General features: G+C 62.5%; 58 protein-coding genes (1 of these 58 only partly in view). 32 read left to right on the top strand and 26 right to left on the bottom strand.

The window, feature by feature from the left end; genetic code table 11:
• From B4393_RS17460 to B4393_RS17470, 3 genes are all read right to left on the bottom strand, one after another.
• Positions 1–558, bottom strand: a 558-nt coding sequence (locus B4393_RS17460) for a DUF1345 domain-containing protein (RefSeq protein WP_078335375.1), incomplete at its 3' end; no start/stop codon positions are given.
• Positions 559–689: 131 nt separating this feature from the next.
• A complete protein-coding gene (locus B4393_RS17465; RefSeq protein ID WP_078335153.1) occupies positions 690–2,135 on the bottom strand; it encodes an Hsp70 family protein in 1,446 nt (481 codons plus the stop codon).
• A gap of 58 nt (positions 2,136–2,193) precedes the next feature.
• Entirely contained in the window at positions 2,194–3,195 is a 1,002-nt protein-coding gene (locus tag B4393_RS17470) for an alpha/beta fold hydrolase (protein WP_078335154.1), read from the bottom strand.
• Positions 3,196–3,353: 158 nt separating this feature from the next.
• On the opposite strand from B4393_RS17470, the gene B4393_RS17475 reads away from it, so the two are divergent.
• The 4 genes from B4393_RS17475 (at position 3,354) to B4393_RS17490 (ending at position 6,093) form a co-directional block, all read left to right on the top strand.
• Positions 3,354–3,869 carry a hypothetical protein gene (locus B4393_RS17475; RefSeq protein ID WP_070939875.1) on the top strand — a complete coding sequence of 172 codons (516 nt, stop codon included), beginning with the start codon at positions 3,354–3,356 and terminating at the stop codon, positions 3,867–3,869.
• Positions 3,866–4,132, top strand: a complete 267-nt coding sequence (locus tag B4393_RS17480; RefSeq protein WP_078335155.1) for a YdeI/OmpD-associated family protein — start codon at positions 3,866–3,868, stop codon at positions 4,130–4,132. The genes B4393_RS17475 and B4393_RS17480 overlap by 4 nt, the downstream gene beginning before the upstream one ends.
• A gap of 86 nt (positions 4,133–4,218) precedes the next feature.
• Positions 4,219–5,580, top strand: coding sequence for an amino acid permease (locus B4393_RS17485; RefSeq protein ID WP_078335156.1), 1,362 nt, complete (start codon positions 4,219–4,221; stop codon positions 5,578–5,580).
• Between the two features lie 60 nt (positions 5,581–5,640).
• Complete coding sequence (locus tag B4393_RS17490; RefSeq protein ID WP_078335157.1) at positions 5,641–6,093, top strand: TIGR03618 family F420-dependent PPOX class oxidoreductase; 453 nt, start codon at positions 5,641–5,643, stop codon at positions 6,091–6,093.
• Between the two features lie 9 nt (positions 6,094–6,102).
• Here the strand turns inward: B4393_RS17490 and B4393_RS17495 are convergent, their stop codons facing one another.
• The 7 genes from B4393_RS17495 to B4393_RS17525 form a co-directional block, all read right to left on the bottom strand.
• Positions 6,103–6,711 carry a TetR/AcrR family transcriptional regulator gene (locus B4393_RS17495; RefSeq protein ID WP_078335158.1) on the bottom strand — a complete coding sequence of 203 codons (609 nt, stop codon included), beginning with the start codon at positions 6,709–6,711 and terminating at the stop codon, positions 6,103–6,105.
• A 65-nt stretch (positions 6,712–6,776) separates the two neighbouring features.
• Complete coding sequence (locus tag B4393_RS17500) at positions 6,777–7,799, bottom strand: agmatine deiminase family protein (protein WP_078335159.1); 1,023 nt, start codon at positions 7,797–7,799, stop codon at positions 6,777–6,779.
• Entirely contained in the window at positions 7,799–8,779 is a 981-nt protein-coding gene (locus B4393_RS17505; RefSeq protein ID WP_078335160.1) for a nitrilase-related carbon-nitrogen hydrolase, read from the bottom strand. Before B4393_RS17505 ends, B4393_RS17500 begins: the two co-directional genes overlap by 1 nt.
• Before the next feature lie 208 nt (positions 8,780–8,987).
• On the bottom strand, positions 8,988–10,121 hold the full coding sequence (locus tag B4393_RS17510; protein ID WP_078335161.1) for an FAD-dependent oxidoreductase: 1,134 nt from the start codon (positions 10,119–10,121) through the stop codon (positions 8,988–8,990).
• Positions 10,118–10,993, bottom strand: a complete 876-nt coding sequence (locus B4393_RS17515; protein WP_078335162.1) for a DUF1295 domain-containing protein — start codon at positions 10,991–10,993, stop codon at positions 10,118–10,120. Before B4393_RS17515 ends, B4393_RS17510 begins: the two co-directional genes overlap by 4 nt.
• Before the next feature lie 25 nt (positions 10,994–11,018).
• Positions 11,019–11,636, bottom strand: coding sequence for a TetR/AcrR family transcriptional regulator (locus B4393_RS17520; RefSeq protein ID WP_078335163.1), 618 nt, complete (start codon positions 11,634–11,636; stop codon positions 11,019–11,021).
• A 68-nt stretch (positions 11,637–11,704) separates the two neighbouring features.
• On the bottom strand, positions 11,705–12,310 hold the full coding sequence (locus tag B4393_RS17525) for a class I SAM-dependent methyltransferase (protein ID WP_078335164.1): 606 nt from the start codon (positions 12,308–12,310) through the stop codon (positions 11,705–11,707).
• A gap of 131 nt (positions 12,311–12,441) precedes the next feature.
• Here B4393_RS17525 and B4393_RS28395 point away from each other — a divergent pair, with 131 nt between their 5' ends.
• A complete protein-coding gene (locus B4393_RS28395) occupies positions 12,442–12,660 on the top strand; it encodes a hypothetical protein (protein ID WP_078335165.1) in 219 nt (72 codons plus the stop codon).
• 32 nt (positions 12,661–12,692) lie between these two features.
• On the opposite strand, the gene B4393_RS17535 is transcribed toward B4393_RS28395, so the two are convergent.
• On the bottom strand, positions 12,693–13,676 hold the full coding sequence (locus tag B4393_RS17535; protein WP_078335166.1) for an acyl-ACP desaturase: 984 nt from the start codon (positions 13,674–13,676) through the stop codon (positions 12,693–12,695).
• A 456-nt stretch (positions 13,677–14,132) separates the two neighbouring features.
• Here B4393_RS17535 and B4393_RS17540 point away from each other — a divergent pair, with 456 nt between their 5' ends.
• On the top strand, positions 14,133–14,492 hold the full coding sequence (locus tag B4393_RS17540; protein WP_078283085.1) for a DUF5994 family protein: 360 nt from the start codon (positions 14,133–14,135) through the stop codon (positions 14,490–14,492).
• An 88-nt stretch (positions 14,493–14,580) separates the two neighbouring features.
• On the opposite strand, the gene B4393_RS17545 is transcribed toward B4393_RS17540, so the two are convergent.
• Together B4393_RS17545 and B4393_RS17550 are read right to left on the bottom strand one after the other, a co-directional pair.
• Positions 14,581–15,633 (bottom strand): acyltransferase family protein, encoded by a 1,053-nt coding sequence (locus B4393_RS17545; protein ID WP_078335167.1) that lies wholly within the window; start codon positions 15,631–15,633, stop codon positions 14,581–14,583.
• Between the two features lie 382 nt (positions 15,634–16,015).
• Positions 16,016–17,179, bottom strand: a complete 1,164-nt coding sequence (locus B4393_RS17550) for a hypothetical protein (protein ID WP_078335168.1) — start codon at positions 17,177–17,179, stop codon at positions 16,016–16,018.
• Positions 17,180–17,258: 79 nt separating this feature from the next.
• Between B4393_RS17550 and B4393_RS17555 the strand changes: the two genes are divergently transcribed.
• Entirely contained in the window at positions 17,259–17,888 is a 630-nt protein-coding gene (locus tag B4393_RS17555) for a hypothetical protein (protein WP_133052601.1), read from the top strand.
• A gap of 89 nt (positions 17,889–17,977) precedes the next feature.
• On the opposite strand, the gene B4393_RS17560 is transcribed toward B4393_RS17555, so the two are convergent.
• Complete coding sequence (locus B4393_RS17560; protein ID WP_078335170.1) at positions 17,978–18,889, bottom strand: LysR family transcriptional regulator; 912 nt, start codon at positions 18,887–18,889, stop codon at positions 17,978–17,980.
• A gap of 149 nt (positions 18,890–19,038) precedes the next feature.
• Between B4393_RS17560 and B4393_RS17565 the strand changes: the two genes are divergently transcribed.
• On the top strand, positions 19,039–19,923 hold the full coding sequence (locus tag B4393_RS17565) for a hypothetical protein (protein ID WP_078335171.1): 885 nt from the start codon (positions 19,039–19,041) through the stop codon (positions 19,921–19,923).
• A gap of 175 nt (positions 19,924–20,098) precedes the next feature.
• Here the strand turns inward: B4393_RS17565 and B4393_RS17570 are convergent, their stop codons facing one another.
• Positions 20,099–20,311: a TOBE domain-containing protein gene (locus tag B4393_RS17570; protein WP_078283026.1), complete on the bottom strand. Its 213-nt coding sequence runs from the start codon at positions 20,309–20,311 to the stop codon at positions 20,099–20,101.
• A gap of 38 nt (positions 20,312–20,349) precedes the next feature.
• On the bottom strand, positions 20,350–20,556 hold the full coding sequence (locus B4393_RS27560; RefSeq protein ID WP_133052602.1) for a hypothetical protein: 207 nt from the start codon (positions 20,554–20,556) through the stop codon (positions 20,350–20,352).
• Positions 20,557–20,743: 187 nt separating this feature from the next.
• On the opposite strand from B4393_RS27560, the gene B4393_RS17575 reads away from it, so the two are divergent.
• Positions 20,744–20,935 carry a hypothetical protein gene (locus B4393_RS17575; protein ID WP_078335376.1) on the top strand — a complete coding sequence of 64 codons (192 nt, stop codon included), beginning with the start codon at positions 20,744–20,746 and terminating at the stop codon, positions 20,933–20,935.
• A 20-nt stretch (positions 20,936–20,955) separates the two neighbouring features.
• Here B4393_RS17575 and B4393_RS17580 read toward each other — a convergent pair whose 3' ends face one another.
• On the bottom strand, positions 20,956–21,321 hold the full coding sequence (locus B4393_RS17580; protein WP_078335172.1) for an Rv2640c family ArsR-like transcriptional regulator: 366 nt from the start codon (positions 21,319–21,321) through the stop codon (positions 20,956–20,958).
• A gap of 103 nt (positions 21,322–21,424) precedes the next feature.
• Between B4393_RS17580 and B4393_RS17585 the strand changes: the two genes are divergently transcribed.
• Genes B4393_RS17585 through B4393_RS17595 form a run of 3 tightly spaced genes read left to right on the top strand, consistent with a single transcriptional unit; the run spans position 21,425 to position 23,393 of the window.
• Positions 21,425–21,880 (top strand): ArsI/CadI family heavy metal resistance metalloenzyme, encoded by a 456-nt coding sequence (locus B4393_RS17585; protein ID WP_078335377.1) that lies wholly within the window; start codon positions 21,425–21,427, stop codon positions 21,878–21,880.
• On the top strand, positions 21,877–22,983 hold the full coding sequence (gene arsB, locus B4393_RS17590) for an ACR3 family arsenite efflux transporter (RefSeq protein WP_078335173.1): 1,107 nt from the start codon (positions 21,877–21,879) through the stop codon (positions 22,981–22,983). The genes B4393_RS17585 and arsB overlap by 4 nt, the downstream gene beginning before the upstream one ends.
• Positions 22,983–23,393: an arsenate reductase ArsC gene (locus B4393_RS17595; RefSeq protein WP_413816156.1), complete on the top strand. Its 411-nt coding sequence runs from the start codon at positions 22,983–22,985 to the stop codon at positions 23,391–23,393. Before arsB ends, B4393_RS17595 begins: the two co-directional genes overlap by 1 nt.
• Before the next feature lie 18 nt (positions 23,394–23,411).
• Here the strand turns inward: B4393_RS17595 and B4393_RS17600 are convergent, their stop codons facing one another.
• Positions 23,412–24,257, bottom strand: coding sequence for a helix-turn-helix transcriptional regulator (locus B4393_RS17600; protein ID WP_078335175.1), 846 nt, complete (start codon positions 24,255–24,257; stop codon positions 23,412–23,414).
• Positions 24,258–24,335: 78 nt separating this feature from the next.
• Here B4393_RS17600 and ilvD point away from each other — a divergent pair, with 78 nt between their 5' ends.
• The 3 genes from ilvD to B4393_RS17620 all read left to right on the top strand — a co-directional run bounded on the left by ilvD (position 24,336) and on the right by B4393_RS17620 (position 32,391).
• Positions 24,336–26,180, top strand: coding sequence for a dihydroxy-acid dehydratase (gene ilvD / locus B4393_RS17605; RefSeq protein WP_078335378.1), 1,845 nt, complete (start codon positions 24,336–24,338; stop codon positions 26,178–26,180).
• Positions 26,181–26,251: 71 nt separating this feature from the next.
• Positions 26,252–27,697, top strand: coding sequence for an amidase (locus tag B4393_RS17610; RefSeq protein ID WP_078335176.1), 1,446 nt, complete (start codon positions 26,252–26,254; stop codon positions 27,695–27,697).
• Between the two features lie 569 nt (positions 27,698–28,266).
• Positions 28,267–32,391: a bifunctional nitrate reductase/sulfite reductase flavoprotein subunit alpha gene (locus tag B4393_RS17620; protein WP_078335178.1), complete on the top strand. Its 4,125-nt coding sequence runs from the start codon at positions 28,267–28,269 to the stop codon at positions 32,389–32,391.
• 54 nt (positions 32,392–32,445) lie between these two features.
• On the opposite strand, the gene B4393_RS27565 is transcribed toward B4393_RS17620, so the two are convergent.
• The 3 genes from B4393_RS27565 to B4393_RS17635 all read right to left on the bottom strand — a co-directional run bounded on the left by B4393_RS27565 (position 32,446) and on the right by B4393_RS17635 (position 34,609).
• A complete protein-coding gene (locus B4393_RS27565) occupies positions 32,446–32,829 on the bottom strand; it encodes a hypothetical protein (RefSeq protein WP_133052603.1) in 384 nt (127 codons plus the stop codon).
• A 145-nt stretch (positions 32,830–32,974) separates the two neighbouring features.
• Entirely contained in the window at positions 32,975–33,181 is a 207-nt protein-coding gene (locus tag B4393_RS17630; RefSeq protein WP_070939845.1) for a cold-shock protein, read from the bottom strand.
• Between the two features lie 432 nt (positions 33,182–33,613).
• Complete coding sequence (locus B4393_RS17635) at positions 33,614–34,609, bottom strand: AraC family transcriptional regulator (RefSeq protein WP_078335180.1); 996 nt, start codon at positions 34,607–34,609, stop codon at positions 33,614–33,616.
• A gap of 124 nt (positions 34,610–34,733) precedes the next feature.
• Between B4393_RS17635 and B4393_RS17640 the strand changes: the two genes are divergently transcribed.
• The 5 genes from B4393_RS17640 to B4393_RS17660 all read left to right on the top strand — a co-directional run bounded on the left by B4393_RS17640 (position 34,734) and on the right by B4393_RS17660 (position 40,768).
• On the top strand, positions 34,734–35,750 hold the full coding sequence (locus B4393_RS17640; protein ID WP_078335181.1) for an alcohol dehydrogenase catalytic domain-containing protein: 1,017 nt from the start codon (positions 34,734–34,736) through the stop codon (positions 35,748–35,750).
• A gap of 201 nt (positions 35,751–35,951) precedes the next feature.
• On the top strand, positions 35,952–36,995 hold the full coding sequence (locus tag B4393_RS17645) for a type 1 glutamine amidotransferase family protein (protein ID WP_078335182.1): 1,044 nt from the start codon (positions 35,952–35,954) through the stop codon (positions 36,993–36,995).
• Between the two features lie 160 nt (positions 36,996–37,155).
• A complete protein-coding gene (locus B4393_RS17650; RefSeq protein ID WP_078335183.1) occupies positions 37,156–38,385 on the top strand; it encodes a low temperature requirement protein A in 1,230 nt (409 codons plus the stop codon).
• A gap of 137 nt (positions 38,386–38,522) precedes the next feature.
• On the top strand, positions 38,523–39,647 hold the full coding sequence (locus B4393_RS17655) for an acyl-CoA dehydrogenase family protein (protein WP_078335184.1): 1,125 nt from the start codon (positions 38,523–38,525) through the stop codon (positions 39,645–39,647).
• Positions 39,647–40,768 carry a CaiB/BaiF CoA transferase family protein gene (locus B4393_RS17660; protein ID WP_078335185.1) on the top strand — a complete coding sequence of 374 codons (1,122 nt, stop codon included), beginning with the start codon at positions 39,647–39,649 and terminating at the stop codon, positions 40,766–40,768. The genes B4393_RS17655 and B4393_RS17660 overlap by 1 nt, the downstream gene beginning before the upstream one ends.
• Here B4393_RS17660 and B4393_RS17665 read toward each other — a convergent pair.
• Complete coding sequence (locus B4393_RS17665; RefSeq protein ID WP_078335186.1) at positions 40,765–41,775, bottom strand: AraC family transcriptional regulator; 1,011 nt, start codon at positions 41,773–41,775, stop codon at positions 40,765–40,767. The genes B4393_RS17660 and B4393_RS17665 overlap by 4 nt on opposite strands.
• A 124-nt stretch (positions 41,776–41,899) precedes the next feature.
• Between B4393_RS17665 and B4393_RS17670 the strand changes: the two genes are divergently transcribed.
• Genes B4393_RS17670 through B4393_RS17690 form a run of 5 tightly spaced genes read left to right on the top strand, consistent with a single transcriptional unit; the run spans position 41,900 to position 46,236 of the window.
• Complete coding sequence (locus B4393_RS17670) at positions 41,900–42,754, top strand: MaoC/PaaZ C-terminal domain-containing protein (protein WP_078335187.1); 855 nt, start codon at positions 41,900–41,902, stop codon at positions 42,752–42,754.
• Between the two features lie 15 nt (positions 42,755–42,769).
• On the top strand, positions 42,770–43,969 hold the full coding sequence (locus tag B4393_RS17675; RefSeq protein ID WP_078335188.1) for a lipid-transfer protein: 1,200 nt from the start codon (positions 42,770–42,772) through the stop codon (positions 43,967–43,969).
• Between the two features lie 49 nt (positions 43,970–44,018).
• On the top strand, positions 44,019–44,453 hold the full coding sequence (locus B4393_RS17680) for a type II toxin-antitoxin system Rv0910 family toxin (RefSeq protein WP_078335189.1): 435 nt from the start codon (positions 44,019–44,021) through the stop codon (positions 44,451–44,453).
• 33 nt (positions 44,454–44,486) lie between these two features.
• Positions 44,487–45,374, top strand: coding sequence for an SDR family oxidoreductase (locus B4393_RS17685; RefSeq protein ID WP_078335190.1), 888 nt, complete (start codon positions 44,487–44,489; stop codon positions 45,372–45,374).
• 4 nt (positions 45,375–45,378) lie between these two features.
• Complete coding sequence (locus B4393_RS17690) at positions 45,379–46,236, top strand: alpha/beta fold hydrolase (protein ID WP_078335191.1); 858 nt, start codon at positions 45,379–45,381, stop codon at positions 46,234–46,236.
• A gap of 55 nt (positions 46,237–46,291) precedes the next feature.
• Here the strand turns inward: B4393_RS17690 and B4393_RS17695 are convergent, their stop codons facing one another.
• Positions 46,292–46,930, bottom strand: coding sequence for a TetR/AcrR family transcriptional regulator (locus B4393_RS17695; RefSeq protein ID WP_078335192.1), 639 nt, complete (start codon positions 46,928–46,930; stop codon positions 46,292–46,294).
• A gap of 90 nt (positions 46,931–47,020) precedes the next feature.
• Between B4393_RS17695 and B4393_RS17700 the strand changes: the two genes are divergently transcribed.
• From B4393_RS17700 to B4393_RS17715, 4 genes are read left to right on the top strand one after another with little or no spacing between them, the layout of a single operon-like run.
• Entirely contained in the window at positions 47,021–47,530 is a 510-nt protein-coding gene (locus tag B4393_RS17700; RefSeq protein ID WP_236743185.1) for a PaaI family thioesterase, read from the top strand.
• Between the two features lie 11 nt (positions 47,531–47,541).
• Entirely contained in the window at positions 47,542–49,092 is a 1,551-nt protein-coding gene (locus tag B4393_RS17705) for an aldehyde dehydrogenase family protein (protein ID WP_109558596.1), read from the top strand.
• Positions 49,089–49,925: an SDR family oxidoreductase gene (locus B4393_RS17710; RefSeq protein ID WP_078335195.1), complete on the top strand. Its 837-nt coding sequence runs from the start codon at positions 49,089–49,091 to the stop codon at positions 49,923–49,925. The genes B4393_RS17705 and B4393_RS17710 overlap by 4 nt, the downstream gene beginning before the upstream one ends.
• Positions 49,926–49,935: 10 nt before the next feature.
• A complete protein-coding gene (locus B4393_RS17715) occupies positions 49,936–51,660 on the top strand; it encodes an AMP-dependent synthetase/ligase (protein WP_078335379.1) in 1,725 nt (574 codons plus the stop codon).
• A 65-nt stretch (positions 51,661–51,725) separates the two neighbouring features.
• Here B4393_RS17715 and B4393_RS17720 read toward each other — a convergent pair whose 3' ends face one another.
• Positions 51,726–52,328, bottom strand: coding sequence for a TetR/AcrR family transcriptional regulator (locus B4393_RS17720; protein ID WP_133052604.1), 603 nt, complete (start codon positions 52,326–52,328; stop codon positions 51,726–51,728).
• 137 nt (positions 52,329–52,465) lie between these two features.
• On the opposite strand from B4393_RS17720, the gene B4393_RS17725 reads away from it, so the two are divergent.
• Positions 52,466–53,374 (top strand): alpha/beta fold hydrolase, encoded by a 909-nt coding sequence (locus B4393_RS17725; protein WP_157901287.1) that lies wholly within the window; start codon positions 52,466–52,468, stop codon positions 53,372–53,374.
• Positions 53,375–53,584: 210 nt separating this feature from the next.
• Positions 53,585–54,013 (top strand): cellulose-binding domain-containing protein, encoded by a 429-nt coding sequence (locus tag B4393_RS17730; protein ID WP_078335198.1) that lies wholly within the window; start codon positions 53,585–53,587, stop codon positions 54,011–54,013.
• Between the two features lie 23 nt (positions 54,014–54,036).
• Here B4393_RS17730 and B4393_RS17735 read toward each other — a convergent pair whose 3' ends face one another.
• On the bottom strand, positions 54,037–54,567 hold the full coding sequence (locus tag B4393_RS17735) for an FKBP-type peptidyl-prolyl cis-trans isomerase (RefSeq protein ID WP_078335380.1): 531 nt from the start codon (positions 54,565–54,567) through the stop codon (positions 54,037–54,039).
• A 281-nt stretch (positions 54,568–54,848) separates the two neighbouring features.
• Here B4393_RS17735 and B4393_RS17740 point away from each other — a divergent pair, with 281 nt between their 5' ends.
• A complete protein-coding gene (locus tag B4393_RS17740) occupies positions 54,849–55,454 on the top strand; it encodes an LGFP repeat-containing protein (protein ID WP_078335199.1) in 606 nt (201 codons plus the stop codon).
• A gap of 51 nt (positions 55,455–55,505) precedes the next feature.
• Here B4393_RS17740 and B4393_RS17745 read toward each other — a convergent pair whose 3' ends face one another.
• Positions 55,506–56,562: the 3' portion of an MFS transporter gene (locus tag B4393_RS17745; RefSeq protein WP_078335200.1), read on the bottom strand. 164 nt of this gene lie beyond the right edge of the window; only the last 1,057 of its 1,221 coding nucleotides appear in the window; its start codon lies off the right edge, out of view — the gene reads right to left on this strand; the stop codon is at positions 55,506–55,508.

A 56,562-nucleotide genomic window follows, 5' to 3' on the forward strand; every position in this document is an offset into this window, starting at 1 on the left:
GTAGCTGAAGAGGCAGTGCTTTAACACCACGTCGCGGATGTGGGACGCGGTGACGGCCGTATCGGACACCTGATAGGTCATGCCGAGGTTGAAAGCGAAGTAGTAGAAGTCGACATAGCGAGGCCGGACGTCGGAGTTGAAGTCGATACCGCCGACAGTGCCCTGATAGTAGATGCGCGCATATCGGGCGGCGTAGATCGTGTGCAGCATCGCCCACACCGTCAGGATGGCTCCGATGCACAGTCCGGCGTAGGCGCCCTTGTCTTCATCGTTGGCGGAGATCAGGAGTATTCCGATTGCCGCCAGACTGGCCACCAGAATCAGCAGCATCGCCAGATCACCGAGCTCGTCGTCCATATCCTCGCTACGTGCGCGGGCGCGCGTTTCGTCGGGATCCATGGGCCACAACACAACGAGCGACCACACTACGTTGATGGCCGCTGTCACAATGGCGACGGTGAGCAGCCCAACCTGCCAACGCTGCAACAACACCCACGTCAACACGCCTGCGGTCATGCCCGCCACAAGCGCAATCCAGAATCGTTTGGCCCCGGTCATAACCGCTCCCGCAAGAACACCGTCATCCCGACATCCAACAGCGCGAACACGAAAAACGGAAGGCACATCATGCCTTCTCGCTCTTACTTAATAACTCACACCGATTGGCCTGGGCCAGGATTCAAGTCCTACTAGGGGTTCGGCGTACTCGTTGCCGTCGTAGGAGCCGTAGTCGTGGTCGACGTCCGGTTGCTTGGCGCGGGGGCCTCGTCGCGGTCCTGCCATGCGATGAACAGGGCGGTGAACACCGCCGCCGAGAACACCGCCGCGGCCAGAAACCAGAGGATCGGCCGCTGGAACCAATGCACCGGTTCGGCATCGCGATAGTCACCCGGCGCCGGGCTGAACATCACTTCGGGCCGTGCTTCCGTCGTCGGCGCCGAGTAGTCCTGGTACTCCTCTAGTTCCGGAGATGTATCGGCTTCGGACCAGGCCAGGCCGCCGGACTCGACGGTGTCGATGGGCGCCGATGCCGGGCTCTTGGCGGTTTCCTCACCCGCAGGCACCGGCCGCATCATGGTCGCTTCGGGCGACAGCATTGTTGCGTCCGCAGGGGGCGTTTCGTCGGGTTGACCGGCCATGAGCGCGGCACCGTAGGCTGCGGCGAGCTGAGGCTGTGGTGCTGCGACGATCGGGCATCGCAGTCGTTCTGAAAGCTGTTGAGTGACAAGGGGGATACCGGAGCCACCGCCAACGGTGAGGACAGCGCTGACGCCGGCAGGTGTGATGTTGTGAGATTCCAAGGTTTCCTGGATCTTGCCGATCAATGCCGAAAGCGGCTCGCGGATAAGCTCTTCCAGCTCGCTGCGGGTGAGCCGCACATCGGCGGACAGCCCCGGCAACTCAACCGGAACAACCGTTGTGGTGTCGGTCGACAGATGCTCTTTGGCGGCGCGACAGCGATCACGCAAGCGCGTCAACGCTCCCAGCGAGGCGGTTCGATCCGGATCCTGATTGAGGCCGGTCAAGACCTGCGCCAAAAGTTCCTGGTCGATCCGCTGCCCGGAGAAGTCACGAAAGCGAACGGTCTGGCCTATCGGCGCACCGCTGCCTGCCGCATCGGCCAGCGTGATGCTGGTACCGGTTCCGCCGAAATCGCAGATCACGACGACACCATGATTAGGGACACGATCACGCACGCTCAACAGCGCGGCGCGTGCGTCTGGCACCAGCTTCATGGGCTGACCGCCCGGCGCCAGCGCGGGCACCTTGTCTATGGCGGCACGCAACGCGGCAATGGCGGGCGCACCCCAATGCGCGGGTACGGCAGCCGCGAGTGCCGGTGGACTGTCGAAGTTCGCGACCACGGCCGCGTCGGCGATCATGACTCTGATGGCCTCGGCCATGACCCAGTCGGCACTGTGCACGGATCCATCGGCGCCAACGATTCCCACCGGATCACCAACGCGGTCGACGAATCCGGCGAGCCCCAGACCTGGCTCCTTCGGGACACCAACCTCCGAGGGCCGGTCCTCATGCAGGGTGAGCAGTGAACTTCGCACGACGGGAACGCCGCCCGGGTCCCCATCGGTAGCAACCAGCTGTGTAGCCCCGATCGACATTCCGAGTGAGTTCATTCCCTACCTGTTCGCCTGTTCCTTGGTGATTCTAGGCGGGCCATCACAGGGCAGACGCCTAGAGGGCGCTTGCATCGATGATGGCGGCGGCGAATTCCCGGGGCGCTTCTTGCGGGACGTTGTGTCCGATCCCGTCAAGTACACGGTGCGCGTACTTGCCCGTGAACATCTTTCGGTAGGCCGCTCCATCCTTAGCCGGCCCATCGAAATCACTGCCGATCGTGATGGTTGGCACGCCGATGGTGGGCTTGGCCGCCAGCTTGCCCTCGACGGCGTCATAGCGCGGCTCGCCCTTGGCCAGGCCGAGCCGCCACCGATAGTTATGGATCACGATGTCGACATGGTCGGGATTGTCGAATGCGGCGGCCGAGCGGTCATAGGTGTCATCGTCGAATTTCCACGTCGGTGAGGCGTTGTGCCAAATGAGCTTGTTGAAGTCGCGGGTGTTCTGGCGATAGCCACGCAGGCCGCGGTCGGTGGCGAAGTAGTACTGATACCACCAGCCCAGCTCCGCCTGCGGCGAGAGTGGCTGCTGGTTGGCCTCCAGGTTGACGATGACGTAGCCGCTCACCGGGACGAGCGCTTTGACTCGTTCGGGCCAGATGGCGGCGACGATATCGGCGTTGCGGGCACCCCAGTCGAACCCGCCCAAGATGGCCGCCGGAATCTTCAGCGCGTCCATGAAATCGATGACATCGGTGGCAAGTGCGGCCTGCTGCCCGTTGCGGAATGTGTCGCCGGACCTGAAGTGGGTGCTGCCGTAGCCACGCAGATACGGCACCAGCACCCGAAAACCCTTGGCGGTCAACAGCGGTACCACATCGAGATAACTGTGAATGTCGTACGGCCAGCCGTGCAGCAGGATTACCGGCGGCCCGTCGGCCGGGCCCTCGTCGACGTACCCCACAGTGAGCAGCCCGGCATCGATCTGTTTGAGGGGCGGGAACTCTGTCCGCGGGCGCGTCGTGTCGACACTGGCGCCGTTCGAGCATGCCCCAAGGGTGGTCGCACCGACCGCTGCGGCAAGTGCCACCTTGGAAAATCCGCGTCTGCTGATCATGTCAGGGAACCGATTCTGTAAGTGGCCTGTTGGCGTCGACCACCAGGTGACGACGGCGTGGGACTTTACCGCGCCCGGGTTACGCGTGACATGGAGTTTGGATATCGTCGCACCGCCACTGACCAGCGGTTGCAAATTGTCTATGCGACGATGGCTCGATGGACGCAGCCAAGCTGTTCGTCGCTGGCGTAATCGTCGCCGGCGCCGCGCTATCCCTGTCGGCCCCATCCGGGGCCGATCCCGTGGTGCCGGGCCCCCCGCCCGGGCCGGCGACTCCGGATGCGGCTGCGTCCGCGGCGCAACCTCTGGGTCCACCGCCGCCACCGCCAGCACAACCCTTGGTGCCAGAGATCGCCAACCCGACGTACGGCTCGGGGTCCGGGGGTCCGCTGGGTGCCATTCGCGACCTCTGGCATCAGGCCCATGACGGTCCGCTCGATACGCCCGAGGGTGTGGCCGGACGTCCCGCGGGCGCGGGCCCGGCACCTCAGTTGCCACCGGGGTACATCTCCACGAACGCACCGGAGTCCTCGAACCCCGGGAGAATCCGGGACCCATATGCGGCGCCGGAGCCGTCCGGACCGCCGCTGCCGCCCGGGTATCACTCCCTGAACGAGCCCCCGCCTCCCGGATACGAGCCGACAGGTCCTGCTCCGGCGGGCACCACACCGTGAGCGGCCCGAAGATCGCAGGTGGGGTGGTGCACGAGCTGCCTACGGATCTACGCACGGCGTTGATCGAGAACCCCACGGCGCTGGCTTTGTGGCAGGACATCACGCCGCTGGGGCGCAACGAGTTCATCTGCTGGGTCGAAGATGCCAAGCAAGAGGCCACCCGGGAACGCCGCATTCGGCGGACCCAGGAAGAACTGGAAGAAGGCAAGCGCCGACCCTGCTGCTGGCCTGGGTGCAAGCACCGCGAGCGCAACGGCAAGTAATCGCCACCAGCAGAGCACCTAGACTCAGCTAACTTGCTTGTTGTCCCTTACACCTGCGTGCTGCCACGCGATAGGAGTTCGCCCCCGTGAACAGCACGTCGGAGACGCTCATGCGGGGGCTCTCCGCTCGCCATATCCGCTTCATCGCGTTGGGTTCGGCCATCGGGACGGGGCTGTTCTACGGATCGGCAGAAGCTATCCGGCAAGCGGGCCCCTCGGTACTGCTGGCGTATCTGTTGGGCGGGGCCGTGATTTACCTGGTGCTGCGGTCCCTGGGGGAGATGGCGGTACGCAGCCCAGTCGCCGGATCATTCGGCGAATATGCGACGCAATACATGGGGCCGATGGCCGGGTTTCTCACCGGCTGGACCTACGCCCTGGAGATGGTCGTCGTCTGTCTGGCTGACGTCACCGCGTTCGGTGTCTACATGGGTTTCTGGTTTCCCGAGGTGCCCCGCTGGATCTGGGTGTTGTCGATCATCTTCTTCATCGGCGCGATAAATCTCCTGAGTGTCAAAGTGTTCGGCGAGGTCGAGTTCTGGCTCAGCTTGGTGAAGGTCTTGGCCATCGTGGCGATGATCGGTGGCGGTATCGCAATCCTGCTGTGGGGGACATCCACCGATCGCGGTGCACCGCAAGGCGTCGCAAATTTGTGGAACGACGGCGGGTTCTTTCCCCACGGGCTGGCAGGGTTCGTGGGCAGCTTCATGATCGTGATGTTTGCGTTCGGTGGTACCGAGATCATCGGGGTCACCGCGGGTGAGGCCAAAGATCCCGCGCGCACGATTCCCCAGGCCATCAACACGGTTCCGGTGCGCATCATCCTGTTCTATGTTCTGACACTCGCGGTGATCATGTCCCTGTATCCCTGGCGGTCGATCGATTCGAACAGCAGCCCGTTCGTCCAGATATTTGAAGGGCTGGGGTTCAATTCGGCCGCGACCGTGCTGAACGTCGTTGTGGTCACCGCGGCGCTGTCCGCGATCAACAGCGACATTTTTGCCGCCGGGCGGATGATCTACGGGATGGCTCAGCGGGGCCAGGCTCCTGCGATCATGCGGCAGGTATCGCGCAACGGTGTCCCGTGGATGACCGTGGTGGTCATAACGGTGGCTTTGCTCATCGGTGTGGTGTTGAACTATGCGATTGAGGAACGCGTTTTCGTCATGATCGCCTCGGTCGCCACCTTCGCGACGATCTTTGTCTGGCTGATGATCCTTTTGTCGCACTTTAGGTTCCGGGCGCTATCGGCACCCACCGATATATCTGCTGCCCCCTCCTTTCCGGTACCTGGCTGGCCGTACCTACAGGTGTTCGCGACCGCGTTCCTGGTATTCGTCATGATCCTGCTGGGCTTCAGTGCGGATACCCGAGTCGCACTCTTCGTCGGGGCAGCCTGGCTGCTGTTGCTCACGGTCGGCTACCGGGTATCACGCCAGACTGGGTGATGCAGGGGAGGCTTACAGTTGGAAGGGCGCTCGAACAGCTCACGTAAGGAGTTCCTCGTCATGACGGACATATCCGCGTTCTCCGAGTTGGTCGACCTCGATCACGGCCTCTGCGTGTTGAGCACGGTTCGGGGCGACGGCAGTGTTCAGTCGTCGGTGATCAATGCCGGCGTCATGCCACATCCGCGTACGGGCGAACCGGTCGTCGCGTTGGTAGCGGCAGGGGGCACCAGAAAGCTGGACCATCTGCGTGCCGATCCGCGCGCCACCATCGTCGTGCGCGCGGGCTGGCGGTGGGTAACCGTGGAAGGCGACACCGAGATCATCGGTCCCGATGACCCACAGCCCGGTGTCGACGGCGAGGCGCTACGACTCCTGCTGCGCAACATCTTTCAAGCAGCCGGCGGTACACATGACGACTGGGATACCTACGACCGTGTGATGGCAGAGGAACGACGGGCGGCTGTCCTCATCACAGCGCGCCGCGTCTACTCCAATCCGACGAACGGGTAGTGGGCTCGGCTATTTCCGGACCCTGGCAGTCCTCTTTGGGCTGCGGTCACCGGCAGGGAGCATCATCTCGGCCGTGGTGCGCAGGTGCCCCCGCGCTTCTTCAGCGGTGAGCTCGCGGGAGAGCCAGCGGGACACCAGACCCTCGGTGAGCGCATTGAGGACCGATGCCGTGCGCTCGGCGTCCACAACTTCGGATACCTCGCCGATGTCCTGGGTGGCACGGATGGCGGCAGCGGTTTCACGTGTCCATTCTTCGGATGTTCGCGCAAGGGGTTCGCGCATCGGTTCCTCGTAGACCGCGCAAGCACGTAATTCGTTCCAGACCAACGAGTTCTCCACTACCGCGGCGGAGTCCTGGATCTCTCCGAGAATGTGCTCAATGAGCTGGCCGCGCGATACACCGGAACCGCTGGCAGCCTGTCGGTACGCGCGCGCCTGGTCGTTGATGTAGGTGAGGGCCGCTGCGAGCAGGCCATCACGGTCCTTGAAGTGGTAGTAGAGCAAGCCCGACGAGACCCCAGCGACTCGCGCGATGTCGCTGACGCGCAGGCCTCGGACACCGTTCTCGGCGATGGCGGCGGCGCTGGCCTGCAGGATCGCATCCTGTCGACTGGTCACCCGACACACTCCCTTCCACGCTGAACAACTCGCTACATGCTAGGGAATGCTTCCGCCCCCAGCCATCAGGACAGGGCTGGCTGCTGCTGGGTGATGCAGTGGATACCACCGCCGCGCGCGAAGATCTCGCGCGCATCCACCGTCACCACTCGGCGGCCCGGGTACTCCTCGGCGAGAATGTCTTTGGCGGTGTCGTCGGCCGGATCGCCGAACTTGCAGGCGATCACGCCGTCGTTGACGACAAGATGGTTGATGTAGCTGTAATCCACCCAACCCTCGCCGTCGCGAAGTACCTCCGGTGCTGGGATTCGCGTTATTTCCCACGGTTTTCCCCGAGCGTCATGGCTCTGCGCCAGCAGGTCGACGATCTCCTTGGTGACCTCGTGGTCCGGATGCGCGGCGTTGTTCTGTGCGTGTACCAGCAGCCGGCCCGGCGACGGGATGGCGACCACAATGTCGACGTGGCCATTCGTGCCGAACCGCTCGGCATCACGAGTCAGCCCGCGGGGCAGCCAAATCACATGCCGCGCGCCGATCGTACGTGCCAATTCTGCTTCCACCGCAGGCTTGTCCAGTCCGGGATTACGTGCGGGATCGAGCTGCACGGTCTCGGTGACGAGCACCGTGCCCTCGCCGTCGACCTGGATGCCGCCACCCTCGTTGACCAAGGGGGAGGAGACAATCTCCGCTCCGGCGAGCCGGCCGACAATCCCGCCGATGTGTGCGTCGTTGTCCCAGCGCGCCCAGTCGCAGGCACCCCATCCGTTGAATACCCAGTCCACCGCACCCAGCCGACCGTCTGCGCCGCGCACAAAGCTGGGGCCGATATCTCTCATCCAGGCATCGTCGAGCGACGCTTCGAACAGCTCGATCTCCCGCGAGAGATACGTGCGTGCGGCGGCACGATCGGCCGGGTCGACGATCATCGAGACCGGCTCGAAGTCGAGGATGGCGTGTGCGACCGCGGCCCATGCGGTGCGTGCCTCGTGCGCGGATTCCGCGTTCTCGAAGACGGTGGCACCCTGCGGCGGAAACGCCATCCAGATACGTTCCTGCGCGGCTGTTTCCGACGGCATCCGCCAGTTCATCATGCTTGTGAACCGTAGGGGTTCGCCATATCGACCGGCACTGCCAGCCGGTCGTAGGTGTCGGGTCTACGAGTTATGTTGAACGGGAACAGATCTAGCCAATCTTGGCGCTGCTCGAGGTCCAAATCTGCCACCAACACCGCTGCCGCATCACGCGGGGCCTGTGCGAGAATCCGGCCGTATGGATCGGAAATGAACGAAGATCCATAGAAGTTCACGCTTCCCTCATCGCCGAAGCGATTGGGCACGATCATGAATGTCCCCGCGGTGATCCCGTTCCCGACGATCACGTGCTGCCACAGTGGTCGAGTATCAAATGCCGGGAACGCGGGCTCCGAGCCGATCGCTGTGGGGTAGACCAGGATCTCCGCGCCCGCCAGCGAGTACATCCGCGAGACCTCGGGAAACCACTCGTCCCAGCAGGTAGGCATACCGACTGCGGCGCCATCGAGTTCGGCCGGGCGGTACAGCGGATACGCATCTTCGGCGGGTCCGGCGCGAAAATAGGTGTCCTCGTAATAACCCGTAGTGATGGGAATGTGCAGTTTCCGGGTGCGCCCGACTAGCTCACCGCCAGGTGATACCAGGATGGCGGTGTTATAGCCGAGCCCGTCGGCGGCATCGGCGCGTTCGTACAGCGAGGCGTGCACCAGCACGCCGTTCTCCTTCGCGGCCTGCGCGGCAAAGGTGAATGTCGGTCCGGACAACAGGTCCTCGGCACTTGTACCCGGGTTCGCGTCTGCCCGTACATCCGCGGGGTAACGGGACAGTGTCAGCTCCGGCAGGAACACCGCCTTTGCGCCCTCTGCGGCAGCCAGCCGGATGCCTTCAAAAAGTTGGTCGCGCAGGTGCTGCGGATCGGCGAGCCAGCGGTGCTGCACCAGGCCGACTCGCAGCGGCGCACGCTGTGGGTCGCGTACACGTGCCGGCGACGTTGGCGGTGTGGATGCGGTTTCGACGACAAATGCCGATGTGGGCATTGCATTACCTCCTGAGGTGATCACTCACTACAGCGACGGTAGAACAAACTGAAAATTCAGTCAAGATTGATTCTGGGTGCACTTGCGCACCTCATACGGGGGAGTACGCACTGGCGCCCACCGGGTGCATGAAAGGGTTGATCGCTCAGGCCGCTCAGATCGTGACGCTGCAAGTCGGCGTAGGCCACAAGGACCGTGCTGCCGAGACTTATGCGGGTGAGTCCTTCCGTGGAGTATCGCGGATGCCGCGGTAGATACCGCGGCTGACGATCCAAGGCTGCAGTACACGTTCGACCGACCACGCGGGGAAGCGAAATGCGTGACCGGACGGAGCGAAAACTTCCAGTCCGTCGGGCTGCGCCCCGAGCACCGAGCCCCAACGATGTGCCGCTGGACGGTATGTCCGCATCGGCCGGCCGGAGGCCGCGGCCCGAACATTGTGAGCCACAAGGTGATCGGCACGATTACGGGCGGATGCCCGGAGCGGGTCCGTTGCCGCGACGTCTCCGACTGCGAAGATATTGCGATGGCCGGGAACCTGCAGCTGGGGCGTCACCCGCACAAAGCCATGCTCATCGCGTAGCTCAGGAGGCAGCCAATCCGTATTGGGGCGCACGCGACCGGTTGCCCACACCACCGCTCCGGCGGACGCCGGCGATTGCCCCGAGCTCCACTGAACCGGCTGGTCGGTGATCCGGTCGCACGCGAATCCCTCGGGGATGAGTGCCCGGTGTCCTGGGTGCAATCCAACGTGTAGTTCGTTCAGTCGCCGACGAATCCGGTCCCACACTCGCGGCGCGTGCTGCGTCAGCGCGCGCTCGCCGGGAAAGTACAGATCAACTCGTAGATTCGGCCATGTCATCGCCAGGTTCGCGGCGCTGCTCACGGCGGCGGCCCCTCCGCCGATCACGATGACCGAGCGTGCCGAGATCAACCGCTGGTGCGCCGCACGCAGGTCCTCGGCCACATCGGTGCTCGACTGCAGACTCGGCTGTCGCCAGAACCCGTTGCTGACTCCGGTCGAGATGATCAACGTGTCATACGGTTCGGTTAGCGCTGAGCCGTCCGGGTTCTGGGCGAAAACCGTTCGGGCGCCAAGGTTGACACCGGTAAGCGTGGCGTGCACAGTACGCACGCCGTCCAGTGCGCGGAACCGCTCAAACGGGATCCAATAGTTGCGTGTCCACTCGTCGGGACGCGACAGCCGTACACCCAGCTCTTGCCCGCTGACCAATCCGGGCTTGGCGGAGATGCCCACGACATCGTTGTGCCGAGCGAGCCGGATCGCGGTCAGTAGGCCGCTGTCGCCGAGCCCGGCGACGACGACTCGTCGGCGGCTCACGCTGATATCCGCGGCGGGCGCGGCACAAACCGTGACACCCGCGCGATCACGTCCTGATACTCGGGTCGCCGTTGCAGACTGCGCTGTTCCATCATCGGGATGCTGGAACCCAGGAACATGCCCAACATGGCCACCGCGCCGAGGCCCAGCCACCACGCGTCAGCGGGAGATGTCGCAACACCGAAGAGCGCCACGGAAAGCCAGAAACTGAACTCTCCGAAGTAGTTGGGATGGCGGGACCACGACCATAGGCCGCGGTCCATCACCTCACCGGGTCGACGACCACGGGTAAACCGATGCATCTGTGTGTCGGCGACCAGCTCCAGGGCAACCGCCCCAAGACCGACGACACACGCGATCGCCGTCAGCCAGCGCAGATCTCCTCCGGGGCGCGTCACCGTGGCATATGCCGGCAGCATCCCGGCGAAAACCAGTAACGTGGGAATGAGATGGATCGCCCCCAGATCGGCCAGGAAGCTCCATCGCCCAGCGCTGGCGCGCAGCATGGGGTAACGCCAATCCTCATGGTGCAGACCAGGAAACGAATACACCCAGTTGGCCGTGAGACGCACGGACCATAGGGCGACTACCGCCGCGAGGAGCCAACAGCGCAGTTCGTGCACACCGGATTGGCTCCACCAATAGATCAGCAGCAGTGGAGGTATCACGCTCCAGTAGGCGTCATAAAAGCTCGAATTGCGGTACAGCCTGCTGAACACGAATATTGCGACGGTGGCCAAGACGTCGGCGATCAAGGTATCCAGCCACATGCGTCCCGTACTCGGACCCCAGATCAGCCATGCGGCGCCCACCCCCACGGCGACGAGGTAGGCCGCGCCCACCAAGGCCAGCGATTGCGCCTTGCCGCGCATAGCGGTCGCGCCGTTCCCCCTAGACCTAGAAGTCACGACCGTGGTTTCCCTTCCAATGCGGGCTCTTGACTGCTTCCAGAGCTTCGGAGAGAAACCGACCGAGAGGCTGCCGGTGTCCGGTCTGTTTCACCCATTGCCGAAATCCATAGTCGCCTGCGGCAAAGGCAAGCTGAGCCAACAAACCAGGTCGCATGTCGGCGTCGGTGTCAACACCCATCCGTGCCGCGAGCAACTTCGCGGCGCGCTCCCGATCCGCGGGCGTATTGAGGGTCAGCTTGTGAAGGAATTCCGGGGCAACCAACAGAGCCTGCCGCCACTCCTCGACATCGTCCTCATCAAAGAGCCGGGCGTGCTCGACGATGCAGTTGATCATCGCGAGGTCAGGAGACTCCCGCGCGGGTCTGCGCTCCAGAAGATCGACGATCGCGGCGCCGCCGTGACGTACCGGCCCCAGGAGTAGCTCCTCTTTAGTCGGAATGTGCCGAAAGAAGGTGCGCGCCGAAACTCCTGCCGCTGAGGCGATTTCTTCGGTGGTTACGGCGTCATACCCGCGTTCGACAAACAATCGAAACGCAGAGCGCCTGATGTCCGCTCGAATCTGTGTGCGCTGCCGGTCACGCAAGGAGCCGCCGGAGTCACCCATGGGGGGCTCCCTTCAGCAGTGCCGGCCCGCTGGCACCATATGACTATATGACAGTGACTGTCAACGAGTCATGCGACCCGAAGCAGCGCGACGAGAAAGTCCGACTTGTCGGTGAACGGCCGCAGGTCCCACGTGGACAGCAACAGTTCCGGGACGAGGCCGGCCTCCGCAGCGTCGTCGAAGAACCGACTGAACTCGTAGTCGCGGCCGGCGCCGAATCCGATTACGGCCCGACCGTCGGTCGACAGATGCGCGCACAATCGGCCCAATACCTGCGCGCGGGTGCTCGGAGCAAGGAAAGCCATGACGTTGCCTGCCGACACGATGATGTCGAACGGTTCGGCGATCCCACGCGAGGGCAGATCGAGTTCGGCGAGATCGCCTACGAGCCAACGCGGGCCCGGATGGTCATGTTCGGCCGCCGCGATGAGCACTGGGTCGACGTCGACACCGACCACGTCGTGACCGGCCGCAGCAAGGAATCCGCCCACTCGGCCGGAGCCGCAGCCTGCGTCGAGAATCCGGGCACCACGAGGTACCAGCGCATCCACGAGCCGAGCCTCACCCGCCAAATCCGCCCCCTCGCGGGCCATCGAGCGAAAGCGCTCGATGTACCACTGCGAATGGTTTGGATTGGCCGCGACCTTTTGCATCCAGAGGCTCTGTTCAACCATGCAGTCATTGTCGCAAGGGGCGCAGGTCGGCATGTGTGAACCGATCACTGGATAACCGGTCGCACGCCGATTCTGGTGTTAATCTCAATGGCAACCCCGCAGGTCACTGACGTAAAGAAGGGGTCTAGGAGATGCATTACCGCGCGTGCGCCTCAGCAATATTGATGGCCATGGTCGCACTGGCCGTACCGGCCTGGGCAGAGCCACCATGTCAGTTCTCCGGAGGCCTGGGACCCGATGCCGCATGCACACAATCCCGGGATGACGACGACGTCACATCACCGTGGATGTGGCCCGGCGACGACGGATTTGGAATGGGATTTGGTACACCCGGATTCGGCTGGCCCTAATCTGGGGACGCGTTTACCCGGCAGTTCTCAACTTAAACAAGCACTTTGGAGGCGTTGCGCTCGGCGCGCTTGGCCTGGCGGTCCAGGTACTTGGCCTTGACTTCCTCGAAGTCGGACGAGGTTTTCTTCAGCTCGCCAATGATGCGTGCCAGGTCCTCGCGGTACCACTCGCCCTCGCCGTTGATGTCGTCGCGCTCGAAGATGCGCCATTTGCGCAGCACCGGCAGCACGACCTCGTCGAGGTGCGACTGCGGGTCGTAGACGCCGCCGGTGGCGATGGCTACGGCGTTGCGGCGGAATCCGGGGATGGTGTAGCCGGGCATCGTGAAGTTGTCGAGCACCTTATGGACAGCCTGGACCGCTTGGTTGGGGGCGATTTCCAGGCCGGCCGAGACCATGTTGCGGTAGAAGATCATGTGCAGGTTCTCGTCGGTGGAGATGCGTTTGAGCAGCTCATCGGCGACGGGCTCGGCGCAGGCCTTACCGGTGTTGCGGTGCGAGACGCGGGTGGCCAGCTCCTGGAACGTCACGTAGACCACCGAGTCGAATAGGCTGTCCGAGAACGGTATGTTCTGACGGTTCTGGCCGGGGGAGAACCCGCTGGTCATTTGCGCGATGCGCAGCTTCTCCAACTCGATCGGATCGACCGAGCGGGTCACCACCAGGTAGTCGCGGATGGCGATGCCGTGGCGGTTTTCTTCCGCGGTCCAGCGGTTGACCCAGGTACCCCACGGTCCGTCCATGGTGAAGTTCATCGCGATCTCACGGTGATACGAGGGCAGGTTGTCCTCGGTCAACAGGTTGGTGATCATCGCGATCTTCGCCAACTCCGACAGCTTGGACTGCTCCGGATCCCAGTCCTGACCGCCCAGGGCCTTGTAGTTCTTGCCCTCGGACCACGGGACGTAGTCGTGCGGGTTCCAGTCCTTGGTGACCCCGAGGTGCCGATGGACATTCTCCTCGACCACAGGCTCAAGCGCGTGGAGCAGCTCCAGGTCGGTAAAGGCCTTCTGCATGGATACGTTCCTCAGATCGGGGAGCCAGACAGAAACTGCAACTACCAGTACCCGTATCCAGCGGTTACAGAAATCTATCATGTCGCAGCCGGCCGCGGGCCGTTACGCGCAATCGTGCGTCCAATTCGTAACATCCCGAATCGGCACTCGAACATGGCCGGCAGATTCCGCAATCGCCGGTTCGGCCCGCAGGTTGCGGTACGCGGCATCTAAAATCATTGCACCCCAGGCAGTTACAAACCACCGCTGGCATGTCCCGTAAATGGGGGTAATGTCCGTGACATACCGATCACCACGGCATAAACCTGGCCCTAACTGTTTGCCTCATACAAATCCCTTTGTCTGAGCCCCGCGGAGAGACAGAGAGTACGTATGACACAGACACAGGCACAGAGACAGACGGAGTACCCCGGACCGCCGATCCGCTTCACGTTGGGCCCTCGTAAGACCGGCAGGATGAACGGCGCGTGGTGGCCGCAGGACGACAGATTGATCGCGCGAGAGCTGTCACCGTTGATTGAGGGGCTAGCCGCGCACATCGGTGCGGTTAGCCAGGTATCACTGAACTGGAAGGCCGGCTCACCTCGATCGAGCATGAGGTCGGCCGCTATGCCTCCGCACCTCGCGGGTCAGCCGTTTCATTGGGTGATCACGCTCCGGGGTGAACACCGGACGATCAGGATGCTGATGGTGCCGTCGCACACCAACAAGATTCTCGCAATGACTGTCATGCGCTTGGCTGCGCAGATGCCCCTGCTTGATTCTCCCAAGGAGGGCGAAGTCACCACCGCGCTCCGAATAGTTATGGCTGCCTGAGAATTCCGCAGGCCTGACACGTCCAGCGGCGCCTTCGTAATTGCTGTCCGCAACAGAACTCTCGACGCCAACGCGGCTCGCGTTGCCCTCAGGGCACCGTCGACCGCTGCGCACTAGGCGAGACAACGACTCTGCGAAAAATCCGGGCTTTCAGTGCCATGGCGCGTTTCTCCACGACGAACCAGCTCAATGCGGCAACGGGGAGGGTGGCTGCGGTAGCGAGGATGAAGAACAAGAACGGATTGAACCTCGCCAGCCCGAAGGCGGCCAGCAACTGTTGAATCGGGAATGCGTAGATGTACACGCCATATGACAGGTCGTTGCGTAGTCGCGTCCTCCGGATGAGTGCTCCGGAGGCGATGACGGCGTAGGCGAGCGGCAGGGCGCCGATCACGCGGTAGTTCTGCATGAGAGCCGACGCCCCAACAACCGCGACGCTCAATACGACCAACCACCAGCGGACGGGAATCTTGTCCTGGTACTGGTAGAACAAGGCGCCCGCAAGGAACACGACAAAGAAACGCGACAGCATCTGCGGCCAGGTGTACGAATCGGGTGTGTACGAGAAGTGGGCGGAACAGAACAGCGCCACGACCAGCAGGATGAGAATCACCCACCGCCGCTTCAGGAGACCTGTCACTCCGAGTACGGAGACCATCACGTCGCAGAGCAGCACGAAGAACAACGTCCAGATGGAGCCGTTCCACACTCCGGGATACGGCACGTCGGTGGGGGTGCCGTCGATATCGAAATAGGCCACATTGAGAAGGCCGTTGTTGACCACGTAGCCGAGCTCCGACGAGAAGGCGAGGGAGGTGTGCTGAACCCTCGCCGCAATCGGCGCGATGACGAAAGCGATCACCATCAGGCATATCCAGAGGCCGGGGAAGATCCGCAGGACACGCGACGACCAATACTCCTTCAAGTTCGGACGACGTATCCAGGCTGCGGTGATGAGAAACCCGGAAATGACGAAGAAGCCGTCGGCAAATATATCGCCAAGCAATCGGGCCACTGGTTCGTAACCGATTTCACGGCCGGTAAGTGGCCACGAATGCCAGAAGACCACGCCAATAGCGAGAATGAGACGCCATGAGGTTAGAGCGTTGCGGCGCGGATCAAATACCTGCCCAAGCTTCATAAACCTCCTTGGGCGCCGATGCGGTGTCTTTACTTTTGTTAAAAGAACATACTGCACAATCGCGTGTGGCGCTGGTGCCGCCTCACCTCGGAAATCATGACAACGCCAACACTCAAGTTGTTTACGAATACGTCGGGCTTTTCTAAAATCAAATGAGCGAATGCCGGTAGTTACACAACATGCTTTACCAACGTGGACGTTGCACGTGGAAGCCATATTCAACAGTGCGAGGTCCGATGGGATCCCCGCTGTTATCGACGTGAATGGTTTTCGCGCCCTAGCTAACGGCGGCAAATTTGAGGTGAAAGACGGCGCCTAAGGGCTCATTTGCTGCCGGTGCCCGTCAAACGTCTTCGGCGGCCGCGCTTAGTGGTGGGATCCCTCAGCGGGTGCCGGGTTCGAGTGCCAGCAGTGCCTGCGCCTCTATCGCTGCAGTCATAGGCCGCGGCAGTTGCACACATCCACGTTCATCCAAATCCACCAGGATCTGCTGCACCTTACGCAGATAGGAGTGTTTCTCGCCCGGGTGATCGGTCGCGTGCGCGTGGGTATAGAGCTTCGCGGCGGTACAGAGGTCGGCTTGGTCGTCGCCGTCCAGATAGCTTGTGCCCGCGGCCTTGCCATCGCGTTCACAACGCACCCACGCACGCCGCAGTGCCTCGACCGCAGCGCGGTATCTGCCTGCGTAGGCGGCATCATTCGGATACTCGTCCGTGGCCAGCGCCTGTGCCTCGCCCAGTGCTGAATGAAAGTCCATCACCGGCACCCGCCCGATGTCGGTGACACCCGGGTAGCGCAAATATCGCTCCGGCTCGAGCTCATAGGCGCCGTATTCGGAGAGCACCCGGCGATGCGCCACACGCGCTGCTTCCCACAGCCGAATGTCGGCTGCCGGAGATGCCGCCGGCGTGATCAGCTCCCGGTCCTCGGTCTCGGCCGTGTGCCGTGGTTTCACGGGTTTCGGTGGTCGCTCGGTCCTTGTGCGTTGCTGCTCAGACGGTTTGGAGTCCGTCGACGCTGACTGTGCTTTGGGCTGCGCACGTTCGAGCCGCCTCCGAATCTCAGCGGCCACCGGATCGGTCTCCAACAACGCCACGTGATAGGCCAGGCCGTCGTCGAATGTCAACTGCAGGTAACGGATCCCTCGAATTCGTAGATCGCAGTCAACGGGTGATACGCGGGTGTCGGGGGATTGGTCGAGGGAGAGCGCCACGTCGACGAGTTCGTTCAGTGGCCGCACCACATCCTTGCTGTCCTCGGTACCGATCAGGATCTGACCGTCCACCACACCGAGCCGCACCGCAGACCGCCGCTGCACCAACGGTCCTAGCGCTGCCACCGCGAACGAGCCGCTCAACAGTCCACCCACCACCAGTACGACAACCAGGGCATCGACTCCCGCAAGAGCCAGCACGGGCAGCAATACCAACGCCGCGACCAGCAGGACCGCGCCGAGCGGAACCCGCGCACGGGCAAGGCCGCTGACGTACTCGGTGCGGGTAACCAGAGCCAATGAGTCGTGCACCCGGGCATCGGCGGTGCTCATCACTGCCGGCTCCTGCAACGCATGACAGGAACGCTACCGTGTGATTCGCCGACAGAATCAGTTGCGTAGGGTGACCTCAATGTCTTCTGCAGCAACGGTTTCGGTGAAGCCGATTATTCGTGGAATCGGCGGCGGTGCGTGCCTGGGTGCCGGTGTTGCTCTCGGCGCCTACTCGGGTGGATGGTTCCTGCTGGTAGCGGTGCTACCCACGCTGATCGGCTTCGGTCTCGTCGCGGGAGCGATCGAGCGGTCGCGAACCACGGTCGCCAGGGGTGAGCCCGTAGAGGTCCGCGTCGACCTCATCGATCGATCAGCACCGAGATTGATGGCCTCATCGACACTCATCGCCGGCGAGGCATTTCCGCGTGGAGATGCGCCATTCCGATTCCAGACCAATGCCCGACTGTCCACTGGCCATCTCGCGGATCTAGTTGGCAACGGCTACGGGTCACTTCCCTCGGACGCACTGGGAGAGCCTGGTAGCGCGCCGATCACCGAGCACCGGGTGTCCGCAACACAGATACCGACGGTGCTCGCGGCGGTGGCAGCGATGTGGGCCACGATCCTGGTGCCATCAGGCGACTTCTGGAACTTCAAACTGCTTACGGCGCAGTCGCAGTCAGCGATACCGGCGACCACAAGCGAAGTCGATACCGGGCCACCGGCGTCGATCCCGCCCTTGTCTCTTGGGTACGAGATCCGGCGATGACTCGATATGCCATCGGCCCGGTCGACCGTAGCAAGGCCATCTACAACCCGTCCGGTGACTTTCTCCGCGAGGGTTCGCAGACAAGAGAACTACTCGCGGAACATGAGAATGATCGTGTCGAGCACGTCCTGTAACCCGCGATCGCGCCTGGCTGTGTCGTCCCGGTACGTCAAGCACGTCAAGAGCCGGAAACTCAGATCTGATATCGGAACAAGGACCAATTCGTCGTATTCCAGCGTGTTGGGTTCACCCGCTGAAGGCATCGGAGCCAGGTTGAAGGCCTCACCTGCCGCAATGCCATGTTTGACCCGCGCGCCGTCGCCGAGCGTAAATTCTGCCCGTTTGAGCTGCCCATGCTTGTCCAACTCTGTTTCTACATCGCGCCGGTACTCGGTGTCACTGTCACGCCGATCGCCGATGTAATCCAGCGCGAGAAGCTCCGCTACAGCGATCGATTTGCGAGAGGCGAACTGCTCTCGCGAGAGCACCGCGCCGATTCGTTCTTTCCAGACAGTGGTGTAGGACAGCACCGTGGCCTGAGAGTTCGGCCTGACGAACCCGAAATCCAGCCTCTCGTGCAGTATCCCGTCGATGATGTCGGCACTCACCAGGGGCGCCTGGGTGAGCTTGAATTTCTCGGTATTACTCTCCCCGAAACCGGTCAGTTTGGCCTGCAACACCGGAGGAAGCCATGGGGGGATACCGCAGCGGATCTTTCTGACCGGCAGCGGCCCCTTAGAAATCTCATCAGGCATCCTGTCGAACTTCTCAATCACTTCCTGCGCAAGAGGAAGCAGCCTGGCGCCCTCATGGGTGAGCGTGACCGAGCGGGTGTCGCGAACAAACAGGTTTGCGCTGAGAACCCGCTCTGCATTGCTTATCCGTCTACTAAGAACAGAAGGCGTCAGATGCAGCTCCCGTGCCGCCTGGGAGAAGCTCAATCTGTGTGCGACCGCTACGAAGCAGCGCAAATCATCCAGATTTAGGCTTCGCACACTCACGCGACGAGCATATCGTCACACTGATCTTGATCAGGCCTGATATCCGGGCTGGGTTCAGCCAAGACCGGATCTCCAACCCCACCAGCTGGACTCGGCAAATACAATCGTCCGATGCCGACAACCGAACCCCGTTATGACGCGACTGTCCCATGCTGATCGGCATCGCGGCGGCGTTGCTCGCGTGCCTCGGATACGGAACAGCGTCGGTGTTGCAGGGTTACGGTGCCCGTCAAGCCGGCGCAAAGACTCACGAACCGGCCGGTGACCATGGGCCGACACTTCGATCGACCGTCGCCGCCGCGCTGACTCCCGCGTTTATTGCCGGCATGGTTCTCGATCTCGTCGGCTTCGCGGGCAGTCTGGTTTCGGCTCGGCTGATTCCGCTGTTCCTGTCCCAAACGATCATGAGCGCGAACCTGGCGGTCACCGCGGTGCTCGGCATCGCGGTCCTGGGTGTTCGTCTGCAGCGGCGGGACTGGCTCGCGATCACCGCCGTCCTGTTGTCGCTATGTGTGCTCGGCGCGACAGCAGGTCCGCTCGGCGACGACTCTGCGCCACCGGCATTTCACTGGGGTGTACTGATCACCTCAATCACCGTACTGCTCACAGGAATTGGGCTGATTCGCCTACTCGGAACCCGGGCTGCGATTCCCGCCGGGTCGTTGGCGGGCATCCTGTATGGAGGGATGGCTATCGCGGTGCGGGTGGTGAACGGTATCGAGCCGCTGAGCCCGAAGGTGCTACTCGCCGATCCCGCGGCCTATGCGGTGGTCATCGCGGGCGTGGGTGGGTTCTACCTATTCACCGTCGCGCTACAGATTGGTTCGGTCAACGGAGCAGCGGCCGCATTGGTCGTCGGAGAGACGGTAGTGCCCGGTGTTATCGGCGTCGTGCTGTTGGGCGACACCGCGCGCCCCGGAATGGGCTGGCTCGTTGCCGTCGCGTTCGTCGCTGCGGTCGTTTCCGCGGTAGCCGTAGCAGTGTTCGGTGCGGCCGAGAACAGCCAGGCGCTGGCGTCGGAGCCTGCTCAATGACCTCGTGCGTCCACGAAACACAGTTGTTCACAGCAGAGATCATCTGGTTCTGCCCGCAGGTGCCGATTGCTGTGTATGTATCGGACATGACGTGAGAATGCCCGCAAGCCGCTGAGATCCCGCTGAGAACAACGTAACCGGGCAGGGGAGTGACCGGGCCGTCCGCCAAGCCGAGTTACTCGACTCCCACGGTGACTTCGGTGGACTTGATGAACACGGTGGCCGCCTGGCCAACGGTGAGCCCGAGGTCGGCCACCGCGTCCTTGGTGATCGACGACGTGACGACCTGATCGCCTCCGTCGAGCCGGATCTTCACAATGGCCATCACGGTGCCAACGTTCACCTCGGTGATCGTTCCGGTCAGCTGATTGCGGGTAGACAGGCGCATGACATGTCCTTACGTCGGTGTCGGGATGTCCGTTCAGGCTAGTAAACCCGGCTAGATCGACGGCTGACGCCGCGGGCCGACCAGAACGGTAGGTCCAGGAGCCAGGCCAGCCCGGCGTGCGCGACGGTGTGTACGGGCAGATCCAATGTGTGCAACCGCGCGTGATCCCAGCGGAAATCCAGAATGACGTCCCGCAGTGCCGGCGGCACCTGCGCCCACAATCGGAGTCGGGCACGTGAAGGCACACCCGCATTATGTCGTTGGGCCGCAACAATTCCAAGTATATTGCGAGGGGCAAGTGGGCCCGCGCCCCACGCTATTGCGGCAGCGAATCGCGACGGCGCCGCCACGTACACTGCCGCAATGACATGGTTCTCCCGTAGGCGAGGCAAGAAGGAAGCGCCCGCTCAGCTCAGTCCCGACGCCAGCGCGTTGGTAGACCAACTCGTCGACCACCACCATGACCGAGAGTGGCCTACCGCGATCGGTTGGTACCTGCCTGACGACGAGCCGCCGTGGCATGTGCTGGAGGAGCTGCGCCGCAGTGGCTATTGCAAGATTGAGCGGGACGGTGACGAGGTCGAGGTCGACTTCACCGCGCTCGGCCTCCAGACCTTCGCGTGAGTACTGCACGCATGGGAGTGCTACTGCTGCTGGCAGCAGCTGGGGTCCAGGACGGTACAGAGTGCGGTGAGCGCATCGGGCACCGGTCGGTGAAAGACATTCATACCGCGTCGATCTGACTCAATCAGGCCCGCTTTGCGAAGCTGGCCCATGTGGTGGCTGACGGTCGATTCAGTGAGTCCAAGCAGTCCGGCAAGGTCGCCACTGATGATCTCGCGGTCGGGGGCGCTGAAGAGTTGGGACATGATCTTGACCCGCACCGGGTCGGCGAGGGCCTTGAGTCGCAGTGCGACCTCAAGGGCTTGTTCGTCGGACATCGGGCCTGCCGCGACGGGCGCGCAACACACGGGCGCGGACGTATCCACCAGGGGGAGTGCCTTGGGCATGGCTCCAGCATCCCCAATGCTTTGACATATGTCAAAGACGTGGCACACTGGCCATTGGCCGACTGGTTCGATAAATATCTCATTAGTTGTGGAGGTGGCTTTGGTGTCTCGTGTGCAGCTGGCGTTGAATGTTGACGACCTCGACGCATCAATTGTGTTCTATTCCAAACTGTTTGGTGTAGAACCGGCAAAACGGAAACCGGGCTACGCCAACTTCTCGATCGATTCGCCGCCGCTGAAGCTGGTGCTCCTGGAGAATCCGGGTCATGGCGGCACCATCAACCATCTCGGGGTCCAGGTCGACTCCAGCGAACAAGTGCACGACGAGATCGCTCGCCTGACCCGGGCGGGAATGTTCACCGAAGAAGAGATCGGCACCACGTGCTGTTTCGCCACACAGGACAAGGTGTGGGTCACCGCGCCCGATGCCGAGAAGTGGGAGATCTACACGGTGTTGGCCGATTCGGAGACCTTCGGCGCCACCCCTCAGCCACACGCCGATAACCCCGACCTGCCCCTCGACGTGCCGGCGCCCGCATCGTGTTGCACTCCCCAATGACTCGGGCTGTCACCGATGCTGCGCCGGGCAAGTTGTCGACCCTCGACCGGTTCTTGCCTGTGTGGATCGGAATGGCGATGGCCGCCGGATTGCTGCTCGGGCGCTGGATGCCCGGCTTGAACTCAGCATTGGAAAAGGTTCAGGTCGAAGGGATCTCATTGCCGATCGCGATAGGTCTGCTCGTCATGATGTATCCGGTGCTGGCCAAGGTCCGCTACGACCGCCTCGACACCGTCACCGGCGACCGCAAGCTCTTGATCGGCTCCTTGGTCTTGAACTGGGTGCTTGGCCCAGCACTGATGTTCGCCCTCGCGTGGCTGCTGCTGGCAGACCTGCCGGAGTACCGTACCGGCCTGATCATCGTCGGCCTAGCCAGATGTATTGCGATGGTGATCATCTGGAACGATCTGGCGTGCGGGGACCGCGAAGCCGCCGCCGTGCTGGTGGCACTCAATTCGATGTTCCAGGTAGTGATGTTCGCGGTGCTGGGCTGGTTCTATCTGTCGGTGCTGCCCGGCTGGCTGCACCTGCCGCAAACCACTATCGCAACCTCGCCCTGGCAGATCGCCACATCCGTGCTCATTTTCCTGGGCATCCCGCTTACGGCGGGATACCTCTCACGGCGCTTCGGGGAACGCGCCAAGGGGCGCCAGTGGTACGAAACCCGCTTCCTACCCATCGTCAGCCCTTGGGCGTTGTGGGGCCTGCTGTTCACCATCGTGATCCTGTTCTCCCTGCAGGGTTCCCCAATTTCCTCCCACCCATGGGATGTGGCCCGTATCGCGGTGCCGCTGCTGGCCTACTTCGCGATCATGTGGGGCGGCGGCTATCTGTTGGGGGCGGCCCTCAGGCTCGGATATCCGCGCACGGCTACGCTCGCATTCACCGCGGCGGGCAACAACTTCGAGCTGGCCATCGCCGTGGCAATCGCCACCTATGGCGCAACCTCCGGCCAGGCCCTCGCAGGCGTCGTGGGCCCCCTCATCGAAGTCCCCGTCCTGGTTGGACTGGTGTATGTATCACTGGCACTGCGGCACCGATTCGATCATGAACTCCACCACGTTTCATCTCCGGCCGCCCCAGAGGAAGTAACCGAACGATGATCGACGGAAAGCCCACGGTGCTGTTCTTGTGCACCCACAATGCCGGCCGCTCGCAGATGGCCCTGGGATTCTTCACCCGGCTCGCCGGAGACAACGCCATCGGGCTGTCCGGCGGGTCAGAGCCCGCCGATGAAATCAACGCGGCGGCAATTGAAGCCATGGGTGAGGTCGGTATCGACATCACCCATGAATATCCCAAACCCTGGACTGACGAGACCGTGCAGACTGCCGACGTCGTGATCACCATGGGCTGCGGAGACACCTGCCCATACTTTCCCGGAAAGCGTTACGAGAACTGGGAGCTGCCGGACCCAGCCGGACGGTCCGTCGAAGCGGTCCGCCCCATCCGCGATGACATTGAGCGGCGGGTCCGGCACCTGCTAACCGAGCTCGGCATCACGGTCACCTAACCCGGCGTTGGTTGGTTGCTACTCGGTGCCCCGCGACAGCAGCGCCTCGAGTTTGTCGCGGGTATCTGTGTCATGCAACGGGAAGTAGATAACGATGTGCACATTGGGGACGTCGGACGGCGTGAGTCGGTGATGTTCGAAGGTTAATTCGCCCGCGTCAGGGTGGTGGAATCGCCGTTCCCGTGAGGTGAATCGCCCAATCTCGTGCTGTGCCCATGCTTGTGCGAATTCGGTGCTCTGTTCGCGAAGGCGCTCCACCAACGCGACATGCGCCGGGTCGCCGAGCAGCGCGCCCGCCTCGGCACGATACTCGGCAAGGAACCGCCTACTCGTCGTCGGCCAATCGGGCAACATCTGCCGCACGTACGGGTCGGTGAAGATGAACTGCAACAGATTTCGATCTTGCGGCGGTGTCTCGGCGATGTTCGGGTACAGGATCTCGTAGGCGCGGTTCCACCCGCCGATGTTCCAGTCCGGTGATACGACAAAGGCGGGGGAGGGCAGCAGACCGTCGATCAATCTCGACAGGTGATCGGGTAGGGGAGCCGGATCGGGTGCGGCATTGGTCGGCAGGGCCGCGAAACCTGCCAGCTCCAGCACGTAGCCGCGCTCGGCCGCGGAAAGTCGCATGTTCAGGGCGATGGCCTCGAGCACCTGCCGGGAGGGGTTGATATCGCGCCCCTGCTCGAGCCACGTGTACCAGGTCACGCTCACCCCTGACAGCACCGCGATCTCCTCGCGGCGCAATCCACTGGTGCGTGCGCGGCCGACGGGAGGTAACCCGTGGTCGACACGGACCAGATGCTCACGACGGGTACGCAAGAACGCGCCGAGTTCCCTGCGCCGCTCATCCATTCCCGCCATGGGCTGATCCTATTAGTCTCAGTACTAGTAGTAGTGCCGTCTTCCAACTCCCGGCCCCCGCGTGGGCCAATGGATGACATGCCTGCATTGCGCTCACGAACCGTCACCCACGGCCGCAACATGGCCGGAGCCCGTGCACTGTTACGCGCGGCCGGGGTGTCCGCTTCCGACTTCGGCAAACCAATTGTGGCTGTTGCCAACAGCTTCGCCGAGTTTGTTCCGGGACATACCCATCTGCAACCGGTTGGGCGCATCGTCAGCGACGCGATCACGGCGGCAGGCGCGGTGCCCCGCGAGTTCAACACGATCGCGGTGGACGACGGCATCGCAATGGGTCATGCCGGGATGCTGTACTCCCTGCCGTCGCGCGACCTGATCGCCGACTCGATCGAGTACATGGTCGAGGCACATCGCGCCGATGCGCTGGTGTGCATTTCCAACTGCGACAAGATCACCCCGGGGATGCTGATGGCGGCTCTGCGCCTGAACATCCCGACGGTGTTCGTGTCCGGCGGGCCCATGGAGGGTGGACGCACCACTCTGCAGGACGGAACCGTACGCACGGGGATGAATCTCATCACCGCGGTGGCCGAGTCGGCATCCATGTCCGTCTCCGACACGGATCTGACCCGGATCGAGGAGCAGGCGTGCCCGACGTGCGGATCCTGCTCGGGGATGTTCACCGCCAACTCCATGAACTGCCTGACTGAGGCGCTGGGGCTGGCACCCCCGGGCAACGGTACGACGCTGGCCACCCACACCGCCCGCAGAGAGCTGTACGAGCACGCCGGACGCCTGGTTGTCGAGCTCGCCCGCCGGTACTACGACAACGACGACATCGCGGCGTTGCCGCGACAGATTGCGTCGCGCAAGGCGTTCGAAAATGCGATGTGCATGGACGTCGCCATGGGCGGTTCGACAAACACCGTTCTGCATTTGTTGGCAGCCGCGCACGAAGCGCAACTGGATTTCACCCTGGAGGACATCGACGCGCTCTCGCGGCGGGTCCCGTGCCTGTGCAAGGTCGCCCCGAACGGCTCATATCTGGTCGAGGATGTCCACCGCGCGGGTGGTGTCCCCGCGCTGCTCGGCGAGCTGGACCGGGCCGGACTGCTGCACCGTGAGGTGCACAGCGTCCATGCACCAGATCTGTCGTCCTGGCTTGCCGAGTGGGATGTGCGGGACACGTCGCCCTCGCCGGATGCTGTCGAGCTGTTTCACGCCGCGCCCGGATGCGAGCGATCAGCGCAAGCCTTCTCGCAGTCCCGCCGCTGGCACACACTCGATCTCGATGCGTCGAGCGGCTGTATTCGCGATGCCGCGCATGCCTATTCCGCCGACGGCGGCCTGGCTGTGCTTACCGGCAACCTGGCACCGAACGGGTGCATCGTCAAGACGGCCGGTGTCGATGAGAAGATCCACACTTTCACCGGGCCCGCGATCGTTCTCGAATCCCAAGACGAGGCGGTCGATGCCATCCTGAACAATCGCGTGCAACCGGGTGACGTGGTGGTGATCCGCTATGAGGGTCCGCGCGGCGGCCCGGGTATGCAGGAAATGCTTTACCCGACAGCCTTTCTCAAAGGACGCGGCCTCGGAGCCAGCTGTGCGCTCATCACCGACGGGCGTTTCTCGGGAGGAACATCGGGACTGTCGATCGGTCACGTCTCACCCGAAGCGGCAGCCGGTGGTCCGATCGCGCTCGTCGAGGACGGGGACGTCATCAGTATCGACATCGCCCGACGCACCATCACCGTCGAGGTCGACGGCGAGACACTGCGAATCCGAAGGGATTTCTTGGAATCCGGACTCGGGTACCGGCCCGCCAAACGCGATCGGCAGGTCTCCCCGGCCCTACGCGCATACGCATCCTTGGTCACCTCCGCCGACCGAGGCGCCGTCAGGGAGTTGGACATGGCCTGAGCCCGCGTCACCGGGTCCAGAACCCTGCCGTGAGCCCCGTCGTGCATCGAACCGAACGAGAGGAATAACCAATGTCCCATAGCGAAAGCTTGTGCTGGATGTCGGCGGTCGAGTTGTCCCAGCAGATCGCCCGGCGGAACGTCACGCCAACAGAAATCGCCGAAGCCGTTCTGCGGCACATCGAAACGCTGAACCCCGTGCTCAACGCGTTCGTGTATCACGACCCGGACCAAGTACTCAGTGATGCCAAAAAGCTGACGGAGGATCTCGCCGGCGCAAGACCGCTATCGCGGCTGCACGGAATCCCCTACAGCGTGAAAGAGGTGTGTGCCGTCGCCAATACGCCGGTCACCTCCGGCATCGTCGCCTTCAAAGATGAGATCGCCGATCACGATGAACCCGTAGCCGCCCGCTTGCGAGCGGGCGGCGGCCTGTTTCTGGGAAAGACCAATGTGGCGGAGGGCGGCTACAAGGCCAGTTCCAACAATCATTTGTACGGGCCCACCCGTAATCCTTGGGACATCACCAAGACGGCGGGAGGCTCGAGCAGCGGTGCGGGCTCCGCGACTGCGGCCGGGATGGGCCAACTCGCGCAGGGGACAGACGGTGGCGGATCCATTCGTATTCCCGCGGCTGTCAATGGTGTTGTCGGTTTCAAACCGTCCCTCGGCCGGATTCCTCAGACTCGACTTGCAGGCCGTTTTCACACCTTTGCCTTCCATGGTCCGATCGCCCGAACCGTACCCGACGCCGCGCTGATGCTGACCGCAATGGCCGGTTTTGACGACGCGGATCCGTTGTCGCTGCCCTCGGACGGAGTCGACTATCTCGCAGCCCTGGACCGTCCGATCGGACCTGCGCGCATCGCGTGGTCACCCGATCTCGGCATAACCACATGCGATCCCGAAATCCGGTCTATCTGTGAGAGTGCACTCGTAGCGTTCGTGGAGATGGGCTGGACCGTCGACGAGGATCGTCCCGCGTGGAAGGACCCTGCGCGAGCGATGTGGGAGGGCGTCTGGGCTCCGCTCTACGCCGCGAAGCTGGACGCCGTCGACTGGGATAACCACGTCGGTCATGTCGACGAGGAACTCATCCAGGTGATGCGTGACGGTGCGCGACTGACCACGATTCAGGTTCAGCGTGCCGATGCCGCCCGGGGCAAGATGGTCGATGAACTACGAGAGTTTCTGCACCGGTTTGACTTTCTCGTCACCCCTGTTACCACTCTGCATACCTTTGGCCACGACGAGTTCTGCCCGCCTGCACTTGCGAACGAGCCTCTGCTCGAACGTCTTATGGGGTGGGTACTGACCTACCCGTTCAATATGACGACGAATCCCGCGATCTCGATCCCGGCCGGATTCACCTCGGACGGTATGCCTGTAGGACTGCAGATTGTCGGTCGCCTACGAGCCGATGCCGACGTGCTATGTGCAGCGGCGGCGTTCGAAACCATGCGCCCGTGGGCCCAGAACCGTCCGCGCAATAGTCCGACGGTGGTCGAGAAATCCTGAGTCCCGGGGACCGACCTTGTCAATCAGCGACTTCGGCGTAGATCCGTTCGACGTTGGCCCTCTCCGTGGTGAGGCGATCAATCACGGCGGAGCGCTGATCTCGGCGTGCCCTGATCCGGGCCAGCGTCTCCTCCCGGTCTTCAGCCGAAGGCTATTGGTCGATGCCCAGAGCCGCCGCTTCATCGGGCAGACAGTCTTCATTGACAAACATTGACAAACTAGGACACCGCGGAACTCGACACACGGAGGAATGCCTCACAGTCAACACACAGGCTACCGATAGCTCATCCAAACCTTGAGACTCTAATTTGGTGGTTGCACGGCTTTCGCTCGCAGGGAGATCCCGCAGTGTGAGCCATCGTGCAGGATGCGGCACGCGACGACGACCCCCCCCGACCCCGTCGCGTGCCGCACCGCCCGATTACCTGCGGAAACGGCACATCCCATCACCTTGCAGCCTCACCCAGGTCAATCCTTACAGTCGGACTAGCGCCGTTGTGAGGGGAGTTTTTCCTCGCCCTAACGTTGCCGGAAACCGCTGGGAAACAGAGACTGGCGAGTGTTGTGACATGGCAGCACCAGGCGATACGGGCAATTCCACGCGCACAGCGTGCTCGTACTGCGGTGTGGGTTGCGGAATCGAAGTCCACACCAAGGCCACCCCGACGGGCACCGTCATCGCCCGGGTGTCGGGGGACAAGCTTCATCCGACGAACTTCGGTCGGCTGTGCACGAAAGGCGCCACCCATGCCGAACTGATGGATGCGGTGGGCGGGCGGATGACAAACGCTTTGGTGCGTCCCTCGGGCGGCGCCGAATTCGTGGCGACGCCCGTCGACGCCGCGGTGACCGAGGCCGGGCAGAGACTGCGCGCGATCCTCGATGAGCATGGGCCAGATTCGATTGCCCTGTACGTGTCCGGGCAGATGTCGATCGAAGCCCAGTATTTGGCGAACAAGCTGGCCAAAGGGTTTATCCGCACGGTGCACATCGAGTCCAACTCGCGGCTCTGCATGGCCAGCGCCGGTACGGGGTACAAGCAGTCCTTGGGATCCGACGGACCGCCTGGCTCGTACACCGACTTCGACTGCGCCGACGTGTTTTTCGTCATCGGCGCCAACATGGCCGATTGTCATCCGATCCTGTTCTTGCGGATGGCTGATCGAATGAAGGCGGGCGCGAAGCTGATTGTCGTAGATCCGCGCCGTACTGCCACGGCCGATAAAGCGGATTTGTTCTTACAGATCAACCCCGGTACCGATCTGGCGCTCCTGAATGGGCTGCTGCATCTGCTGGTGGAATCCGGGGCGATTGATGAGGAATTCATCGCCGAGCACACCGAGGGCTGGGCGGCGATGCCCGAGTTTCTGGCGGACTATCCACCGGCCGTGGTGGCTGAGATCACCGGCATTCCCGAATCCGATATCCGCGCCGCCGCCACGATGATTGGGGACGCCGGCGAGTGGATGACGTGCTGGACAATGGGCCTGAACCAGAGCACACATGGCACCTGGAATACCAACGCGATCTGCAATCTGCATCTGGCGACCGGCGCGATCTGCAGACCAGGCAGCGGCCCGATGTCGCTGACAGGACAGCCCAACGCGATGGGTGGGCGCGAGATGGGCTACATGGGACCCGGGCTGCCAGGGCAACGGTCAGTGGTCAGCGCCGATGACCGAGCATTTGTGGAAGAGATCTGGGAATTGGCGCCGGGCTCTCTCCGCACCGATGTGGGTCCCGGCACTATCGCCATGTTCGAGCAGATGGCGGCAGGAGACATCAAGGCCTGCTGGATTATCTGCACCAATCCTGTTGCGACAGTGGCCAATCGCGCAAACACCATCACCGGGTTGGAAACAGCCCAGCTTGTCATCACACAGGACACCTACGAAGCCACCGCGACGAATCGGTACGCCGATATCGTGCTGCCGGCCACTTTGTGGGCCGAAGCCGACGCGGTGATGATCAACTCCGAACGCAACCTCACCTTGCTCCAGCAGTCCGTCGAGCCGATCGGCGAGGCACGGCCGGACTGGCTGCTTATCTGCCAGGTGGCGGCCGCAATGGGTTTCGGGGACCACTTCACGTATGCGTCCAGTGAGGAGGTCTTCGAGGAGATCAAGCTATTCTGGAACCCGAAGACCGGCTACGACCTTCGCGGTGCCAGCTATGCACGGTTGCGCCAGACCCCGCTGCAGTGGCCCTGCCCTCCGGATGACTCCGATGACCGGCATCCGATCCGTTACCTGAACGACGGAATCAGCCAGAATCTGTTCGTCGACGAGAACGGCATGCAACCACAGCTCGCCTTTGCCACCCCATCGCGCCGAGCGATTTTCCACCCCCGCCCACACATGGATGCTCGTGAACTGCCCGACGATGACTACCCGTTCATCCTGAATACTGGCCGACTGCAACATCAGTGGCACACGATGACCAAGACCGGACAAGTTGCCAAGCTCAACAAACTCAACAGCGACCCGTTTGTTGAAGTGCATCCCGATGATGCCGCCGAACTCGACATCACTGACGGACAACCCATCGAGTTGCAGTCGCGACGGGGGAGAGCGGTGCTGCCCGCCGTCGTCACCGATCGGGTGCGGCCTGGGAACTGCTTTGTGCCGTTTCATTGGAACGACGAACACGGCGAGTACCTCGCCGTCAATGCCTTGACCACCGATGCGGTGGATCCCGATTCGTTGCAGCCCGAACTGAAGGTCTGCGCCGTCAGTATGCGTCCCACTAACTCTGTCCAACGACCTACACGGCCGGAGGCGCCATCCACGCATCCCGTCGCCGAGGCGATTGGTCTGACAGCCCAGCCAACGCTTTCCGACGATGAGCGGCATTATCTTTCAGGCTTTTTCGCCACTGTGGATAGTGGTGCCGTCGGTGTTCCGGTCTTGCCGCACACGGCACCGCTGAGCGCCGAGGTCCGGCTGTGGATCGACGGAGCGTTGGCAGGGATGTATTCCCGCGTCGACGGGACTACGAGCGCCCCCATCGCCACCTCGCCAGCTGACAGTGTCGGACCAACGCTGTTGGTGCTGTGGGCGTCACAAACCGGCAATGCCGAGGAGTTCGCGGCTCGACTCGCCACCCAGGTCAATACCTCCGGAGCCGCGGCAAAGGTCGTCAACATGGACCAGTGCGCGCTGGACGATCTGGCCGCGGTCCGTGACGTTGTGGTGGTGACTAGTACCTTCGGCGACGGCGGCCCACCGGACAATGGCGCCGACTTCTGGGACCGGCTGCACGCACCTGAGGCACCCTCGCTGGACGGTATGCGCTTTGCCGTGCTGGGAATTGGGGATCGCGCCTACGAAAACTTCTGCGGTCACGCAAAATCCATCGACGAGCGGATGGCGGCACTGGGCGCCACCCGCCTGATGGATCGGCTCGACTGCGAAATCTACGACGAAGAACCGCTCACGCAGTGGGCCCAACAAGTCAGCACGCTGATCACGACGCCGGGGCACAGGCCCGATGAGTCCGCCTCACACGTTGCCGTCACCCCTACGGCAGAGGTGGCCGTCGCAGCCTCACCGTCCAGTGCGTCCACCGTCACGGTCGAGATGTTCACCCGCGCGAACCCGGTCACGGCGCGGCTATGCCGCAACATGGTGCTGACACCTGGGTCTTCGGTAAAAGAAGTGCGCCAGTTCGGGTTTGATATCTCGGGGTATGGCGTAAGTTACGGAGTCGGTGACGCGCTCGGGGTCTATCCGACCAATAGCGTTAGCTCCGTCGACGCGTGGCTTGCCGCGACCGGCCTACGGGCAGAGGAGATCATCGAAGTCGATGGCACCGAACAAACGCTGCGCCATGCGCTGACCACGTCCTATGACATCGGCCGAATTACCCCAAATCTCCTGAGCTTTCTGGCCGATACAACCAAGGACTCCGCGGCCGCCAAGACACTGCGCGCCGCACGCGCCGACCTGAGAACGTGGGCGTTCGGCCGCAATGGGGTAGACGTGGTGCACGACTTTCCGGTTCGGGCCGACGCCCAACAGTGGCAGGACGTTCTGGTGCGGCTGACCCCGCGTTCCTATTCCATCTCCTCGAGCCCATTGACCAGTCCGGATGAAGTGCAGCTGACTGTCTCGGTGGTGCGTTACCAGGGGACGAACGGGGCCGAGCGTGGCGGTGTGTGCTCGACTTTCCTCGCGGACCGCGCGGGGGAGTCGCCCACACCGGTCTTCCTGCAGAGGTCGCCTCACTTCAGGCCGCCCGAGGATTCCCGTACGCCGATGATCATGGTCGGTCCGGGCACCGGTATCGCGCCGTTCCGCGGGTTCCTGCATGAACGTCGCGCACTCGGACATACCGGGCCCAACTGGCTGTTCTTCGGCGATCAGCATGCCGCACAACACTTCTACTACCGCGATGATCTGACCGCCATGGTCACCGACAAATTCCTCACCAGGCTCGAGCTTGCCTTCTCCCGTGATCAGAAGAAGCGGATCTACGTGCAGCACAAAATGATTGAAAATGGCGCCGAACTGTGGTCCTGGCTGCAGGACGGCGCGCACCTCTACGTTTGTGGCGACGCGAGCAAAATGGCCAAAGACGTCGACAGCGCGCTGACCACGATCATCGAAACGCACGGACAGCTCTCGGCCGAGCAGGCCCGAGACTACAAACGCGAACTGGTGGCCAACAAGCGTTATCTCCGCGACGTCTACTAGGACGTCCGGCGCAGGTGATGCGGACCCAACCGTATGGACGAGCCGCCCGGTCGCTCAGTAGTTGTGGCAGTTGTTGACAGCTCTGCCCACTGGCCCGGAAGACGAGCTCATGATGTCATCGCTGATACCCGTCCACTGTTGGTGGCCCAGGGTTTCTTCGAACGCATTCAACTGCTGCTGACGCTGTCCCGACGGGGCGGCCAGAACCCCGGCAAGCCCGAGCCGCAACTCATTCTCGAGTTTTGGATCGCGACTGATCTTGCGCCAGATCAATGGATCATTCTGCTGCAACGACGACATCACCTGCTGCTCGGAGCACGTGGTGGTATTCAAATCGTCAGCATGTGCCTGACCTGCTACCGCAACAGCAAAGCAGGAGAGTCCTGCTGCCATGCTCACCTCCAAAAGCCCGCGACTGCCCTTGCTGATTCCCTTCATGGCCGAGCACTTTAGTGAGGATTGCATTCACCGGCGGCGAGTTCGCGAAAAGCGGCTCAGATATAGCTGACGGTACACAAACAAGGCTGGCTGCCCAGGATTCCTGGACAGCCAGCCTTAATTCTTTGTCTAGCGCGGTGAAACTTTAGACAGTCTGCACCGAGACGGCCTGGGGGCCGCGATCGCCGGCCTCTTCTTCGAAGCTGACGCGGTCGTTCTCATTGAGGGTGCGGAATCCGCCGCTGCCGAGGATGCCTGAGAAGTGGACAAAGAGATCCTTGCCGCCGCTGTCCGGGGTGATGAACCCGAATCCCTTTTCGGCGTTGAACCATTTGACGATGCCTTGAGCCATGCGATAACTCTCCTGAGTATCTAAATACGGGATCGACGTTCGATCCTGGGTCTGCGGAGGTACGCGAAATCAGGCAACCGGTAAAAGTCACGGAGATTGGTGTGTGTCCGCCGCGGAAAATCTTCGCGAGCGTGTCAGTAAGAAAATCAACCGTTTTCACCATATCAGAGGTTTGGGTTAATGACCAGAACGCGGGAGTAATCGCCATACTGACCTATCCCGAAGGTGAACGTCTGGATCGGCCAGCGCCTCGAGCACCTGGAGGTTGCGCGGTAACTGTCAAGCCAGTGCGGATAGAACGAATCAACCACCGCGCCAATTGATTTCAACTTTCACTGCCCGTGCATTCTTCCGCCTCGGCGTTCAAACATTGCCGTCGTCTTTGGGGCAAAAAGAGGTCAAAGCGCCATCATTCGCGGTGGCCGCCGTGGTCTAGTGGGCTGGGTGTCTTGTTTGTTCGGGGGTCTGGCCAGTCCAGCCGCGGAAGGCGCGGTAGAACGAGTTGGTGTCGTCGTAGGCAAGTAGCAGCGCGATCTGACTGATACTGGTGTCGCCCCGTGACAGGTAGTGGCGGGCCAAGTTCTCTCGTGTCCTGTTGAGCACCGACTGAAAGCTGCTGTGTTCGAGCTGAAGCTGCCTCTGCAGTGTCCGGGTGCTCGTGGCCAATTTTCGGGCGACCGTGCCGATGTCACTTTGACCGGCAGGCAGCGCTTCCAGCAGGACGGTGCGCACCTGCTCCGTCATCGGCGAGGATTGTGTCAGCTCGGAGAGGCGAGCGCGGAGTTGCGGAACGAAGTAATTCCACATCTGGAGGTCTTCGGTCAGGAAGGGCAGTGCCGAATCTTCGGCGGAAAAGACGATTGCATCGACCGGTCCCGCTTCGATATCGGTCCCCAAATATTCACGGATGATGGCAGACCGCGGCGGCGGCTCGGTGGCGTACACCCGCATCGGTGCAACGTCCCTATGGGTTCCGAGACGTGCCAACGCCGTCCAGAAGAGCAGTTCGCTGGTGGTCAACACGGCCGGCGGCGAGGTCTCGGTAAGCCAGGTGTAGGTCAGCAGGGTACGTTCGCTGTCCTCCTCAACCCTGATGTCGATCGGCGCGATGAGATGTTTGAACTTGGCGATTCGGTGAGCCGCGACATTGAGGTTCGGGCTGCACAGTGCAGCAAATAGTGGCGCATCGAATACCTCCGCCGTGAGCGTGCGGGCTATGGCGACCGGCAGTGCGTCGTGTCCGCTCGCCTGCTCGAGCGCACTCCAGAACGCAAAGTAGGCCTCGCTCGAGAGGTCAGCAGTTCCGCGGGTTAACAGGTCGGTCGGCAGTCCCGCTTGCCGTAACACGTAATCGGACTGAATGCCCAGGTTATCCAGTAGCGGTTTGATCGCTGGCGAAAGCGTGAAGGTCCCCGAGTCCGTAGCCATCGTCAACATATTACGGGGTATGCACGCCACCTAATATGGCGCGATCTGCTAGTGACACGGCAGTCCGCTCCACTTAGCGTGGGCGCCAAGCACGCCCAAGAAACTCAACAAGGAGAGCTAATAGATGAAGGCCGCCGTTATCCCGGAGATCAACGCCACATGGGAACTGCGCGAGGTCCCGACACCGACCGCCGGACCCGGCGAGGTGCTGATCAAAGTGCACGCGTGCGGGATTTGCTTCACCGACGTGTGGACCACGCGGGGTGCCGCGGGTGACCTCTTCCCACTGATCACCGGCCACGAAGTTGTGGGCGAGGTTGTCGAGGTGGGCGCCGGTGTCAGCACGCGCAAGGTGGGCGATCGTGTCGGCACCACTTGGGTGCAGTCCACCTGTGGCCGCTGCGACTACTGCAAGGAGAACCTGCCACTGTCGGGTCAGGCGGCCGTCAACTGTGCAGCGCCCCGCCTGACCGGCTTCAACGCCCAGGGCGGGCACGCCGAATACGTCGCCGTCACCGCGACGGGCACCGTGCTGATCCCGGATGGCCTGTCCTTCGAGCTTGCCGCACCGATCTTCTGCGCCGGCTACACCACGTGGAGCGGTCTGCGCGCTGCCGAGCCGGCACTTCACGAGCGCGTCGCCATTGTCGGTATTGGCGGCCTGGGGCACCTGGCACTGCAATTCGCGGCGGCATCCGGACTCGAGACCATCGCCGTCACCCACTCGCCTGACAAGCAGGAATTGGCCCGCAAGCTCGGGGCACACGAGGTAGTCGCGAGCGGCGAAGAGCTGTTGGCCGCCGGGGGAGCCGATGTGCTTTTGCTCTGCAGCAACTCCTACGACCAGGGCGCCGACGCGTTGAAGGGCCTGCGCCACGACGGCCGCGCGATATCGATGGGACTCGACCCCTTGGCCGATATCGTCATTCCGACCGATCGGCAGCGGCCCTTCTTCGCCCAGCGGCAGAAGGTTATTGGATCAACGCACAATGGGCTGCGCTATCTCACCGAGGCCCTGGAATTCGCCGCCGCCGGGAAGGTGGTCCCCATGATCGAGACCTTCCCCAAGGAGGAAGTCGGCACTGCCGTGGCCAAGGTCATCGCGGGCGACGTACGGTTCCGCGCCGTCATCACCTACTAACGCGCGGCGCTATCCGGTAGACAGACTGGCCGTACGCAGGTGCTCAGCACAGGCACCTGCGTACGGCCCGAGGAATTATTGACGTGCCCGCGGTACATCGATGCCGCCGCGTAGGTGGATGTCCGGTGCGGTGCCGCCAAAAGGCCAACACAGGACAGTTTTCTACGCCAGGGCCATCACTATCGAAAGCGAGTATCAGGTATGTCCGAACAAACAACCAGCAAATCGGTGACGCCAGGTGCCGGGCAGCGGCCCAAGGCGCTGGTGCTGATGTCGTCGAACAAGGTGTTGCCGCTCGCGGAGCCGGCCGGGCATCCTGGTGTTTCCACAGGGGTCTTCTTCATCGAACTGGGTCAGATCCTGCAGGAGTTCGGTCCGGATTATGACTTCACTTTCGCGACGACCGATGGCCAGCTGCCGCAGGTCGACATCAACGGCCTTGCGCTGCAATGGCAAGCGGTCGAGAAGCTGACGACCGCCATGCTCGCGACCACCGCGGAGGAGGCTCTCGGATTTGACGTGGACAAGTTCCGTGCACGTCGCCCTGAACTGATCGCCCGCCGTGACGCCGAGCTCGATCTGGCATACCGCTATTTGGGCAACGTTCCGGTTTCCGAAGTCTTGCCCCGAACAGATAAGGAGGTCGCGCCGCTTCGCGATGAGATCGCCGCACGCTTCGCGTCGTTGCCTTCCAAGACGTACTTCTCGGCGCAACAACTGGTCGAGCGCGACCGCGACCCCGAGGACGCTTTCGACCTCGGCGACTACGACTTCGCCCATATCCCCGGCGGGCACGCACCGATGGTCGACTACGTCGACAATCCATGGCTCGGCGAATTGATCAACGTCCTGCATGAAAAGGGTGTGCTGGTCTCGTTGATCTGCCATGCCCCGGTCGCCATGGTCTCGGCCGCAAAGTACCGGGTCGACAAGGACGGCAACCCAACACCCAACACGGATAACCCGTTCACGGGCATCACGGTGACCACCGTGCCGAAATACGCCGAAATCCTTGCCTGCCAAACCGCGTTCCTCAAACTGCCCGGCCACAAGACCCGACCCACCTACTACGTGGACGAGGCCCTCGAAGACGCTGGATTCACATTCGAGGGCGTTTTCCCCAATGCCGGTGCCCCCAAGCTCATCTGGGAGCCAAGCGTCCGCATCCTGACCGGCAACGGCCCCCAAGCCGTCGACCAACAGGCCGCCATGCTCCGCACCCTGCTCACCCAGCCAGGCCACTAGCGATTCCTGTGGCCGGGGCGGTCGGACCACCTTCGAGCCAAGATGATCGATCGGTGTGATGATTGGCGGTGCGAGTTCACAGCCATCTCGCCGTCTAGGTTCGTGTGAGGAGGCCAGGGTGACTATCCGCGCAAAAGCACCGGCGCACAGGCTTCGTGCGATGGCTGGGCGTGACCCGCATGAATCTCACCGGGTCGCGACGCCGCTTGAACTTCTGTACGACCTGACCTTTGTCGTGGCCTTCAGCGCCGCTGCGAACGAACTCGCTCATTCGCTATCGGCGGGCCACATTGGCGCCGGGCTAGTGGGATTCGGATTCGCGACGTTCGCGATCTGTTGGGCCTGGGTCAATTTCAGCTGGTTCGCATCGGCGTATGACACCGACGACTGGGCCTATCGACTCCTGACAATGGGTCAAATGGCCGGTGTCATCGTCCTGGCGCTCGGAATTCCGCAGCTGTACGCATCGATCGCCAAGGGCGAACATGTGGACAACCAAGTCATGGTGGCGGGCTACGTCGTGATACGTGCCGCCATGATTGTGCAGTGGCTACGGGCCGCACAGCAGAATCCAGAGCGCCGGTCCGCGTGCCTTACCTACGCATTGACTATCGGTGTGGCCCAGGTGTTATGGGTCGGTGTAATCATCATCCACACGTCGGTGCCGGTGACGTTCGTGCTGGTTCTTCTTGTTACGGCCGTTGAGATGATCGGCCCCCTGATCGCCGAAACCCTGCGGGGAGGCACGCCGTGGCACCCGCACCACATCGCTGAGCGTTACGGCTTGCTGGCGATCATCGCGCTCGGGGAAGGCATAGCCGGCACAGTTGCATCGCTGTCCGCAGTAGTCGGTGCCCAAGGCTGGTCGACGGATGCGGTGCTCGTGATCATCGCGGGCGTCGGGTTGACCTTCGGCATGTGGTGGATCTATTTCGTGCTTCCCTTCGGGGACTTGCTGCACGCGCACCGTTCACGGGCTATCCCTTTCGCGCTCATGCACATCGGGATCTTCGCCTCGATTGTCGCGACCGGTGCGGGCCTCCACGTCGCCGCTTACTACATCGAACATCACACCGAATTAGAATCGCTTGCAACCGTATTGACGGTCGCAATCCCGGTCGCTGCCTACATCGGCACTGTTTACTTATTGGGCGCGATACTCATACGGCTGTGGGATCCTTTCCACGTACTCCTGGTTGTGCTCACCGCGGTGGTGCTAGGCGGGGCAGTCTGGTTGGCCGCAGGGGGAGTGCCGATGGCGGTATGCCTGGTTATCCTCACCGGCGCGCCCCTTGTCACCGTGGCCGGATTCGAGCTCATCGGGCATCGCCATGCCTCGCAGGCAATCGCGGAATCAATCTCCAGAGGAGGTCCTGCCGAAGGCCGTTGAGATGTCGGATGCGTGAGCGGTCGGGTCAAACTTGTGGCCGTCTCGGTCATTGGCCGCGCGGACAGTTCGCCATAGCGTCGGTGAAAACCGAACATGGACGAAGGAGTTCTGTTGTGGCGTTGCATCGCTCAAGCTGGATGGACAAGGACCTTGACGCGCTTGCCGAGCTGGCACGCCGGTTCTTCGAAAAGGAGTGCACCCCGAATGAGCAGCGCTGGGGCCGGCAGCAATCCGTCGACCGTGACGTCTGGAAGCGCGCCGGGGAACTAGGGCTGCTGTGCTTGAGCATTCCGGAGGAGTACGGCGGCGGCGGGGGGACCTTTGCGCACGAAGCGGTCGTCGCGATCGAACAAGTCCGCGCGCTGGCACCAAGTTTCGGCGGGCTGCTGCACAGCGCGATCATCGCGCACTACATCAATGCCTATGGCACCGAGGAACAGAAGAAGACCTGGTTGCCCAGGATGGCATCGGGTGATGTAGTCAGCGCGATCGCGATGACCGAACCCGGCACCGGTTCGGATCTGCAGTCCATCAAGACCAAGGCGGTCAAAGACGGCGACGACTACCTCATCAGCGGCGCCAAGACCTTCATTTCGAACGGCCAGCTCGCCGATCTCGTGGTCGTCGTCGCCAAGACCGACCCAGAAGGCCGTGGCGCAGACAGTGTTTCACTGATCCTGGTAGAGACCGACCGCGAGGGCTTCCGGCGCGGACGTAATCTGGAGAAAATCGGCCAGCATGGTCAGGACACCTGCGAGCTGTTCTTCGACGATGTCCGGGTACCGCAATGCAATTTGGTCGGCACGGTCGAGGGCCTCGGGTTCATTCAACTCATGCAGCAGCTGCCCCAGGAGCGATTGGTCCTCGCTGTCGCCGCAACGGCCGCGATCGAGAAGACCGTTGATCTCACCGTCGCATACACCAAGGAACGTGAGGCATTCGGGCGGCCGATCTTCAAATTCCAGAACACCCAGTTCGTCCTCGCCGAGAGCGACACCATCAAGTCCGTCGCGTGGAGCTTCCTCGATGACTGCGTGACCAAGCACCTGGCCGGAGAGCTCGATGTGCCCACGGCCGCCAAGGCCAAGTGGTGGCTCACCGAGCAACAATGCAAGGTGGCCGACGAATGCCTACAGCTCTTCGGCGGCTACGGCTATATGCAGGAGTATCCGATCTCACGGCTCTACGCCGATGCCCGCATCCAGAAGGTATACGGCGGCACCAACGAGATCATGAAGACAATCATCGCCAAGGCACTGTGATGGGACCACTTCACGGGGTCAAGGTCGTCGAAATCGCCAGCCTTGCACCGGCTCCATTCGGGTGTATGGTCCTGGCCGATCTGGGCGCCGACGTGCTGCGAGTAGAGCGCGCCGGGGCGCCCGGTGACGGAATCGCACCGCCGGATGGTCCTCTTGACCGTGGAAAACGCACTATCAAACTGGATCTGAAGGACCCCGACGACCTGCATACGCTGTACGCACTGGTCGAGCAGGCTGATGTGTTCGTCGAGGGGTTCCGGCCCGGGGTCGCCGAGCGGCTCGGCATCGGGCCGGCGGACCTGGAGCACCGCAATTCGCGTTTGGTGTACGGGCGAATGACTGGTTGGGGGCAGCAGGGTCCGCTCGCCAGCACTGCGGGTCACGACATCAACTACATCGCGTTGTCCGGGGCGCTCGATCTCATTGGACGCTCGGGGGAACGGCCCGTACCGCCGGGCAACATCATCGGCGACTTCGCCGGTGGTGGAATGCTGCTGGCACTGGGCGTCGTCTCTGCGCTCTACGAACGCGACAGGTCCGGCAAGGGGCAGGTCGTTGACGCTGCCATGGTCGACGGGGCCGCCCTGTATACGGCGTTCATGCACGGAATGCACGCGGTCGGTTTGTGGAACCAGCCGCGGGGGGAGAACGCACTGGACAGCGGCGCGCCGTTCTACGACACCTACGAGTGCGCGGACGGCCGTTACGTCGCCGTCGGATGCGTGGAATTCCCCTTCTATGTACAGCTTCTGGCCGCACTCGGCATCGACGATCCCGACCTGCCGTTCCAGTTGGACACATCGGGGTGGGCGCAGCTCAAGGAGGTGATCGGGGCAAAGATCAAAGAACGCACCCGCGACGAGTGGGCTGCCGTGTTCGCGAACTCCGACGCCTGCGTGACACCGGTGCTGAGTCCCTGGGAGGCACATGAGCACGGACATAACCAGGCTCGTGAGGCATTCATCGAGGTCAGCGGACTGCGTCAGCCCGCCCCGGCGCCTCGCTTCAGCCGGACCCCCGCGCCTCGTCCCGAACCGCACACCGCGGACTCGTCCGTGCTCGCAAAGATGCTGTCCGACTGGGGGATTGCCGATGATCAACTCAAACGGCTGACCGGTTAGTGCTGATACGACCCTGGCGGGCTACCGGTCCAGCGACGAAACGCACGCGAAAAGGCGCTGGGCTCTGAGAATCCAAGTCGGCGCGACAGCGCGGCCACGGTTTCCTCGCCGCGCACCAGGCTCGTGATCGCCGCATCACGGAGAATCTCTTCTTTGATCTCGCGCGGCGACGTGCCCTCGTCGCGGAGTTTGCGCCGCAATGTTTGAGGGCTCATGGTCAACGTCGCTGCAATCTCGTCGAAGCTCAGCCAGTTTCCGGTCAGACCCTGGGCAAGCAGCAGACGTACCTGGCTGGCCGTGGACGTCGCGTAGCTGCGATAGGTGATCACGCTTGCCGGCGCGTGACGAAGATAGTCGTCCAATGAACCTTCGTCACGGACAACGGGCGCCGACAAGTTATCTCTGTCGAACACCAGCGTCGGGTGATCGGCTGAAAAAACCATGGGCGCACCGAATATCAGGTCGTAGTCGTCTACCTCCACGCGTTCGGCATACGGGACTTCAACCCGACGCAGCGGTATCCGCTTTCCGATGGCCCATCCCAGGAACCGGTGTGTCATGGCGAGCAAGGTGTCGATCAGAAGGTCCACCGGCTGCTCGATCTTGCTGAGGTCAATCGATAATGCGGCGGTGGCGCCCCGAACTGTGATCGTGATGGGTGGAATTCCGGGCACTGCCCGTTTGAAATCTGCGAACCGTTGCATCGCCGCACCGAGATCTGTCGCGTTGATCAGCGCGTAGCAGAGAAGCCGAAACGTGCCGCGGGGGACGGGCGTGAGCCCGAGTCCCAGCAGCTCATCATCCGTTTGGCGCCACAGCTCCCGAAACAGGACGCCTGCTTGATCTGTCGTCACCCGGGAACGGCCCTCTGCCAGCAGCGTCGGCGAGACTCCGGCGGCGCCCAGCATCGTCTCCACGTCCCAGCCACAGCGCAACGCCAGCCCAGCGAAGGCCTGAACCCGCTGGATCGGGATCGTGTACGCGGTCGCCGCGTCATGAGGAGGCACGTAGACGACGCTACCGTGCTGACGCGAGCAGTTCAGTCAAGAAGGCGAGAAGTTCGGTCATCGCGGGCCAGGCCTCGGGTTCGTAACGTCATCAACCAGATTCGATGTTGCGCAAGGAGAATGCATGGCCAACCGTGAGGGATTCAACCTGGACCGCCTGGGCCAGTGGACCGAAGAGCAGGAGTTCAAGGTCGAGCGGGAGCAGACGATTGCCTACGCAAAGGCAACCAACGACCCAATCGCCGCCCACCTGGAAGGCACCTACGCGCCTCCGGTCTTCGCGGTAGTGCCAGTCACCGCGATCATGGCCGACGCAACCATGGGGGTGGTTCCCGATGAGCTGATGATGCGAATCCTCCATGGCGAGCACGACTTCCGCATCCACCGGCCGATCGAGCCCGGCGAAATCCTGACGGTACGCGCCAAGCCGATCGGTATCGAGGGCAAGGACTCGGGCGTTGTCGTCACAACACTGATGGAAACCCGCAGCAATCGGGGCGATCTGGTCAACGAGCAGTACTTCATCGGCTTTTTCCGCGGCGGTACGTTCGACGGCACCGTGGGGGAGAGAAGCCCTGAGCATAGTTTTGACGCGTCGCTGCGTGACCGTCAGCCGGACTTCAGCGCGGTCCAGACGTTCGACGAGGACCAGACGTTCCGTTACAGCGAGCCTGCGGGCGATCCGATGCCGATCCATTTAGATGACGATTTCGCCAAGGCAATGGGCTTGCCGGGCATCATCATTCATGGTCTGTGCACCATCGCCTTCACCTCGCACGCGCTGCTATCGCAGCTGTGCCCGGATGATCCCGGTCGTCTCAAGCGGCTCGCGGTGCGGCTCAGCAAGCCCGCACTACCGAAGGAAACGATCACCAGCAGGTTCTGGAACACGGGCGAGGGTACCTATGCCTTCGAGACCGTCGGTGACGAGAAGCCCGGCAAGTTCGTCATCACGGATGGCTTGGCCGAGTTCGCCTAGAAAGGCAATGGAATTATGGGTAAGAGAGTATTTGTGGTCGGCGTCGGCATGACGAAATTCGAGAAGCCCGGACGGCGCGAGGGCTGGGACTACCCGGCGATGACCCTGGAATCGGGCACCAACGCGCTCGATGACGCGGGCATCGAATACGACCTGGTGCAACAGGCCTACGCCGGTTACTGCTACGGCGAATCATGCTCCGGACATCGCGCAGTGTATGGACTGGGCCTGACCGGCATCCCCGTCTTCAACGTGAACAGCAACTGTTCGACGGGCTCGAGTGCATTATTTCTTGCGGCGCAGGCCGTTCGCGGCGGACTAGCGGACTGCACGCTGGCGATCGGCTTCGAGAAGATGCAGCCGGGGTCACTCGGTTCCACCTACGATGACCGCGAACAGCCGATGCAGAAGCACCTGGAAGCGATGGCCGAACTTCAGGAATTCGCATTCCCCGTCGCGCCGTGGATGTTCGGTGCGGCGGGTGTGGAGCACAATCAGAAGTACGGCTCAACCCCAGAGCATTTCGCCCGGATTGCCGTCAAGAATCACCGCCATTCGGTGAACAACCCGTACTCGCAGTTTCAGGACGTGTACACCGAGGAAGAGATCCTGGACGCCAAGATGATTTACGCCCCAGGGCAACTCACTCGCCCGATGTGCTCGCCGACATCCGACGGCTCAGCCGCAGCTGTGCTCGCCAGCGAGGCATTCGTCGAGAAGCACGGTCTCGCGGCGCAGGCGATCGAGATCGTCGGCCAGGCTCTGGTTACCGATGTGCCAGGGACATTCGGCGCGGGCAGCATGGCGACCCTTGTCGGTGCCGATATGAGTCGCGCCGCTGCGAACCGTGTGTACGAGCAGGCGCAGATCACTCCCGACGATATCGATGTGATCGAGCTACATGATTGCTTCGCGCCTAACGAATTGCTCACCTATGAGGCGCTGGGGCTTGCCGGTGAGGGTGAAGGTCACAAGCTCGTCGACAACGGCGACACCACCTACGGCGGTCGCTGGGTTGTCAATCCGTCCGGTGGTCTCATCTCCAAAGGGCATCCCCTGGGCGCTACTGGTCTCGCACAATGCGCCGAACTCACCTGGCAGCTGCGCGGCACGGCGGACCAACGTCAGGTCGACGGTGCGAAGGCCGCACTGCAACACAACATCGGTCTCGGCGGGTCCGCCGTTGTCACCGCGTACCAGCCTGCTAACCGATGAATCCTGTTATCCAACAACAATTCCCCATATAAAAGAGGAGTAATGCATCATGGCCAAGGCCAACGTTTCCAAAGAGATCGCCGCGCCGCAAGAAAAGGTGTGGGCCACCATTTCCGACCCTGCGCGCTTCGAGGAATGGCTGACTGTGCATACGAAGTGGAAGGAAGCTCCACCGGCGCAGCTGTCCAAGGGCGCCACCATGAGCGAAATTCTCACGATCATGGGTATGGCCAACACCATCACGTTCACCGTTGACGAGTTCGATGCCCCGAACAGCACCACGTTTTCGGGCACTGGCATGGCCGGAGCGAAGATCAGCTTCCGGCTGACCGTTGAGCCACACGGCGATGAGGCCTCCATCGCAACTGTCGACGCTGAGTTCATCAGCCAGATGATGGTGGGAGCCATCGGGGGAGCGATCGAACGCGCATCGACGAAGGAACTCAACGAGTCCCTCGACAAGCTCGCTGCCCTCGTCGCCTGACGTTCGATCATTCACTTACAGAAGGAAACTCATATGGGTTCAATGAAGAACCGTGTCGCGATCGTGACCGGCGCGGGTCGCGGCATTGGTCGTGAGCACGCGCTGTTGCTTGCCGAAGAGGGCGCGAGTGTTGTCGTCAACGATCTTGGAGGCGCCAACGACGGGAGTGGCGCCGACGTGGGTCCTGCCCAGGAAGTGGCAAACGAGATCGTCGCCGCGGGCGGCAATGCGGTTGCCAATACCGATGACATTGCGACCTGGATTGGTGCGAAGAGCCTTGTGGATCAGGCTATTTCAGAATTCGGTGGCCTGGACATCGTCGTCAACAACGCTGGCATTCTCCGTGATGGTTTCGTTGCGGCCATGGAGGAATCGCAGTGGGACAGCGTGGTCGCGGTGCACCTGAAGGGGCACTTCGCGGTGTTACGCCATGCCGCCGGGTATTGGAAGGAACAGTCGAAGGCGGGCAAGCCGGTGAACGCTGCCGTGATCAACACCGCGTCTGCGTCCGGTACCTTCCTGACGAACGCGGGCCAGGTCAATTACGGCGCCGCCAAGGCAGGTATCGCCGCCCTCACTCAGGTTGCAGCTCTCGAGCTTGAGCGTTACGGGGTACGCGTGAATGCCATCGCTCCTGTGGCGAGAACTCGGTTGACCCTCGCGACGCCGGGCATGAGCGCGATCTTCGCCGAAGAGGTTCCTGAGGGTGAGTTCGATGCGTTCAGCCCCGCGAACATCGCACCCGTGGTGGCGTATCTTGCCGGCGAGAAATGCCCCTTGAACGGCGCTGTTCTCGCGGTCCAAGGCGGTGCCATCACCTTGCTGGAGGGCTGGACGTCACGGGAAACCGTCGAGACCGAAGGTCCGTGGGTTCTCGACGAGCTGCCCACTCAGTTGGACCATTGGGCGGCTGGGGCCTGAACGCATGATTGATGAGCGACGTGCTGTCTACGCCGGTGTGGGCACGCGCGAACTGTTCGTCGCGGGGGAGGGGCCGGCCGTCGTGCTTCTGCATGGGTTTTCCCACTCTGCGGACGCGTGGCGTCCGCTTCTGGACCGGTTCGAAGAAGCCGGGCAGGCCGCTGTCGCGGTTGACCTGCCCGGCTTCGGTGCCGCCGACTCCGCCCGGCCCGGCGCATGGCTGCCACAGGGCGACCGCTTCGTCGGGGAGGTGATCGCGCAGCATGGTCGGAACACTTCGGTCGTCCTGGTCGGGAACTCGCTCGGCGCGTATCTGGCTCTCCGCGCCGCGGCCTCACCCCAGCGGCTTCCCATCCGGGGCATTGTGCCCACGGGCACTCCCGGCATGGGGTGGACGCGGCTGGTCCGGGTCGGTCAACTGGGTGCCGCACGTTTCTTCGCGCGGGCGACGGTATGTACCCCTCGGCCCCTTCGGGCCTATCTTGCCGACGCGGTCATCGGGCGGTTGATCTACGGAAACCAGGCATCGCGGGACAAGAAGATGGTGCGCACCCTCAGTTCTCAGTTGTACGGCCGCGGCGACGCCCACAAGCTGCTGGTGCAGGGACTTCGCATGAAGGCGGAAGTCGATGGCGAGCCGGCGATTACCGGTATCTCGTGTCCTACCGTGCTTGTGCATGGGCGCCGGGATCGACTTGTCGCGCTCGCGTCGAGTCAGGGCTGGCACCAAGCCATTCCACAGAGTCGGCTGGTGGTGCTCGACCACGCAGGCCACTGTCCGCAGCTGGATGAGCCTGACTACATCGTCGGCATCTCCCGCGGGCTAACCGCGGGAGATGCCGATCAATCCAGGCCGGCGTGACACAGACGGGCCGGTGAGCAGTCGTTGATCACATTTCCTGTGCCGGCATCTTTCGTTAGCCCTGACCGGATCGGCGGTCCAATAGGTGACTGAGTTCGGCCCTGGTTGCAGGCCAGGGGTCAGGTTTTCTCGGCCGTTGGCGGGGTTCGATACTCAGGCGCAGAGCAAGGCCGCGCATGGTGTCCAGCGCTACGCCGATACGGCGATTCCACACCGGTCGAGGCAGGTCGGGCGGTATCAGATCGGTTGCCGCTGCAGTTATCCCGGCGTTCATGGTTCGCTCCAGTGGGGCGAGCCGTTCGTAGAGTTCGGCGTCTTCGCTGGCGGCGAACCATACCCGGATCCACACCTGGAACAGTTCACTTGTGAAGTAATCCCACATGACGTCCAGTGCCTCGGCCGTGCGGGTATCGCCAGTAGCCGGCAGATCCGCCACCCGGGCTCGCAGCTCGTCGACGGCCAGTCGGCCGACTTCGTCCAGCGTGGCCGCAATCAGATCCAGCCGGGACGGAAAATGGTATGCCAGGGCGCCTGGCGAGGAATCGGCCATTTCGATCACACGTCGGGTGGTGGTGGCGAGATAGCCGTGCTCGGCAATGCTGCGAATCGTCGCGGTGATCAACGCGGCACGCGTCTGTTCGCGGCGCTGCGCCTGCGTGCGGGGTGCCGGAATCTGCGCGCTGGACCTGGGCATGACTCCACTCTAGCCAAACGGGGCAGGTGCCCCGTAACATCGCCTAGGTTAGTTGCGGGGCACGTGCCCTGTTTTTCGAAGGAGTCTCCAATGGCGATAGCAGACCAGGTAAGTGCGGGTGGGGGCATCCACTCCGATATGGATGCACTGGCCGCAATGATCAATACCGGGATGGAGCACGCCGTCCCGGCGATGCACCAACTGGGCATCCGGGTTCTCGAGGTCGGGCCCGGACACGCGGTCACTGTGGTACCACTGGCGGGCAATAGCAACCACATCGGCACCATGTATGCGGGCGCACTATTCGGTGCCGCAGAGCTGCTCGGTGGCGCCCTGTTCTTTCCGAATTTCGATGCGGCACGGTTCTACCCGACCGTGAAGGACCTTCAGATTCGTTATCGACGGCCCGCGACCACCGATGTGCGGGCGCGGGCGTCACTGGACGCGGCCACGATCGACCGCATGCAACAAGAAGTCCGGATAACCGGCAGAACCGAGTTCGTGCTGGATGCTGTCCTGACTGATAACTCCGGCGCGACAGTGGCCACCACGCATGGCACCTATCAGATCCGCACTTCCGGCGAATCCACACCATCATGAAGGAACTCGCCATGGAGGCAAGCACAAACCGGGCTCTGGATCAGCGGCCCACCATCGATGTACACAACCCGGCCGACGGTCGATTGGTCGGCAAGGTCATCGACGAGTCCGCAGAGTCGGTCGCCGAAAAGGCGCTCGCCTTGCGGCAGGGGCAGGGGGAGTGGGAAGCCCTGGGACACCAGGGCCGAGCCCGCTGGCTCTTCACGTTTCAGTCATGGCTTCTCGACCATTCGGCGCATATCGCCGATGTCTTGCAGTCCGAGACCGGCAAGCCGCGCGCCGAGGCAGAATTCGAAGTCCCCGCATGGGTCGACCTGATCAACTACTTCGCTCGCAATGCGGGCAAGTTCCTGGCCGACGAGCGGCCAAGACCGCACAGCCCACTCGGCTGGACGAAGACGCTCACAACCACGTACCGGCCCTATCCGCTAGTCGGCGTCATCGCCCCGTGGAACTTTCCCCTCGCTATGGCTGGACTTGATGTTCCGCCCGCACTCATGGCGGGTGCCGCCGTACTGCTGAAGCCGTCCGAGGTAACCCCACTTAGCGCACTTGAGCTCGCACGGGGGTGGGATGAGATCGGCGCACCGAAGGTGTTCGCGGTCGCGACAGGGCGTGCCAATACCGGTGGGGCAGTGGTCGATACGGTCGACTACGTGCAGTTCACCGGCTCGACGAGCACCGGTCGAAGTATCGCGCGGCGATGTGTCGAGCAGCTGAAGCCGTACAGTCTGGAGCTCGGGGGGAAGGATCCCGCTCTGGTACTGGCGGATGCAGACGTCGACCGCGCTGCACACGGTATTGCCTGGGGTGCGTTGTTCAATGCCGGCCAGGTCTGTGTGTCGGTCGAGCGCGTGTATGTCGAGGCGCCCGTCTACGACGAGTTCGTCTCGAAACTCACGCAGCGTGTCCGCGAACTGCGTCAGGGCCAGGATGACAGAGGTTTCCGCTTCGACACCGGGCCGATGGCGAACATGACTCAGCGCGATATCGTCCAGCGACACGTCGATGAGGCGATTGCGGCCGGCGCACGCGCGACTATTGGCGGAAAGCCCACTGGCCGCGGCACATTCTTCGAGCCGACGGTGCTCATCGACGTGAACCAATCGATGTCCTGCATTCAAGAGGAGACGTTCGGCCCGACGATTCCGGTAATTAAGGTTGCCGACGAGGACGAGGCGATCCGGCTTGCGAACGACTCACGCTACGGTTTGTCGGCATCGGTGTGGACTCGCGACCAGGCGCGCGGGCGTCGGGTCGCCAGGAAGCTCGATGCCGGCGCGGTCAACATCAACGACACCATCGCGAATTTGTTCAGTTTCGCCTTGCCGATGGGCGGCTGGAAGCAATCCGGTGTCGGGTCACGCTGGGGCGGGGCGGCCGGCGTGCGTAAGTACTGCCGACAGACCGCTATTACGGAGCCACGTCTGCCACCTGTGATCAACGAACCCATGTGGTTTCCCTATTCCAAGACCCGGATCCGACTCGCTTTCGGTGCCATGCGTGCTATTGGTGCACAGGGCCTGCGTCGAATCGGCTTATCAAAGGAGAAAGTTCGATGAAGAATAATTCAAATGTTTTGCGCGGCAGGGTAATAGCAATCACTGGTGGAGCGCGCGGTATCGGATTCGCGACCGCTTCGACCTTGCGCGCGCTGGGCGCCAAGGTGGCCATCGGCGATGTCGACGAGGTCGCGGCCAAGCAGTCCGGTGCCGATATCGACGTGTTTCCACGCCAGCTGGATGTCACCGATTTCTCGTCATTTACAACATTCCTGGACGACGTGGAACACGAGCTCGGTCCACTGGACGTGTTGATCAACAACGCGGGCATCATGCCTGTCGGGCTGCTGACCGACGAGCCAGATGCGGTGACTCGGCGCATCCTGGACATCAACGTCTACGGGGTCATCATCGGGACCAAACTTGCTGCGCAGCGCATGGTTCCGCGCACATCGGGTCATGTCATCAACGTCGCGTCGCTGGCTGGTGAGACATACACTGCCGGGCTTGCCACCTACTGCGCGAGCAAGCATGCGGTCGTAGGCTTCACAGACGCGGTGCGCGTAGAAAACCGGAAGACGGGAGTGCACTTCTCGACGGTGCTGCCATCGTTCGTGAATACCGAACTGACCTCGGGCACAACGGGTATCAAGGGCCTCAAGAACGCCGAGCCTAGCGATATCGCCGACGCCATGGTCGATCTCATTATCAACCCGCGGCCCAAGGTACGAGTCACTCGGTTGGCTGGCGCACTCATTTCATCGCAGAAATTCATGCCGCGCGTCATTGCGGAAGGATTCACCACGCTCTTTGGCGGAGATCACGTCTTCACTGACAACGTCGACACGGCGCAGCGCAAGGCGTATGAGGACCGCGCCCGCGGTGAAAGGTGAAGGCAGATATATGACGCCGCGAACATTGGTCGAATCGTTCCAGTCCGTTGCCGCACGCCAACCTGACGTGGTCGCGATCCGCAGCGCGGACGGTGCGACCGCCCTTACCTGGCGACAGTACGCGCAGCGGGTCCGCGCAATAGCGTCCGGCCTGGCCGCTATCGGCGTCGCGCCGGGAGACACCGTCGCCTTGATGCTGACAAACCGGCCCGAATTCCATCTCTGCGACACAGCGGTCCTGCATACCGGCGCGACGCCCTTCTCCGTGTACAACACCAATCCCGCAGCAGTGCTCGCGTACCAGTTCGACAACGCCGGAAACCGCGTGGTGATCTGCGAGAAGCTTTTTCTGTCAACGGTGCTCGCCGCAGTAACACAAGACAGCAAGGTCGAACATGTGATCTGTGTCGACGGGGAGGCCGACGGCGTCATCAGTCTGAGTGCGCTTGAGTCATCCTCTGCCAGCGACTTCGATTTCGACGCCTCCTGGCAGGCTGTGCGGCCCGATGACCTGCTGACAATCGTTTACACGTCCGGCACCACGGGTCCACCGAAGGGGGTGGAACTCACACATACCAACTTCATCGAGAATGCACGTATTACCGATGATTTCGGCGGAATCGGTGCGGTGGATCGCGTGATTTCCTACCTGCCGGACGCCCACGCGGCCAACCGCTGGTTCGCGCACTACACAAACCTCTTGCACGGCGTCACCGTGACGACCGTGCCCGACGTCAAACAGGTGCTTGCCGCGTTGACCGTCGTGCGGCCAACCGCGTTCCTCGGCGTGCCACGCATCTGGGTGAAGCTCAAGGCGGCACTCGAACAGCGGATTGCCGACGAACCCAATCTCATGAAGCGGCGGCTTGCACAGTGGGCATTCGCGACCGGGCAAGCCAAGGCTCGCATCGAATCGGCCGGCGGACGTCTTCACGTCTTGGGCGCTTTCCGATACGAACTCGCGGATCGGATGGTGTTGTCGAAGGTGCGCGCACAACTCGGCATGGACCAGATACGCCTCGCGGTCACCGGCGCCGCACCCATCCCGCCCGAGGTGCACGAGTTCATTCTCGGGCTTGGTGTCCCGCTGTGCGAGGGCTGGGGAATGTCGGAATGCACTGCCGCGGTGACTGTCAATCTGCCGACCCGCATCAAGATCGGTACCGTAGGACGCCCGGTGCCCGGCGCAGAGATCGCACTGGCCGCCGACGGCGAGGTCTTGGTGCGCGGTCCGATGGTAATGCGCGGCTACCGCAAGGATTGCGAAAAGACCAGTGAAACAATTGATTCCAGTGGCTGGCTGCATACCGGCGATATTGGCCGCATCGATGCGGACGGCTTCCTGTCCATCATCGATCGGAAGAAGGAACTGATCATCAACGCGGCCGGTAAAAATATGTCTCCCACGAACATCGAAAACACGGTAGCGGCCAATTGCGCACTAATCGGGGTTGTCGCGGTGATCGGGGACGCGCGCCCCTACAACACCGCGCTGATCTGTCTGGATCCCGATGTGAAGGGGAAGTACACGTCAGATGGTGCCATCGGACAAGCAGTCGAAGCCGGCGTTGCCGCGGCAAACGCGAAGCTGTCGCGCGTCGAACAAATCAAGAGGTTCACCGTGTTGTCCGAAACATGGGAGCCCGGTGGGGAGTACCTGACGCCGACGCATAAGCTCAAACGCAAAACAATCGAGGCGCGCTACGGCGAGCTTATCCAACAGATGTATCCGTAACGGGGCGGGACGATGTCGGCCACCCGACGTCGTCGAGCCATTGCGGCCGTCAGGGCGGGAACACTTCAGCGGCCGTTAAGTGCTTGTTGCAGTATCTGTTCGAGTTCTTTTTGGACGTTTTGCAGGGGCGCGGTATCGCGGTTGGCACGGGCGAGAATCAGCCCGCCTTCGATCGATGTGACGATGAGTGTGGCGAGGCTGCCCGCGCGTTTCTGCTTGATTCCCATCTCCACGAGACCTGCGGCAATAAGGTCCTGCCAGGTTTGGAAGATGGCATCGGCCTGGGGAATCAAACCCTCGTCGATGTCGCCGCCGCCGATCGCTGCGGAAGCAATCGGGCAGCTGACGCCGAAGTCCTTATGCTGCAAGATCGTTACCCAAAACTTGATATAACGGCTGATTCCGCTGGCCGGATCGACAGCGAACGCTTCGGCGACCTTGGTCTCCGTGATGTGGCCGGCCAGATCGAGGGCTTCGGCGATCAATTGAGCGCGCCCTTCAGGGAAGTAGTAGTAGACCGAACCTCGCGGCGCGCCGCTGCGCGCGATGACCTCATCGACAGTGACGCCGGCCGCACTACGTTCGGCCATGAGCTCCACGGCCGCGTGCAGCATCCGCTCCTTGGTCTTTCCCTTGCCTGACCTCTGCGGCGTTTTTATGCCAACCACCGGCGATCATCCCTTCTGCTTCACCTTCGGCCGGCAGTCTATCTAACCTATGGATTATGGTATTGGCCATATGTTAGATTGCGGAAACGGGCTGCACGCGCGGCACGCACCAGATCGAACAACTAAGGAGACACGACGTGGCAGAAATACGAACCAGCGAAGTGATCGTCGACGGCGTGCGGTCTCCACTGTTGGCAACCGGGCCCGATCACGACTCAACAGCCGTGGTCTTCATTCACGGAAATCCGGGTTCGTCGCATGATTTTCGAGGACTGCTGGCCACGGTTGGTGACCACACGCGCGCGGTGGCGCTGGATATGCCCGGCTTCGGGCAGGCAGATAAGCCGCGCAACTTCTCGCAAAGCGCAGTCGGACATGCACGTCATCTTGACGGTGCGCTCGCGAAGCTGGCTATTTCCGATGTTCACCTCGTGCTGCATGACTTCGGTGGGCTGTGGGGACTCACCTGGGCTGCTGCACACCTGGAGCAGGTCGCGTCTATCACGCTGATGAACACCGGCGCGATCTCCGAGCACCGCTGGCACTGGCCCGCACGACTGTGGCTTGTGCGCGGAATCGGGGAACTCGTCATGCGTCTCACCACAACCGCAGCGTTCAAACTCATCATCCAACATGGTTATGCCCTCAAACCGTGGCCCACACCGCTGCCTGCCGATTTCCTGGCACACATGGCCCATGATTTCGACGCCGAGACACGTGACGCGGTGCTGCACTTGTACCGCGCATCTCGCAACATGGGTGAGTTCGGGCCCGCCCTGGCATATCTGTTGCGCCAGCACGCTATTCCAGCATTGGTAATCTGGGGTGCTCGCGATCACTTCCTGCCCGTCAAACATGCGCATCAGCAACTCGACGCCTTTCCCTCGGCAGAGGTGGTCATCCTGGACAAAGCCGGGCACTTCCCGATGATCAGCCATCCCGCCCAGACCGAAGCCGCCGTCACCAGATTCCTCAAACCTCTACTGGCCCAGGCGCAAGTACCGGCACCCAGGCTTGATGCCGAACAGATCCAACCAGCACGCTGACGCCGAATTCGTTAGCCGATGTCATCAACATGGTGTTTGTTCGGGTGACCCTCAAGAACCTGTGCGGCCCGAAGGCCGGGACCGCGATGCGGAATGACGTTGTGGCGGACTGCGGTCAAATTTCACGAAGGTCTCAGTTGAGCAAAGGTACTGCAGCGTAACCGCGAGGCGTGGACCTGTATGGCCTGACTGGCTCTAGTGTTGGCCGTTATGGCAGGACGTGACAGTTACGTGAAGCGTTGGCGCGTCTCACTTTACGTAGTTCTACCAGCGTTGGTGCTTGCTCCACTCGGAGTCCCCGGTGCGCCTGTCGCCCACGCGGCCGCGGCGACAGCGACACTGTCGGTGACATCGACGTGGCAGACCGGTTTCATCGCCAGTTTCACCATCACCAACTTGAGCACGGTGCCACTATCTGATTGGGCGCTTGAATTCGACTTGCCGGTGGGAGAGTCCATCCGGCACACATGGAGTAGCACCATCACCCAATCGGGCACACACTATGTGCTCACCCCGGCGAACTGGAATCGCATCATTCCGCCGGGTGGTTCGGCCACCGGTGGCCTGCGAGGCGTACTGAGCGGTTCCTACACGCCACCGCTGAATTGTGTGCTCAACCGCCAATATGCTTGCAGTTAAGGGCGATTGCGCACTTTGGTTGATCAGTTGGTGGCGTTGAGGATCTTGATCGCGAAGACGAGCGAGTCTCCCGCACGAATGCCCGCGCTGGGCTGGCCGGCCGGATACCCGTCGGCCGAGGTCATCGCGACAGCGACGGTGGAACCAACGCGCTGTCCCGCGATGGCCTTCTTGAAACCCGGGACGACTCCACCAAGCGGGAACTGAGCCGGCGTGCCCCGTGTGTAACTGCTGTCGAACACCGACCCGTCGCGTCCATTCACACCCATGTAACAGACCGAAACCGTGGCCAAGTCTCCGACGGTTTGTCCGGATCCAGCCTGCAGTGTGTGCACCTGAGTCTCTGTCACACTGAACGGAGCGGTCACGTTGACGGACGGCGCCGCAGCATCCGTGGACCCGATCACCGCGACATTGCCGGTGCTTCCTGCCAGCGTCCACTCGGGGGTGCCACCGGCCTGCGGTGCGGCCGTGGGGCACCCACTGGCTGTGGTGGTTGGGTCAGCAGGTTCCGATTTGGCTTCCGTATCGGATCCGCACGCTGCGAGCGCCACGACGAATGAGGCGGCACAGGCCGCGAGCGTGACAGAAGGGGACACACGCGAGAGGTTCACGGCTGTCACGCTAACAGCTTGATTGCGATGTCGTCCCGAACCAAGATGTCGTCCCGAACCAAGTGGTGAGGAGCGGAGCGGATAACTGGACTCTTTGTCTAGCTATGGGCGCTCACTCGTCCCGATCGCTTTGTCGGTGCACCTGGTTGGGTATAGTCCGGCCGGGCGAGGGGTTCAGCCGCAACCTGACCACTACCGCAGGAAGACGCGAGAGGAAGTCCATGAGGACGATCGCATATCGCCACAAGGCAGTCGTCGGCCTGGCCGCCGTCGCGCTGATGACCGTCGGCTGCAGCAATGGCCCGAGCGTCGACATGTCGTCGCCTCAGGTCGGGTTGATCGCCACCACCTCGTCTGCAGCGCCGGCGCAGCCCGCCGAGGTCAAACTGATCGGGGACAGGGACGTCGAGGTAACACTGACTGGCCCGATCGCTGCCAAGTATTTGTCGGCGACCGAGGATCAGAAGCAGGCTCTCGGCAAGGCGCTGACGGGTGACCGCAACGCCGGCACTCGGGAGAGTGGCGCGGTGTTCCAGCAGTTCCAGGGCGGCGCGATCATCGCCAAGGACAACCAGGCAGGCACACCCGCATACATCGTTGTGGGCAAGATCCGGGATGCCTGGAATATCCAACGCGCCCCGGACGGCACACCGTCGATCACTGGCGAGAACGGCTCGGCGGGTCCGCTCGGCCTGCCCACCAGTGACGAGAACGCCGTCGGCGACCTCATTGTGTCGACCTTCGAGCACGGCAAGATCGCATACGACGCGAAGACCGACCAGGTCGAGGTGACGGTCAATGGCAAGGCTGTGCCCTCTGGGCTGTAACAACGGCGATTTACGCCGAAGATGTGCGGCATCGTTGGTCGCCGAGGAGCACTAACGTTCTGAGCTGCTGGGCGCCGCGGCGTGTATGGCTGCGGCGTACTTTCGCCAGATAAGAAGCGAGCCCGCGGAAAGCGCACCGAGGAATGCGAACGCAACCCGGAACCCGAATTCCTGGGCGATGTAGCCGCCGAGCAGGGGACTCAGACACGCTCCGACGCCTTGAGCAGCCATCAACGCTCCCTGTCCGATGTTGATGTGTCCGCTCCCTTCCAGCAGCTGTGCCACCAGCCCAGGAACCGCTACGGAAAGCATCCCTGCCCCGATGCCGTCCAGGATCTGCACGGGCACTATTCCCCAGGTAGTGACAACGCTGGCGGCGACGAGTCCACGTACGGGTAGGGCGACGAAGGCGATGGCAAACACCGTCCAGTAACCGCGTGTGCGGGCCATCCGGGTCGCGGCCAGCGAGGCGATCACCATCACCGCTTGGGCGACAACCACCGTCGCGGCTACGGTGAGGAACGGGTCGGCCCGGTGGGCAACGACGGCCAGCCCGTACAGGGGCAGCATTGCCGCATTCCCCAGGTGAAACAGCAGGACCGCGGCCGCCACAGCACGCAACACCGGAGAGCGCGCCAGAATCTGTAAACCGCTTGCAGCGCCCTGATTTTCATCGGTGGCTCCGCGCGCAGCCCGGTCATCGATGTGGCCAGCAGGTATCGACAGGATGGCGATGATCGCGGCTATTGCGAACAGTGCCGCCAGTCCGAAGACCGCGGCGAATCCGAAGTACCAACCAAGAACTCCGGAAAGCGCTGCGCCCACCATGTTTCCGGCGTGGTTGTAGGCCTGATTGCGGCCGTTTTGCTCAACGAAGCCCGACTGGCGCACCACTCCCAGGGTGATCCCGATGACCGCGGGGCCAAGGACAGCCGCGGCAACAGCCGCCGCGGCCTGTGCAGCGGCCACCACCCAGAATCCTCCGGAAACCAGTACGAGGGTCGACGCCGCGACAGTGCATATCGCCGCCACAACAACCCAGAACCTTTTGCGGCCTGTTGCGTCGATGAGGGCACCCGCCGGTGTGGTCGACGCCAGCCCCACGGCA

The organism is Mycobacteroides franklinii (genome assembly GCF_002013895.1).
Taxonomy (GTDB): Bacteria; Actinomycetota; Actinomycetes; order Mycobacteriales; family Mycobacteriaceae; genus Mycobacterium; species Mycobacterium franklinii.

Coding starts and splice junctions, on each gene's coding strand:
- B4393_RS17705 (WP_109558596.1), top strand. CDS start 47,542: ATGGAGGCAAGCACAAACCGGGCTCTGGATCAGCGGCCCACCATCGAT.
- B4393_RS17675 (WP_078335188.1), top strand. CDS start 42,770: ATGGGTAAGAGAGTATTTGTGGTCGGCGTCGGCATGACGAAATTCGAG.
- B4393_RS17565 (WP_078335171.1), top strand. CDS start 19,039: ATGCTGATCGGCATCGCGGCGGCGTTGCTCGCGTGCCTCGGATACGGA.
- B4393_RS17505 (WP_078335160.1), bottom strand. CDS start 8,779: ATGCCCACATCGGCATTTGTCGTCGAAACCGCATCCACACCGCCAACG.
- B4393_RS17660 (WP_078335185.1), top strand. CDS start 39,647: ATGGGACCACTTCACGGGGTCAAGGTCGTCGAAATCGCCAGCCTTGCA.
- B4393_RS17600 (WP_078335175.1), bottom strand. CDS start 24,257: ATGGCGGGAATGGATGAGCGGCGCAGGGAACTCGGCGCGTTCTTGCGT.
- B4393_RS17475 (WP_070939875.1), top strand. CDS start 3,354: ATGGACGCAGCCAAGCTGTTCGTCGCTGGCGTAATCGTCGCCGGCGCC.
- B4393_RS17635 (WP_078335180.1), bottom strand. CDS start 34,609: ATGGCTACGGACTCGGGGACCTTCACGCTTTCGCCAGCGATCAAACCG.
- B4393_RS17550 (WP_078335168.1), bottom strand. CDS start 17,179: ATGAGCACCGCCGATGCCCGGGTGCACGACTCATTGGCTCTGGTTACC.
- B4393_RS17535 (WP_078335166.1), bottom strand. CDS start 13,676: ATGCAGAAGGCCTTTACCGACCTGGAGCTGCTCCACGCGCTTGAGCCT.
- B4393_RS17730 (WP_078335198.1), top strand. CDS start 53,585: ATGGCAGGACGTGACAGTTACGTGAAGCGTTGGCGCGTCTCACTTTAC.
- B4393_RS17710 (WP_078335195.1), top strand. CDS start 49,089: ATGAAGAATAATTCAAATGTTTTGCGCGGCAGGGTAATAGCAATCACT.
- B4393_RS17490 (WP_078335157.1), top strand. CDS start 5,641: ATGACGGACATATCCGCGTTCTCCGAGTTGGTCGACCTCGATCACGGC.
- B4393_RS17715 (WP_078335379.1), top strand. CDS start 49,936: ATGACGCCGCGAACATTGGTCGAATCGTTCCAGTCCGTTGCCGCACGC.
- B4393_RS17695 (WP_078335192.1), bottom strand. CDS start 46,930: ATGCCCAGGTCCAGCGCGCAGATTCCGGCACCCCGCACGCAGGCGCAG.
- B4393_RS17740 (WP_078335199.1), top strand. CDS start 54,849: ATGAGGACGATCGCATATCGCCACAAGGCAGTCGTCGGCCTGGCCGCC.
- B4393_RS17520 (WP_078335163.1), bottom strand. CDS start 11,636: ATGGGTGACTCCGGCGGCTCCTTGCGTGACCGGCAGCGCACACAGATT.
- B4393_RS17655 (WP_078335184.1), top strand. CDS start 38,523: ATGGACAAGGACCTTGACGCGCTTGCCGAGCTGGCACGCCGGTTCTTC.
- B4393_RS27565 (WP_133052603.1), bottom strand. CDS start 32,829: ATGAAGGGAATCAGCAAGGGCAGTCGCGGGCTTTTGGAGGTGAGCATG.
- B4393_RS28395 (WP_078335165.1), top strand. CDS start 12,442: ATGCATTACCGCGCGTGCGCCTCAGCAATATTGATGGCCATGGTCGCA.
- B4393_RS17540 (WP_078283085.1), top strand. CDS start 14,133: ATGAACGGCGCGTGGTGGCCGCAGGACGACAGATTGATCGCGCGAGAG.
- B4393_RS17640 (WP_078335181.1), top strand. CDS start 34,734: ATGAAGGCCGCCGTTATCCCGGAGATCAACGCCACATGGGAACTGCGC.
- B4393_RS17630 (WP_070939845.1), bottom strand. CDS start 33,181: ATGGCTCAAGGCATCGTCAAATGGTTCAACGCCGAAAAGGGATTCGGG.
- B4393_RS17620 (WP_078335178.1), top strand. CDS start 28,267: ATGGCAGCACCAGGCGATACGGGCAATTCCACGCGCACAGCGTGCTCG.
- B4393_RS17685 (WP_078335190.1), top strand. CDS start 44,487: ATGGGTTCAATGAAGAACCGTGTCGCGATCGTGACCGGCGCGGGTCGC.
- B4393_RS17670 (WP_078335187.1), top strand. CDS start 41,900: ATGGCCAACCGTGAGGGATTCAACCTGGACCGCCTGGGCCAGTGGACC.
- B4393_RS17545 (WP_078335167.1), bottom strand. CDS start 15,633: ATGAAGCTTGGGCAGGTATTTGATCCGCGCCGCAACGCTCTAACCTCA.
- B4393_RS17570 (WP_078283026.1), bottom strand. CDS start 20,311: ATGCGCCTGTCTACCCGCAATCAGCTGACCGGAACGATCACCGAGGTG.
- B4393_RS17525 (WP_078335164.1), bottom strand. CDS start 12,310: ATGGTTGAACAGAGCCTCTGGATGCAAAAGGTCGCGGCCAATCCAAAC.
- B4393_RS17580 (WP_078335172.1), bottom strand. CDS start 21,321: ATGCCCAAGGCACTCCCCCTGGTGGATACGTCCGCGCCCGTGTGTTGC.
- B4393_RS17465 (WP_078335153.1), bottom strand. CDS start 2,135: ATGAACTCACTCGGAATGTCGATCGGGGCTACACAGCTGGTTGCTACC.
- B4393_RS17500 (WP_078335159.1), bottom strand. CDS start 7,799: ATGAACTGGCGGATGCCGTCGGAAACAGCCGCGCAGGAACGTATCTGG.
- B4393_RS17650 (WP_078335183.1), top strand. CDS start 37,156: ATGGCTGGGCGTGACCCGCATGAATCTCACCGGGTCGCGACGCCGCTT.
- B4393_RS17645 (WP_078335182.1), top strand. CDS start 35,952: ATGTCCGAACAAACAACCAGCAAATCGGTGACGCCAGGTGCCGGGCAG.
- B4393_RS17515 (WP_078335162.1), bottom strand. CDS start 10,993: ATGCGCGGCAAGGCGCAATCGCTGGCCTTGGTGGGCGCGGCCTACCTC.
- ilvD (WP_078335378.1), top strand. CDS start 24,336: ATGCCTGCATTGCGCTCACGAACCGTCACCCACGGCCGCAACATGGCC.
- B4393_RS17680 (WP_078335189.1), top strand. CDS start 44,019: ATGGCCAAGGCCAACGTTTCCAAAGAGATCGCCGCGCCGCAAGAAAAG.
- B4393_RS17690 (WP_078335191.1), top strand. CDS start 45,379: ATGATTGATGAGCGACGTGCTGTCTACGCCGGTGTGGGCACGCGCGAA.
- B4393_RS17470 (WP_078335154.1), bottom strand. CDS start 3,195: ATGATCAGCAGACGCGGATTTTCCAAGGTGGCACTTGCCGCAGCGGTC.
- B4393_RS17610 (WP_078335176.1), top strand. CDS start 26,252: ATGTCCCATAGCGAAAGCTTGTGCTGGATGTCGGCGGTCGAGTTGTCC.
- arsB (WP_078335173.1), top strand. CDS start 21,877: ATGACTCGGGCTGTCACCGATGCTGCGCCGGGCAAGTTGTCGACCCTC.
- B4393_RS17700 (WP_236743185.1), top strand. CDS start 47,021: ATGGCGATAGCAGACCAGGTAAGTGCGGGTGGGGGCATCCACTCCGAT.
- B4393_RS17555 (WP_133052601.1), top strand. CDS start 17,259: ATGTCTTCTGCAGCAACGGTTTCGGTGAAGCCGATTATTCGTGGAATC.